Source organism: Pseudoalteromonas sp. 1181_04 (assembly GCF_052850545.1).
On the sequence record NZ_VXCS01000021.1, the window covers coordinates 1 to 57671 of the forward strand.

Genomic DNA, 57671 nt, shown 5'->3' on the forward strand with positions numbered 1-57671 from the left:
CCATTTTGGCCCTGATAGGGTCTAAATCAACATATACCATACAGAATGCCTCTGCAGCTTCATCAAGAAGCGCTTGTGACTTGAAGCATCCTTCCCACAAATTTATAGAGAATAAATTTGAATGCCATTAGGCAGCCCGAAGTGTGAGCGCCACGGATGGCAGCGAATAAAAGCGCCCTGTGCAGTTATCTTCTTTATTCGCTTTACTGGCAGGCACTGTCTTCATTTAATATCTTCATAAACCAACTGATGCTTACTAAGCGCTCTCGGTATTGTTCAACCGCTTGGTTAAAAAAGATGAGCTCTGATTTACTCATGACTGCATAAGTACATACATCAATGCAAAATACCTTAGTCAATTCTAGTAACCTGTCTTCAACCCACCCCTTGCGGATTAAAATTCGTTCAATATGGGGGTAATCGCGGCGCGAGATTTATAACCTGGTGGGCCAAGTAAAAAATCGAGCAATTAAACTACCGCGTCCCTTACCCACATCCATGTAGGTAACAAAGAGTTATAGACCTTCGTCTTTCTATAAATCGAGCTCTTTAAATTGGAATAAAAGTAATGTTGTCGATATCACAACCACCAAATATATTCTTTTTATCCTCTAATAAACATTCAGGCAAAGTAACTTTTTTAAGATATTTATTTTCACCGAAGCAATCATTACTAATTGACGTTACAGAAGCCGGTATAGTCAAGTTTTCTATGTTATTCCCGACAAAACAAAACATAGGAAGAGAATCTATTTCCGCTTCAATAGTCAGCTTTTCTATTTTATTACGTCCAAATGCCCCACCACCAATTTTTATAACGCTAGCAGGAATAACAATTTCTTTAATTTGGTTTTGATAGAAGGCATCTTCATCTATAAATTCTAAATACTTTGGTAACACAACAGCTTCAAGCTTTTTATTGTCAAACGCTTCACGCATAATTGCAACCACAGGTTTGTTATTAATATAATCAGGGATAACAACGTCTTTTGAATCCCCTATATAATCTAAAATTAAAATTTTGTCGTCGATATCTTTAAAAGTGTAAGATTCATTCGTTAAGTTTTCCATTACGATCCTAATTTTTATATAAGTTTCCACTTAAAATTTATGTCAAATATATCAAGTAAGTTAATCAAATATACGACTTAAAGTCATCTTTGAGTAATTTTAACTCACACAGAAACTAAGAGACTTTCAAGTGTGTAAAGCATCAACCGCGTGAATTATCTATCACGTATTTTAGAGCTGATCAAAGTAATCCCCCGCTTTATGCCTAAAAAATACATTACAGTTTTCTAACTCAACCTGTAATGGCTCTTTTTGTAAGACTTTAACATACGGATTTAGCTCTAATATAACGGTCATCGTTTTTGACAATAATAGTGCGTTGTAAAGAGCACGTTTACGTTTTTCAGAGTTAGAGTAAGGCATACGAATTATGATATTTTTTTTGCACATTGGCGCCGTGATCGGAAAGTACTCTTTTGGCACAAATACTTCAAATTGACCCCCTTTATTGAGTCCATATTCAGTGTTTACAAAATACTTGCCTGAAGTAAGTTCATATTTTATGTGATAGTAATCTGAATAACTTCCTGAATTAACTTTGATTTCTTGAGCAATAAGATGAAACGAAATTAACAACGCCATAATACTTGAGAAATATTTCATACTACCCCAATACATATAAAACTATTTAGCCATATCTATAAAATTGCTATCCGAATAGCTCTCCATACTTTAAGTGGGATAACTAAACTCACCCATATATATCAATTCAAATCCATCACCTTTGACTGTTCTTGGCCTATCAATTTCTTCCTTTGATAAAAATAGAAGCACGTTAGCATCTAATAATTCAAATTCCTCTGCTGTTTTAATAACATCATGCAGCCAATACTCAGAATATGAATACGGCTTAAAAAAAGTTTCTAATGAAGACTCCTGATCTCTTGATCCAATTTCCATGAAGTCATGATCGATAAAAACTTCTCCCTGTGATTCGCAAAATTTTGAAAGAGGAATGTCATCATCAAAACCATAACGCTCTTCAAGGAAGGAATTGTATTTTAAATGATCAGAAACTCTTCCAAGAAAAAAGTGCGAAACTTCACGACTTTTCATAATTGACTCCTTTGTCAAACCTCGTTTACAAGCAGAAATTATTAGTTGAATATACAACGAAGGAGCAAAACTAAGGATTATTAATCCTGCTTAGATTACTGATAATCATTGAATTTCATCATCAGTATAACTGATAATTAGTTACGTTGAAAAGCTGCCTACTTAACAGTAGAAAAATTAGTGAATTTCACAATGAGATGTAAGTTGGTTGTAGTAACATTGATAAAAATCACTATTCAGTCACTAATGACAAGTATTTACTAGCTGTAAAGTTAGATTCATTTTCTAATACTATACTCATATTCAAATATAAAAGTATCAAACACATAAATTTAGCTTATCTTTAATATTTAACTAAGTGATAATAATAAACATCCTTAACAATTGCAAAAACGTACTAAATCATTTTGATGTTTTTGTTATGTGCTAATTAAAAGAGAACTAGATGGATGACGATATACAGTTTTTTAAAGATAAACTAATAAACGGCGACGTAGATAGGTTTGAGTTACTAGATTTTATAGAATACGTAAGAAGCTACGGCCTAACTTATGAAGTATTCACTATAGCTAGGCAAATGTATAAGGATGATATGGATCAACAGGAAACAGCGGGACTATTAAGTATGCAAGCTATGAGTTGGGATTTATAACCATATGGCGCTTTGCTCTTATATCGAAAAAACTGGCATTCTTGTGTTATAGATAAGGTGATATTATCAAAAGTCAGTTTCATCACATTTTTCATAAGATTCATACACTCAACCTATTGTTATTATATGAGCCCAAACACACACGTTATCTACCTATCACTATTTAACTCATATAGCGATAATTTTTCTTGATTAACTAAGTTTATTGTCGGTTCATTTGGATAACGGTGTATAAAATAAAAAAGATTATAGTCTGAGTTATTATCGTTATTAGCCATCAACCAACATTGCGACAGCCATTCAATAATAATGGGTTCGCTGATACTATCATAAGCATCACACTCATCTTCATCAATATCATTTTTTGCAATATACTGTTTTAAATAAGCCATATACTGTGCATGATATTCGCGACTGATAAACTCATGTTTCGCCATAAAAGCTTCATCGCAATCCTCAAGCACTTGGCTATGGTTTGCCATATCAGTACAGGTAATAAATGTCAGCGCTAACTTATGCTCATCAAACACTTCGCAAATACACTCTACACGTCCGGTCTCATTTTTCATCGTGATTTCGTACTTCGAAATAAAGCGTTTAAAAATAGCAATACAAGTCGGTGTATACGTCTCTAAATGCTGCTTTAATTTTTTCTTGGGTTCATCCATATGTAGCTTAACCTGCATCACTTTTTTAAATAACTAAAATCATTATTTTTTAATTTATCTTTTTCAATAAAAACAATTCATTTATCACCATAGTGCCAACACTAATCTAATTGGGCGTAAAATGTGAGAGGGGAATTAACGATACTCAGTCACCGCGCAATTCTGACCATAAACAAAGTGTATTAAAAGGCAGCAGCATGATAAATAATCTTCAGCTTTGTTTCTGAGTATCATCGCAATTCAGAATTATATCATCAAAAGAAAAGGGTCTATCATTTCTTAGTTCCTCTTGCCTGTGTTAACTGGTTAGCTATTTTTTCGTTGGGTTTAGTTGTCACCCTACCTACGTTGCTTAATTTAACACCGAGTAAACTTAAAACTTACGACTTAGCGCTTAAAACTCTACTATCCAAGCCATAAAAAAAGCAAGCCATCTGGCTTGCTTTTTACATTCTTAAACCTTTAAAACGTTACACTTTCAAGTAGTCCATGATCCCTTCGGCGGCGTTACGCCCTTCGAAGATTGCTGTGACTACTAAATCTGAGCCGCGCACTATATCGCCGCCAGCAAAGATTTTAGGGTTAGTTGTTTGATGGGTAAATTCACCTTGTTCTGGTGCGTTAATGCCGCCCCAGTGGTTTATTTCTACATCGTACTTTTCTAACCAATCCATTTTGTGTGGTTTGAAACCAAACGCCATGAGTACTTGGTCGGCTTCAATCACATGCTCAGAACCCGGGATCACTTCAGCTCTGCTACGGCCTTTTTCATCTGGTTCACCCATTTGGGTTTTCACCATTTGTACGCCTGCAACATGGCCGTTGTCGTTTAGTACGATACCGGTTGGTTGCACGTTAAAAGTAAATTCAACACCTTCTTCTTTGGCGTTTTTCACTTCACGTCTTGAACCTGGCATGTTTTCTTCATCACGACGATAAGCACAGATTACTTTTGCCGCACCTTGACGAATTGAGGTACGTACACAGTCCATCGCGGTATCACCACCACCAAGTACCACAACCTTTTGGTTAGCCATATCAAGATAAGCTTGGTTAGACTCATCATAGCCCATTACGCGGTTGGTATTACCGATTAAGAACGGTAATGCATCATGTACACCTGGTGCATCTTCGTTTTCAAGGCCAGCACGCATGCTTTGATAAGTCCCCACTCCCAAAAATACTGCGTCGTATTCGGCCAATATTTCATCCATAGTGATATCAACACCAACTTCAGTGTTAAGTTTAAACTCAACCCCCATTTCGGTGAAAATTTCACGACGTTTTTGCATGACTTGTTTTTCAAGTTTGAACGATGGTATACCAAAAGTAAGCAAGCCACCAATTTCTGGATGACGGTCAAATACCACTGGTTTTACACCATTACGCACTAGAATATCAGCGCAACCTAGGCCTGCAGGGCCGGCACCTATGATAGCTACTTTTTTATCGGTCCATACCACGTACGACATATCAGGCTTCCAGCCCATTTTAAATGCAGTATCAGTAATATATTTTTCAATATTACCGATTGTTACTGCACCAAACTCTTCGTCTAATGTACATGAACCTTCACACAAACGATCTTGCGGGCACACCCGGCCACACACTTCTGGTAAACTATTTGTGCGGTGTGATAGCTCCGCAGCTTCAAGAATACGGCCAGTACGAATTAACTTTAACCACTGTGGGATATAGTTATGCACTGGGCATTTCCATTCACAATACGGATTACCACAATCTAGGCAGCGGTCCGCTTGTGAGTTTACTTGCTTCTCTGAAAAGGGTTCGTAAATTTCAACAAATGATTTTTTACGTGACGAAATTGGCTTCTTGCGGGGATCAACCCGCTGCACGTCTATAAATTGATATACATTCTCGCTCATACTACCCCCTTACTGTGCTTGAACACGAAGTTCAGCACTACTACGAGCGCGATGCCCGAGTAAACTTTTCACATCACTTGATTTTGGCTTAACTAGTTTGAATTTTGGTAAATACGTTTCAAAACTGGCTAAAATAGTTTCTGCACGGCTTGAGCCTGTTAGTTCTAAATGCTCAGCAATTAGACCACGCAAATGCTCTTGGTGTGACGCTAGCTCATCTAACAGCACCACTTCGACTAGCTCTGGATTGATGCGTTTTTCAAAGTCATTACGCTCATCCAAAATATAGGCAAAGCCACCGGTCATACCTGCACCAAAGTTCACGCCTACATTGCCCAGCACGCAAACTACGCCACCGGTCATGTACTCACAGCCATTATCACCTACGCCTTCAACAACCGCTTGCACGCCTGAGTTACGAACCGCAAAACGCTCTCCAGCACAACCTGCAGCAAACAGCTTGCCACCCGTTGCACCATATAAACAGGTATTACCTGCGATGGTCGCTTTGTGACTTTCAAATGACGAACCCAGTGGTGGGCGAATAACCAGCTTACCGCCCGCCATGCCTTTGCCTACGTAATCGTTAGCATCGCCGACTAGGGTCATTTCTAGGCCACCAGCATTCCATACACCAAATGATTGACCAGCGGTTCCGTGTAACTCAATCGAGACAGGATCAGCCGCCATGCCTTGATTGCCATGCTTATCGGCTATATAACCCGATAACATCGCGCCCACTGAACGGTCAGTGTTACAAATACGGCTGACCAGTGAAATACCGCTGCTCTCATCAATTGCTTGTTGAGCTTTAGCAAGTAAGGTTTCATTCAACTTACCTAAATAATGTGACGTATTAGGTGCGCTGCAGTATAAGGTTTCACCAGTTGGGTTATTCGGCTGTGCAATCACTGACGATAAATCAATTTTTTGCTGTTTTGCAGTTTTACCTTCAATCGCTTCGAGTAAATCAAGACGACCGATTAAGTCTGTTAGTTTGGCAACCCCAAGGCTTGCCATAATTTCACGGGCTTCTTGAGCAATAAACTTAAAGTAGTTCATCGCCATTTCTGGTAGGCCATGGAAATGTTTTTGACGCAATGTTTCGTCTTGCGTTGCTACACCGGTTGCACAGTTATTTAGGTGGCAAATACGCAGGTACTTACAACCAAGCGCAACCATAGGACCCGTACCAAAACCAAAGCTCTCTGCACCTAAAATAGCTGCTTTGATGATATCAAGGCCGGTTTTTAAACCACCATCAGTTTGCAAACGAATACGATGACGTAAACCGTTTTCAACCAGCGCTTGTTGTGTTTCAGCAAGACCAAGCTCCCACGGGCTACCCGCATATTTAACCGACGTTAGCGGGCTTGCGCCAGTACCGCCGTCATAGCCTGAAATAGTAATTAAATCAGCATATGCTTTAGCAACACCAGTGGCGATTGTGCCCACACCTGGCTCTGATACTAGTTTTACTGAGATCAACGCTTTAGGGTTTACTTGTTTTAAATCGAAAATAAGCTGAGCTAAATCTTCAATCGAATAAATATCGTGATGCGGTGGAGGTGAAATTAAGGTCACCCCCGGTACCGAGTAACGAAGCTTAGCAATATACGGGGTTACTTTTTCGCCCGGCAATTGCCCGCCTTCACCTGGTTTTGCACCTTGCGCTACTTTAATTTGAATAACGTCAGCACTGCGTAAGTAATGTGGTGTTACCCCAAAACGACCTGATGCAACTTGCTTGATACGTGAGTTTTTCTCGGTACCATAGCGTAGTTTGTCTTCGCCGCCTTCACCTGAATTTGAACAGCCACCTAAGCGGTTCATCGCAATTGCAAGCGCTTCATGCGCCTCTGGCGATAAAGCACCGATACTCATTGCCGCCGAGTCAAAACGCTTATATAGCTCAGTTGCTGGCTCAACATCATCAATGCTGATCCCTTCTGCTGGCAGTTTCAGTGCAAGCATGTCACGTAATGTGGCAATTGGGCGCTTATTAACAAGATCTGCGTATACGCTGTAATCAGAATATTCGCCTGAGCGCACCGCTTTTTGTAACGTTTGAATGACGTCTGGGTTGTACGCGTGATACTCGCCGTCATGCACATACTTTAATAAGCCGCCATGGCTGAGTAATTTACGTTTACTTAATGCCAAAGTATGTAACTTGCGTTGGTCATCATCAAAATCAGTAAAACACGCGCCTTTAATGCGACTTGCCACACCATTAAAACAGGTATCAACAATTGCATCCGACAAACCAACTGCTTCAAACAACATTGAACAACGATACGATGCCACGGTACTAATGCCCATTTTTGACATGATCTTGTACAAGCCTTTGTTGATTGCATTACGATAAGCAAGCGTAACTTGGCAATAGCTCTTGTTGATCACTTTAGAGTCGCTCATCGCAACCAGTGATTCATATGCTAAGTACGGGTAAATTGCCGTTGCACCAAAACCAATTAATACCGCAAATTGATGCGCGTCACGGACACTACCTGTTTCAATGATGATATTTGATTCACAACGTAAATTGTTATCAACTAAACGCTTTTGTACCGCTCCAACAGCCATAGCGGCAGGAATTGGTAATTTATTCTCATCAAAATTACGGTCACTCAAAAACAACATGACACAGCCACCAGCTGCTTTTTCTTGCGCTTCGTCACAAATACGGATTACTGCATCACCAAGGCCTTCTTCTTTGCTGTAGGTGATATCGATTTTGCAATAGCTGTAATGAGCCTGATCAGCGCTCAATAATTGTTGCATGTCTGCATACATTAGAATTGGAGTATCAAACTGTAGACGCTTAGCGTGGCCGGTGGTCTCGTTAAACACGTTTTGCTCACTACCGATACAGGTCGCCAGCGACATTACATGGTTTTCACGCAGTGGATCGATTGGCGGGTTAGTTACTTGCGCAAACTTTTGACGGAAGTAATCAAACAATGAACGGTTACCTTCAGAAAGCACTGCAAATGGCGTGTCATCCCCCATAGAACCGGTTGCTTCTTGACCAATTTCACCCATTACGCGAATAACGCTATCAAGTTCTTCATTGGTGTAACCAAACATTTTTTGATATTTCAGTAATGTTTCATCATCAAATGAACGGTTGCCCGCATCTTGCTCTGATAGCTGCTCAAACGGCGTTAAGCGCTTAACATTGGCCTCAAGCCATGCTTTATATGGGTGGCGAGATTTAAGGTCGCGATCAATTTCGTCTGAGTGCCAAATTTTACCTAACTGAGTATCAATAACTAACAGCTCACCAGGGCCAACGCGGCCTTTCTCAACCACTTCATCCGCAGTGTAATCCCAAATACCCACTTCAGAAGCTAGGGTAATAAAGCCATCTTGAGTGATCACATAACGTGCAGGACGCAGACCATTACGGTCCAAGTTACACGCAGCAAAACGCCCATCAGACATCACAATACCAGCTGGGCCATCCCATGGTTCCATGTGCATAGAGTTAAAGTCGTAAAATGCACGTAAGTCATCATCCATCGCACGGTTTTTCTGCCATGCAGGTGGTACTAGCATTCGCATAGCACGAAATAAATCCATGCCACCAGCTAAAAACAACTCAAGCATATTATCTAGGCTTGATGAATCTGAGCCGGTTTCATTGACAAAGGGTGCTGCTGATTGCAAATCTGGAATAAGCGGCGATGCAAACTTATATGAACGAGCACGAGCCCACTGGCGGTTACCTTGTATGGTGTTGATTTCACCGTTATGCGCTAAATAGCGGAACGGCTGAGCCAAAGGCCAACGCGGTTGTGTATTAGTTGAAAAACGTTGGTGAAATACACAAATTGCGCTGGTCATGCGGATATCGGCTAAATCTAAATAGAAGTTAGGCAAATCCACCGGCATCATTAAGCCTTTGTAGATAGTTACTAACCCTGACAAGCTGGCAATGTAAAAGCCTTCATCTTCGCTTAAACGCTTTTCAGCACGACGGCGCGCAACGTATAAACGACGCTCTAAATCTTTTGGGCGCCAGCCTTCTGGTGCATTAACAAAAATCTGTTCAAATTTAGGTAACTGCTTTATTGCAATTGGCCCTAAACATGATTCATCTGTTGGCACAATTCGCCAACCTTGAATATTGAGGGTTTCTTTTTCGAGTTCTTCACTCAATATATCTTTTGCAGCTTGCGCAAGTACTGGATCTGAGTTTAGGAAAATCATGCCAACGGCATAATTTTTACCCAAGTGCCAATTTTTTTCAGCGGCAATAGCACGAAAAAAGCTATCTGGCTTTTGTAATAATAAGCCACAGCCATCGCCTGTTTTACCATCGGCAGAAATACCACCACGGTGTTCCATACGGTCTAAGCCAGTGATCGCTGTTCGAATTAAACGATGACTTGCCTGACCATTAACTTGGGCTATTAAGCCAAAGCCACAATTATCTTTTTCTAATTTTGAGTCGTATAACATAGACCCCTCCCCTTGCTACAACAGCTAGCTATGAATGACCTTCTCGACGGTTTGCTAGCAGACAGTCAAAACTATCGCCAATTGTACATTGAGTCAATAGCGCCTTGAATACATATTCACATTCTTGAATATTTCTCACCACAACACAATCTTTTTATTTCATGCCTATTTTTAACATTTAGCGATATTTTACCCGTTATTTTTTTATGACACTGGTGTCATATTTAACAAGTTGTAAAATAACCGCTCTGCAAACCTGCAGTTTACGTTAACGTAAACCAGAGTAAAAATGAATAAATATTCACTGAGTTATGTAGCGAAAATAAATGCTTTCTTTTTTATTGAATCTCTTTGTTGTCGTTCAAGGTCGATACCACAGTGCGCATTAGAGTAAATACTCTTTCCAGTGTCTTTTTATGGGTAAATTTAAAGCCACTAATTAATGCATAATTATCATCACAACAGTCACATTTTGCATAATTTACGCTAGTTAGTAAGTTTTTAGCTTGCTCACCCTGTTGACGCCTGCGGCAGCTTCTTAGCCGCCATAGTAAAGTGTCCGCAGCGGACACAATTTATGTCCGCGGACACCAAATAATTTAAAAATAAATAATTATTTCATTAAAATCATGACATTAAATAGTGGCATGATATTCGAATAAACATTAAAAGATAATTACAGGACACAACTTATGTTTATTCTCAGTTTATTTTTAGTTTCACCAATCACTGTCTTAGTAGTGAGCTTGATGATCACTTACTGCGAGAATAGACATAGCTAAGGATCACTCATGATAAAAGATACCAGCGGACAAGATGTAAGTATTACGCAAAGACGCAGTTACAAAAAACCATTAATAGTGCTGGCGCTATCACTTGCCGTACTTGCTTTATGTGCACAAGCATTTATGGGTAACAATCAAGGCAGTATTTCTGTTGACCGGGCTTCTTTACAGATTGCTACCGTTAATATTAGTCGTTTAGTACGTGATGTAGCCGCCAGCGGTAAAATTGTTGCTGCAAATGCTCCTAAGGTTTATAGCCCAGAACGTGGATATGTGGATTTACAAGTTAAAGCCGGTGATAAAGTAAATAAAGATGACATTATTGCTTTAGTCGATAGCCCAGAACTCAATAATGAACTAAAACAGCAACAATCGGTGTTAGCCCGCCTTGATGGTGAATTACAACGTAAGCACTTAGAAGCACGCCGACAAAAGTTAAGCTTAACCAAAACGCTTGATCTCGCCCAAGTAGAGCTCAATGCAGCAGACAGGGAAAATCGCCGTGCTAAGCTTTCTATCGAAAAAAACTTGATCAGCCAAATTGATTTAGAAAAAGCAGTTGATGATCTTGCCCGAGCCAAGCTTTCTTACAAACACGCTCAACAAGAAGTTGAACTTGCTAAAGATACACTCGCATTTGAACTCAAAGCTGCAGAGCGCGATCTCGCTCGCCAACAACTGATCGTTGATGATTTAAATCGTCAAGTCAGAAACTTAACTATTAAAGCCAGCGTCACCGGTATTGTTGGTAACCTGCTTGTACAACAAAAAGAAGCCGTTACCCAAAGTCAGCCGTTAATGACGCTGGTTGATTTAAGTAATTTTGAAGCACAACTGCAAGTACCTGAAAGTTACGCCAACGAACTCGGTTTAGGAATGGAAGTTGAGCTCACACTCGGGGCAAAAAAAGTGACTGGTGTGTTGTCGGCAATTTCGCCGGAAGTTAACAATCGTGAAGTAACTACTCGAGTACGCTTTGACGAAGAGCTAAAAGGCATTCGCCAAAACCAGCGATTAACAGCGCGCATTTTATTAGAAAATCGTGATGACGTTTTACAAATCAAACGCGGTGCGTTTATGCAGCAAGGTGGTACGCAGGTTTACAAAGTTATCGGCGACACCGCACAACTGGTAAATATCACAACCGGGGCAAGCAGCATCAACGCAATAGAATTGCTACAAGGTGTTAGCTCAGGCGATCAGCTGATCATCTCCAGTTACGATAACTTTAAACAAGCGCCAACATTATTACTGAGATAAGAACAACCATATTACAAGGATCAACTCATGCTTAAAATGAACAATATTAGTAAACTGTATCAAACAGAAATGGTGCAAACCCATGCATTACGCGACTTTAACTTACAAGTAGAAGAAGGCGAATTTATCGCTGTAACTGGCCCTAGTGGCTCCGGGAAAACCACCTTTTTAAATATCGCAGGCATGTTAGAACCTTTTAGCAGTGGTGAATATCTGCTCGATGGTATTAATGTTGGCAAACTGAACGACAATCAACGAGCGGATTGTCGCAATCAAAAAATTGGTTTTATTTTCCAAGGCTTCAACCTGATCCCTGATTTAAATTTATATGAAAACATTGAAGTGCCACTGCGCTACCGAGGTATTAAAGCAAGCGAGCGTAAACGTCGTATTGAACAGTGCTTAGAACAAGTAGGTCTAGCTTCACGCGCTAAACATTTGCCGCAACAGTTATCAGGTGGTCAACAGCAACGGGTAGCGATTGCCCGCGCCCTCGCCGGTGAGCCGCGCTTTTTATTAGCCGATGAACCAACAGGTAACCTAGACAGCTTAATGGCACGTCAAGTGATGGAATTGCTGGAGCAAATTAACCGTGACGGCGCGACCATCATTATGGTGACTCATGACCCAGAACTTGCCCGCAGAGCACCTCGTAATATTCAAGTGGTTGATGGTCAACTTGCCGACTTTACCTTGTATCAAGGCGCGCAAAACCTAAAAAATGTGGCTGGAGCGTAACTTATGCTATTACATTACCTCGATTTAAGTTGGCGTAGTTTTAAGCGCACACCACTGGTAAGCATGTTAATGGTGCTAGCCATTGCTATTGGGATTGGTGTAACCATGACCAGTTTAAGCGTTTATCATATGATGTCGGCGGATCCTATTCCCGAAAAAAGCAATCAACTTTATACTGTGCAATTACAAATAATGGATGATGGCAATACGTGGTGGACTAAAGATAACCTGCCGTCACAACTGACCTATCAAGATGCGGTTAATTTACAGAATGCGCCAATACCTGAGCATAAAATTGCCATGATGCGCTCTGGATTTTCGGTGCATATAGATTCAGACATCATTAAACCATTTATAGGTGAAGCACGTTTAACCACTCCCGATTTTTTTAGCCTATTTAATTTATCATTTATTTATGGTGGAAGCTGGTCTTCGCAACAAGAACAGACAGCGGCATCCGTGGTGGTGATCAGCGAAAAGCTCAATGACAAATTATTTGCAGGTAAAAACTCTGTAGGTAAGGTGATTTATCTGGATGATCTCAGTTATGAAGTTGTCGGGGTTATCGCACATTGGCAGCTAACGACTAAATATTACGATTTAAACAATGGCGCATTTAATGAACCCGAAGAATTATTCCTACCTTTTAGTTTAGTTAAGGCTAATGAAGTAGTAACGTGGGGTAATACCAATGGGTGGAAACATGAAAACACCCGAACATTTGCTGACAAGCTGCAGTCAGAAAAAGTTTGGATCCAATTTTGGGCACTATTATCTGACGCCAAACAAAAACAAGCATACGCAGACTATTTATTAGCTTATATGCAAGAACAACAAAAATTAGGACGTTTTAAGCGTAAAGTACTTGAATACAAACTACGCGATGTAAACCAATGGATGCAATACAACAATGTGGTTAGTGAAGACAACAAAATATTGGTCGGCTTAAGCTTTATGTTTTTAGCTGTGTGCTTAGCCAATATCCTTGGTTTATTGCTCGCTAAGTTTTTGCGTCGGGCACCGGAGGTAGGTGTGCGCCGAGCACTAGGAGCCAGTAAACGACAAGTTTTTTTACAGCATCTAGTTGAAGTAGCCATGCTTGGGGCTTTAGGTGGCTTGCTTGGTATTGTGATAGCACAAGTTGGTTTACTCGCTGTGCGACAAAGCTACAGTTACTATGAAAGCTTAGCCACCATGGATATCACCATGTTACTCAGTGCACCTATTATCGCTATAACAACCTGCATCGTAGCCGGACTTTATCCTGCTTGGTTAGTGTGTAAAACCAACCCTGCAATTTACCTCAAGAGCCAATAAGGAGCCTTATTATGTTAGAAATCAAACCTATATTTCATGCTCTTTGCCGCTCAAAAGTCGGGGCAATATTACTCTTAATTCAAATTGCCATAACCACAGCAATCGTTAGTAATGCGGCATTTATTATCCAAGATAGAGTCGCTTTTTTAAATCAAGACACTGGCTACCCTGAACACGATATTTTTAAATTCAACGTGATGACCTTTGGACAAGATGTTGATATAAATCAGCAGATTGAGCTTGATGAAACTATGCTAAGGTCCTTACCAGAAGTCATTGATGCTGCAATGAGCAGTAGCATTCCTTTATCTGGAGGTGGTAGCGCATCTGATTTTAGTTTAAAACCAGCCCCGCAAGAAGGCCTGTCGGTAAGAACTGCTTATTTTTTTATTGATGATCATGGGATCAACACTTACGGTGTAAACCTAGTTATGGGTAGAAATTTTAGCGAAGATGAAGTATTAGTAACAAATAACGTTGATAAACGACCGAGTGTTACAATCGTTTCACAAACCTTACTCAATGAGTTATTTCCTAAAGGAAATGGTTTAGGTCAAACCATTTATTTTGGTGAAACGCCTTTGAAAGTTATTGGTGTAGTTGAAAAAATGATGAGCCCATGGCTTAAAGACAGCCGCCCAGATAATCTTGCATTCATCCCATATATTAATGCAAAGAGTCTTGCCCAATTTGTGGTTAGAACCAAACCAGACCAACGTGATGCAGTGATGAAAGAAGTTGAAAACCTGATGCTAAAAAATTACAGCAAACGGGTGATCAATAATATAAAAGGTCTAGATGAACTCAAAAATCAATATGTTGCTGCAGATAAACTCATGATGCGTATGCTGATTGTGCTGATCACTATTTTAGTATTAGTCACCGCACTAGGTATCTTTGGCTTAACTTTATTTAATATCAGCAAACGCACTAAACAAATTGGCACTCGCCGTGCATTAGGTGCCAGAAAATCAGCTATTATTTACTATTTTTTAGTTGAAAATGCGATGATCTGTGGTGTTGGTTTAATCTTAGGTTGTATCGCAGCTTTATTACTTGGGCAATTGTTAATGCAGCACTTTTCAATTGCCGCACTGCCACCGAGCTATATCGCAGGCACTGCCATTATGGTGTTTGTTATGAGCTTACTTGCCGTGTTTGGCCCTGCAAAACGTGCCGCCAACATATCACCGAGTATCGCCACGCGAACAATATAAAGCAGCTCCCAACCTATGCTACACTGGTTTAATACCGTGTAGCATTTTGAAATAAAGATAACAAAAACAGCGATTAAATTCACATGGAAAAAATACTTATTGTCGATGACAACCCTGCCATATTAGAAGCCTTGTCATTACTGTTAGAAATTCATGACTATCAGGTTGTGACAGCAAAAACGCAGCTTGAAGCCTTACAAATAGTGCAATACCAACGTATCGCGCTGGTTATTCAAGATATGAATTTTAGTAATGACACCACCTCTGGCGAAGAAGGTAAAGCGTTGTTTTATCAACTAAGAGCTCTCAACCCGCACTTACCGATTATTTTGATCACCGCGTGGACTGAACTGGCCAGCGCCATAGAGCTAGTCAAAGCCGGTGCCGCTGATTACTTACCTAAACCATGGGACGATAGCAAGCTCCTCACCTGTGTTAATAACTTAATCGAACTTGGCCAAGCAAAACAACAAAATGTAATGTATGCGCGCCACCAGCAAGAGCGAACATCAAGTTTAGCCGATGCCAACCTAGTTGGTTTAGTGTATCAAAGTACCGCCATGGAAAAAATTCTCAATATGGCAATACAAGTCGCTAAGTCAGATGTCTCTGTGCTAATAACAGGTGCAAATGGCAGTGGTAAAGAACGCATTGCACAAATTATTCAAGCCAATTCTCACTTAAACCATGCCCCGTTTTTGACCATCAATGCCGCAGCCCTGCCCCATGATTTAATTGAAGCCGAATTATTTGGCGCTGAAGCGGGTGCTTATACTGGCATCACCAAACAGCGAATTGGTCGCTTTGAGGCAGCTGATGGTGGTACGCTATTTTTAGATGAAATTGGTAACCTGCCATTATCAGGGCAAATGAAACTACTGCGCGTGTTACAAACTGGTGAGTTTGAACGACTCGGTTCAACAAAAACACAAAAAGTAAATGTTCGGGTTATTTCAGCTACCAATGAAGATTTAAAAGCGGCTATTCATGCAGGTCGATTTAGAGAAGACTTATATTATCGCCTCAACGTGATTGAGCTAAATTTACCCAGTTTAGCGCAAAGACCAGATGACATTTTAGCGCTTGCTAAACACTTCTTAGGCGAGCGCGAATTATCGCTTACAACAGAGCAAGGATTACTCGCGCACAATTGGCCCGGCAACGTTCGTGAGCTAGAAAATGCCTGTAAACGCGCAGCCGTACTCAAACCTAATGGCGACATTACCCTCGATGATTTTGCTCTACAATCGCAACCGCTGCACACTAACTTTGCTAAACAAGAACCCAGTAGAGTAGAACTAGAACAAGCTATGCGTCAGCACCAAGGAGTGATCGCAAAAGTTGCCAGACAGTTTGGTTTAAGTCGTCAAGCACTATACCGCCGTTTGCAGAAATTTGAGATTGATTACTAATGGAAAAAAATAAACCGGCACTGTCTCTCACCCGTAAAATAGTGCTGATATGTAACATCTCTGCACTTATTCCTGTTTGGCTCATCTGCTGGTTAACCCATTTAAGCTGGCCTTCACTACTAATAACAACGCTGCTCACATCACTGCTGGCAAGTTATTTATCTTTTCGGCTCAGCCGCACTCTGGTGCAAGGCATACACTCACTTGAAACTGGTTTGCTTAATTTTAAAGACGGTGAATTAGCCACCTTACTAGCTTATAACGGTAACGATGAATTAGGCCGCTTGTGTCAATTGTATAATCAAACTGCAAAGCAATTACGCCAAGAGAAACAATGGATCTATCAGCGCGAGCTGATGCTTGATAAAGTGCTACAAAGCTCTCCCCAAGCCGTTATTTTAAAAAATGATAAAGGCTTTATTGTTTATAGTAACTACAGTGCCCGAGACCTTTTTAATGCCAAAACAGCGCTTGAAGGAAGTCAGTTTGCACACCTGCTTGAAAATGCTCATCCACAGTTAAACAATGCTTTAACGCGCGGTAGCGATGGTTTATTTACGCTAGATACTGAAGACCAAGAATCTCAAGCGTGGCATTTATCAACCGGTAAGTTATTACTTAACAATCAATACCATTACTTATATGTCTTTAAACAACTCACCCGCGAACTTAGCCGTCAAGAAGTCGAGGTGTGGAAAAAGGTCATTCGGATCATCAGTCACGAACTTAATAACTCTCTGGGTCCCATGTCGTCAATGCTGCACAGCGGCCAGTTACTCAGTGAAAAAGTAGACGAACCCAGACTTAGCCGCGTGTTTGCTACCATTTCTGAACGCATCAAACATTTAAACGACTTTGTACAAGGCTATGGCAAATTTGCCAAACTGCCCACTCCTCAGCCAAGCGCAATTAATTGGCAAGTGTTGCTCACACAACTGCAAAATCAATGGTGTTTTATGCTCGATATAAGTAATGACGTGCATACACTGGCTGATCCGACTCAAGTCGAGCAGCTACTGATCAACTTAATAAAAAATGCTCACGAATCAGGCTCTGCAAGCGAACATATAAGTGTCACTGTTACACAGAATATTAAAGGCACACATATCAGTGTAAACGACCAAGGTAAAGGTATGAGTGAGCAAGTGATGGCCAATGCATTAATCCCATTTTATTCAACTAAAGTCGCTGGTAGTGGTTTGGGGTTAGCATTGTGCCGTGAAATAGTCGAAGCGCATCATGGTCAAATTAGCTTACACAATCGTAAGCACGGTGGGCTTAGTGTTCATGTCATTCTGCCCCACGGTCCTAACAAACAATCACAAAAAAGCCGCAATTAAGCGGCTTTTTGTTGATTTGCTGATAAACGTTACTCAGCGTCAGCTTCTTTATATTTAGCTGCTGTTTCGGTGATCAGTGGTTGTAATTCACCACGTTGAAACATTTCAATGATAATGTCACAACCACCAATTAATTCGCCATCAACCCACAGTTGTGGAAATGTTGGCCAATTGGCATATGCTGGTAATTCAGCTCGGATATCAGGATTTAGTAAAATATCAACATAGGCAAACGGTTCACCGCATGACATTAATGCTTGAGATGCTTGTGAAGAAAAACCACAATTTGGTAATTTAGGCGATCCTTTCATATAAAGGATAATTGGATTTTCAGAAATCTGCTGTTTAATTTTATCAATGGTTTCCATCTACAACCTCAAAAGTGACGATAGCTGAACATATTAAGGCTTGAAAAATTTTCATTAAGCCTCATATATGTATCTTAAAGTGGGCAAATAAAGCCGCAATCGAAATAGTCTTGCATTTGCACTGCTGTTTGGCATTGCTGTTTGCTAAAACTTGAGTAAAATACTCAACAATTATAGTAACACTATAATCTCATTTGGTATAGGTAACTACCCTGTTTGAACAGGCATTAACTATTACTATTTGAACTATCAACCAAAAGAAGATGGAGATAAAAAATGGCATTTGAACTACCGTCACTACCATATGCAATTAATGCACTTGAGCCACATATTTCACAAGAAACATTAGAGTTTCACCACGGCAAGCACCACAACACTTATGTGACTAAACTTAACGGTTTAATCCCAGGTACTGAATTTGAAGGTAAATCACTTGAAGAAATCGTATGTTCTTCTGAAGGTGGCGTATTTAACAATGCAGCACAGATCTGGAACCATACTTTTTACTGGAACAGCCTATCTCCAAATGGCGGTGGCGAAGCAACAGGCGCTGTTGCAGATGCTATCAATGCTAAATGGGGTTCTTTTGAAGCATTCCAAGCAGCTTTTGATGATAAAGCAGTAAACAACTTTGGTTCAAGCTGGACATGGTTAGTTAAATTAGCTGATGGTTCTTTAGACATCGTTAATACTTCTAACGCAGCAACGCCACTAACTCAAGACGGTGTAACACCGATCCTGACTGTGGACCTGTGGGAACATGCTTACTACATTGATTTCCGTAACGTTCGTCCAGACTACTTAAAAGCATTCTGGTCGCTTGTTAACTGGGAATTCGCGAACGCTAACTTCGCATAATTGATTGCTCGTTCTGAGCAAGCCCAATTTAAAAGACGCTCCGGCGTCTTTTTTGTTTTCTAACATAAATTTTTAATTTTATTGCACAAAAAATCAAATTCGTGACTAAGCTTTAAATAACCTTTGCTTCTTTTTTAATTTGTAAGCACCTAGTTTAAGCAGGTTTTTCGGAGGTTTCCATGAGTATTTTTGAGCATTACCAAGCACGATACGAAGCGGCACAAGAAGAAGAGTATAGTATCGCTGAGTTCTTAGAGATTTGTAAAACTGATAAATCGGCTTATGCCAGCGCACCAGAGCGATTATTAGCGGCCATTGGTGAGCCAAAAATGATCGATACTTCAAAGGATGCACGGTTAAGTCGATTATTTTCAAACAGAGTAGTAGCACGTTACCCTGCCTTTAATGATTTTTACGGTATGGAGGATGCGATTGAACAAATCGTTTCTTACCTAAAACATGCCGCGCAAGGCCTTGAAGAATGTAAACAAGTGCTTTATCTACTTGGACCTGTTGGCGGTGGTAAATCATCGATTGCCGAAAAGCTAAAATATTTAATGCAACAAGTGCCTATTTACTCAATTAAAGGCTCACCGGTCAATGACCACCCGTTGGCGCTTTTTGATCCTAATGAAGATGCTGAGCTGATGGCAAAAGAATACGGAATAAAGCCCCGTTACTTAAAAACCATTATGTCACCCTGGGCCACTAAGCGCTTATCTGAATTTAATGGTGATATTAGCCAGTTTAAAGTGGTAAAACGCTACCCCTCTATTTTAAATCAAATTGCTATTGCAAAAACTGAACCTGGGGATGAAAACAACCAAGATATTTCCGCTTTAGTCGGTAAAGTTGATATTCGCAAACTAGAACATTTTGCTCAAAACGATGCTGATGCTTATGCTTATTCCGGTTCATTATGTCTTGCAAATCAAGGGTTAATGGAATTTGTTGAGATGTTTAAAGCGCCAATCAAAGTATTGCATCCGCTTTTAACAGCCACGCAAGAGGGAAATTATAATGGCACCGAAGGTATTAGTGCACTGCCCTTTAATGGCATGATTTTGGCTCATTCAAACGAATCAGAATGGCAGACCTTTAAAAACAACAAGAACAATGAAGCCTTTTTAGACCGTGTTTACATCGTCAAAGTGCCGTATTGTTTACGTGCATCTGAAGAGGTAAAAATCTACGACAAGCTATTGGAACATAGTGAATTATATAATGCTCCTTGCGCGCCAGGCACACTGGAAACATTGGCAAAATTTACCACGCTATCACGGTTAAAAGATCCAGAAAACTCTAGTATCTACTCAAAAATGCGGGTATATGACGGCGAAAGCTTGAAAGACACCGATCCTAAAGCTAAATCGTATCAAGAGTATCGAGATTATGCCGGTGTTGATGAAGGCATGACCGGACTATCAACTCGGTTTGCATTTAAAATTTTATCGCGCGTGTTTAACTTTGACACACTTGAGGTAGCGGCAAACCCAGTGCATTTATTTTATGTATTAGAGCAACAAATTGAACGAGAGCAATTCTCTGCCGACGTTGAAGAACGCTACTTAAGCCACTTGAAAGGCTATTTAATCCCGCAGTATGTTGAGTTTATTGGTAAAGAACTGCAAACAGCTTATTTAGAGTCCTACTCTGAGTACGGGCAAAACATTTTTGACCGCTATGTCACTTATGCTGATTTTTGGATCCAAGACCAAGAGTATCGCGACCCTGATACCGGCCAGCTATTCAACCGCGAAGCATTAAATGCCGAACTTGAAAAAATTGAAAAACCAGCCGGCATTTCAAATCCAAAAGATTTCCGTAACGAAATCGTTAATTTTGTATTGCGTGCACGGGCGCACAACAACGGTAAAAATCCATTGTGGACCAGCTATGAAAAACTGCGCACTGTGATTGAGAAAAAAATGTTCTCCAATACTGAAGAACTATTACCCGTTATTTCTTTCAATGCGAAAACATCCGCAGAAGATCAGAAAAAACATGAAGATTTTGTCAATCGTATGGTGGAAAAAGGATATACCCAAAAGCAAGTTCGTTTGTTATCAGAGTGGTATTTACGCGTGCGTAAATCGCAATAACACGCAGCTGTGTATTTTTAGGGGGTCTTTATGGCGCATTTTATAGACCGTCGCCTGAACGGTAAGAATAAGAGCACGTTAAATCGTCAACGCTTTATCAGGCGCTATAAAAAACAGATCAAAGAAGCGGTGTCAGATGCAATAAATAAACGCAGTGTCACTGATTCCAGTAGCGGTGAGAGTATTTCAATCCCGCAACGGGATATCGGTGAACCTACTTTTCATCAAGGTAAAGGGGGCGATAGAGAACAAATTCATCCTGGTAACGATCAGTTCTCAACCGGTGATAAAATTAAACGCCCGCAAGGTGGCCAAGGTGGTGGAGCCGGCGAAGGTGAAGCGAGTGACTCTGGTGAAGGCGAAGATGACTTTGTCTTCTCGATTTCTAAAGATGAGTATCTAGACTTACTGTTTGAAGACTTAGAGCTGCCAAATTTACAGCAAAACCAGTTAGACAAACTCGTGCAAATGAAAACTCATCGTGCTGGTTTTTGTAGTGATGGTATGCCGAGTAATATTGATATTGTGCGTTCACTTCAGGGCTCACTTGCAAGGCGTGTTGCGATGAGCGCGGGTAAAAAGCGTCAATTAGCAGAGCTTGAAGCACAGCTTTGCCTATTAATGGCTGAGCCTGAACCAGATATAGCTGCTATTGCATTAATGGAGCAAGAAATCGCCGCATTACAAAAACGCATCAGTGCAGTGCCCTTTATTGATAATTACGATTTGCGTTTTCGTAACTATGAAAAACAGCCTCATCCAACTAGTAAAGCGGTGATGTTTTGTATTATGGATGTGTCGGGCTCGATGGATCAAGCAACCAAAGATATGGCAAAACGTTTTTATATTTTGCTTTATCAATTTTTGACCCGCAGTTATAAAGACATTGAAGTGGTGTATATTCGCCATCATACCCAAGCCAAAGAGGTCGACGAACAGGAGTTTTTCTATTCCCAAGAAACTGGCGGCACAATTGTCTCCAGCGCACTGAAGTTAATGAATGAGATAATTACCGAGCGTTATAACGCTGGCGAGTGGAATGTGTATGCAGCACAAGCCTCAGATGGCGACAATTGGGCTGATGACTCTCCCCAATGCTCAGAGATCTTACGCAACAAGTTGCTCAGTACCATTCGCTATTACGCTTATATTGAGATCACTACCCGCGCCCATCAGAGCCTATGGCGTGAGTATCAAAATATTTGTCAAACTCATAATAACTTTGCTATTCAACATATACGCAATGTTGAAGATATTTACCCTATTTTCCGTGAGTTATTCAAGAAGAGCCGTCAACACCAAGGGGCAGCCTAGGCTGTACAGCGAGGTATTTATATGACCAATAAACGAATGAGCGATGGGCCAGATTGGACATTTGAATTACTACAACAATACCAAGACGAAATAGCGCGGGTTGCTGAACATTATCGCCTCGATACTTATCCTAATCAGATTGAAGTGATCACCGCAGAACAAATGATGGATGCCTATTCCAGTGTTGGTATGCCTATTGGCTATAGTCACTGGTCTTATGGTAAAAAATTTATTCAAACTGAGCAAAATTACAAACGCGGACAAATGGGATTGGCTTATGAAATTGTCATAAACTCGAATCCTTGTATTGCTTATTTAATGGAAGAAAATACCCTTCCAATGCAGGCTTTAGTGATGGCGCACGCTTGCTACGGGCACAACTCGTTTTTTAAAGGTAATTATTTATTTAAAACATGGACTGATGCCAGCTCTATTATTGACTACCTATTATTTGCAAAAAATTATATTGCTCGTTGCGAAGAAAAACATGGCATTGATGAAGTCGAAAACCTACTTGATTCATGCCATGCACTTATGAATTACGGTGTCGATCGTTATAAACGCCCACAGCAAATATCTTTATTTGAAGAACAAAAACGCCAACAAGAGCGCGAAGATTACTTACAATCACAAGTGAACGAACTTTGGCGCACAATACCTTCACATCAACAGGAAACTAAAAAACACGAGCGTCATTTTCCTTCAGAGCCACAAGAAAATATTTTGTATTTTATAGAAAAAAACGCGCCATTACTGGAATCTTGGCAACGAGAAATAATTCGTATTGTGCGTAAAATCTCACAATATTTTTATCCTCAAAAGCAAACCCAAGTAATGAATGAAGGCTGGGCAACGTTTTGGCATTATACTATTTTGAATCACTTATATGATGAAGGGAAACTCACTGACTCATTCATGTTAGAGTTTTTACAAAGTCATACTAATGTTGTGTATCAGCCCCCTTACAATAGTAATTATTATTCGGGTATTAACCCTTATGCGCTGGGTTTTAATATGATGGTGGATATCCGCCGTATTTGTGAAAACCCTACCGAAGAAGATAAACAGTGGTTTCCAGAATATGCCGGGAGCAACTGGTTAGATACGCTGCACTTTGCAATGGAAAACTTTAAAGACGAAAGTTTTATTAGTCAATTTTTATCACCCAAACTTATCCGTGACTTTAAATTATTCACTATTATCGATCACGAAAAAGATCCGAATCTACAAGTTGGTGCGATCCACGATGAAAGCGGCTATCACGCGGTACGGACTGCGCTCTCAGCACAATATAACCTCAGTAATCACGAACCCAATATTCAGATCTATGATGTTGATATTAGAGGTGATCGCTCTTTAACCTTGCGCTACGTGCCACATCAGGATATTCCACTGGCAAAGTCTCACCATGAGGTATTAAAACACCTTTACAGACTATGGGGCTTTAAGGTAAAACTGGAACAAGAGTCAACCTCTGGCGAATTGAATATACTCGGGCAATGTCCATCAGATGATTCACGCCATACAACAGAGTGAATAGAATGGATAAAAAGCTTCTCGTACTAATTGATTCAGTAGAATTTGCACGTACTGCTATTTTGCACGCGAAACACAAAGCAATTGGTAAGCAAAAACATATTGATATTGTCGCCTTTGCCTATGAAAGTGCTGGTAATATTTTGTTCTCGCCGCCAGCTGAACAATTGCAAGTAATTCAAGAAACAAGGTTGGCTACTCTCAAAAAAGAATTAGTACCACTACTTGAAAGCGAATTGTCAGAATCAGATTATTCATTAAATATTATTTGGCATGAAGCGCCCGAGCAATGGTTAGCCAATGAGAGTGACTTTGAAAACTATGAGATGGTGATAAAAACGCGCCATATTGACGAACATTGTCAATTTAGTGAACTTGACTGGCAGTTGATCCGCTTTACCCCACTACCACTTTATTTAGCTGCGGATAATACCTGGCGCAATAACACCAATGTGTTAGCTGCACTTGATTTAGGTAGCGAAAAAGCCACTAAATACAAACTAAACAAAGATATGATTGAAACTGGTTTAGCTTATTCCAAGCATTATGACTGTCAGTTTTATACTTGTTATACCGTTCATGTTTCCCCAATTTTAAGAGACTTAGGCATTGTATTTTCAGACGAACAAGTACTGAATGCTTTTGAGAAACTACCTGTCATTCAACGTAATTTAATTCTTGAGCACGACCTTAAAAATAACCTTCACATAAAAGCGGGCTTAGCCGAGCAAGTGATCCCAAGTATTGCAGCTAAGCTTAATGCAGGTCTTGTGATCATGGGCTCAGTAGGCAACATAGGTATAAAAGGTAAGTTAATTGGCAATACCGCTGAAAAAGTTATGCGGTTACTAAAAACAGACTTGCTTATTTTACCTCCTGAATGTTAGATAATTGCTAGTGATAATATAAAAAATGACGCATTTTGCGTCATTTTTTATGCCTATTAAAAGCAACCTAGTTTGGCTAGTTAAACCTTTTACTATTGTGCCTTAAAGGCTTTTTATACTCATCAAGATTAACTCAAATCTTTATACGCCGTGATACAGTTTCTGCCATTTTCTTTTGAAAAGTAAAGAGCTTTATCTGCCGCTTCAATCCATTTTTCATAGCGCTCAAATTCATCTTGAAAACAGGCAAAACCAACACTTACCGTCATTTTAATTTGTTGTTCGCCAAAGTAAAAAGATGAATTTTCAATTAAACTACGCAAACGCTCAGCAAATATCTCAGCACCTTTGCGATCCGTGTCCAACAGCGTTACCGCAAATTCTTCGCCGCCATAACGACCTGCAATGTCTGTTTCACGCAATGTTTTACGCAGTAAATCAGCAATGTTACGCAGTGCTTCATCGCCACAACGATGGCCATGTTCATCATTTACTTTTTTAAAGTGATCGATATCAAACATCAATAAAGTACTTGTGCCACCACTGCGTTTGATCCTAAGAAATTCTTTGCGTAGGGTATCTTCCCAATGACCTCGATTAGTCAATTTTGTTAGTGCGTCTGTTTGACTCATTTGTTCAAGTTTACGATTTACTTCTTCGAGCTCTTTTTTATTCACCGCCATATCAGTTACATCATAAAGAATGATACAAATATGGCCAACTTCTCCCATCGTATTTGACAGAGGAATAAATGTCGCGTTTTGAAACATATGGTCTGCTTTACCCGTGATTGGACGGTAATTTTTAAAGCGGAAAATGTATGGCTGCTGTTCCCAAATAGTAAATGAGCGATTTTTCAAAATAAACACAGACTCTGATTTACTGCGAAACCACTTTTCATCAATTGATGGAAATAAATCAAATAAATCTTTATCTTTTACTGCGCTGGGTAACATACCCGAATGGTTTTCCATAAAACCATTCCAAATACACACTTTATAGTCCCTATCTAATACCACTAAACCAACATCTACGGTATTAAACATATCCATTAACCAATGGATTTCATTCATATTAAAATCAGCAGCAGGCATAATGTTAGTCTTCTAATAGGTAAGCAACTTTGTATTTCAAAGTTTTTAGTGAGTCTTCGGTAAATAACAGCATCAAGTCACAGTTAATATTGTGGTTCTCAATACCATAGCTAATTTCTATTGCCAGAGTACGTTGCCAGCGTGATTTGTTTGCTTTAACTAAATCAGACACATCACAATGTTGCCCTAACACCACTGGGTGTCCTTGGCTAAAGGTCATGTCTAATTGGCGAGATAATCCAGTTAAGATTGCACCTATCAGGATATTACTAATATCCATTAATAACTCCAGCTCAATTTTCTTATTGAGCTCCCCTTGATAGTTCATCAAGGACGCAATTTCTTTAAAGCTAGAATCATTTAGAAGCAACAATGCCTCACCGGATACACCACCACCAATAAAACCTTGGCATACGCCTGAGGTTGTTGCATTAGCATCAATTGAGCGCAGCGCCATATCAAGTTCATTAACTTCGAGAATATTGACATTAGGAATAGGCAGTTCAACAAATACATTTAATAGCCGTGCTAATAAGTCTCCAGCCTGACCCATTGCCACGTTAGTCAGCTCTTGGTATATATCCCTAACATCTGGGTCAACTTGCTCACCTAAGCGGTGTGAGAGCCGCTCGCGCATTGCTTTATCTTTAATTCCATGGTGTTCGATAATGTCGGCAAGCTTTTGGGCATCACATGGTTTTTGAATAAAGTCTATCGCGCCAAGTTCGAGCACCCGTTGATGCGCATTCGGCTGAATATCGCCAGAGACAACAACGGTTAGTATATCCAAGTTTTGCTCTTGAATTGCTTGCAGTACTTCGTAGCCATCCATTTGCGGCATATTTAAATCGAGGAATAAGATTTCCGGGCTTAACGCTTTAATTTGCTCAATACAATGCACGCCATCTTCAGCAAACTCAACTTTAATATCCCAATCATCGGGCAACGAACGAGCTAACTGACGGCGCGCAAGCTTAGAATCATCACAAATTAGTACCGATGTTGACATAGTCTCTCTCTGATTGCTTTTATTTTTATTATTAAAAATGTAAACATTTACCACTGCTTTATGTTAATCAATGTAACCATGCATTACAATTTTAAATTGCATTAAACTCTTGGTGTCAATGAATGATTATAATACACTCAGCCTAATTGCGTTAACTCTAAAGGAAATACCTTATGCTCCGTTCACTCACTTTTGCTTTAAGTGCCTTTTGTTCAATGGCTTTTGCCGCCGATATGACCGAAAATACGCTTGATGCGGGAAAAGTATCAGCACAATCTAAGCCAATCACTTTATTAGGACAAGGTGTAAAACTAGGCGATAAAGCACCAGATTTTAAAGTGGTTGATGGCTCATTCACGCCAATTACTTTAGCCGATTACCAAGGTAAAGCCGTTTTAATCAGCGTTGTTCCAAGTCTTGATACTGGTGTTTGTAGCATTCAAACCAAGCATTTTAACGAAAAGGTTGCATCGCAATTTCCAAATATAGCCATGCTCACCATTAGTGCTGATTTACCGTTTGCACAAAAACGTTTTTGCAAAGCCGAGAACATAGATAAAATTACTGCCTTATCTGATTCAGTATGGCGTGACTTTGGTCAAAACTATGGTCTGATCATCAAAGATATGGGCCTGCTTACCCGAGCTGTGTTCGTATTAGATGCAAGTCATAAAATTGTTTATAAACAGTTGGTAGCCGATTTATCAACTGAACCAAAATATGACCCTGTTATAAGTGCTTTAACTGCGTTGTAATCTTGCAAATAACAGTCATAAAAAAACCGCCAATCGGCGGTTTTTTTATTGATTGAATTATCAACCCAATAATTCAGCAAGTTGCTGATTAACAGCTTCAACAGCTTGGGTACCGTCTAAACGATGATACTGCGTATTGCCCCCTTTAGCTTCCGCTTGGTAATAATCAACCAATGGCATTGTTTGCTCATGGTAAATACCTAAACGTTTACGTACTGTTTCTTCTGTGTCATCAGCACGGATGATCAGATCTTCACCTGTTACGTCGTCTTTACCTTCCACTTTTGGCGGATTGTAAACTACGTGATAAACACGGCCGGAACCAGGATGAACGCGACGTCCACCCATGCGGTCAACAATAATTTCATCAGCCACATCAAACTCAATAACGTGATCAACAACTACGCCATTTTCTTTCATTGCATCAGCTTGTGGGATGGTACGTGGGAAACCGTCTAGTAAAAAACCTTTTTCACAATCATCTTTAGTAATACGCTCTTTAACAAGACCTATGATGATGTCATCAGAAATTAACTGACCTGCATCCATTACTTTTTTCGCTTCAAGACCCAGTGGTGTGCCTTCTTTAATTGCAGCACGTAACATATCACCAGTAGAAATTTGTGGAATACCGTACTTATCCATCAAAAACTGAGCTTGAGTGCCTTTACCTGCACCCGGCGCGCCCAAAAGAATAATGCGCATATCATTGTCCTCGTTTGATACTGAACTTACAAAAAGCATATCAGTATGATTTATTATAAAGCCTGAATTCTTCCATAAGCGCCGCCGATACTCAAGCAACTTATACCAATTGACTACGTTGAGATCATAAAAAAAGGGAACCGAAGTTCCCTTTTTATTAAAATGTTAGTTTTTGAGTAATTACTTGCTCAAATCTAACATTAATTTATTTAAGCGAGTCACAAAACCTGCTGGATCTTTTAATGTACCGCGCTCTGCAAGCAAGGCTTGATCAAGCAGTACATGTGACCACTGTGCAAATTTGTCTTCGTCTTGTTCAACATTTAAATGCTTAACAAGTTGATGCTCAGGGTTAAGCTCAAAAATTGGTTTTGCTTCTGGAGCAGCTTGACCTACTGATTCCATTAGCTTTTGCATTTGTGAGCTCATGTCGTTGTCATCAGCGACCACACAGGCTGGTGAGTCAGTTAAACGATGCGTAAAGCGTACATCTTTAACATTATCGCCAAGTGCTGTTTTGATGCGCTCAACTAAGCCTGCAACTTCTTTTTCAGACTCTTCTTGCGCTTTTTTGGTCTCTTCATCATCTAAGCTACCTAAGTCTAGGTCACCACGGGTAATTGACTTAAATGGTTTTTCAGCAAACTCGGTTAAGTGGCTCATCATCCACTCATCAACACGGTCACTCATCAACAGTACTTCGATACCTTTCTTACGGAAGATCTCTAGGTGTGGAGAGCTTTTCGCCGCAGTGAATGAATCCGCAACAACGTAGTAAATCGCGTCTTGGCCTTCATTCATACGCTCAACGTATTGCTCTAATGAAACGTTTTGTGCTTCTTCATCAGTATGTGTTGATGAGAAACGCAGTAACTTAGCAATCGCTTCTTTATTCGCTGTATCTTCTGCTGGACCTTCTTTGATCACTTGACCAAATTCATTCCAAAATACTTGGTAATCGTCGGCTTTATTTTTCGCCATACGCTCAAGCAATTTTAAAGTACGTGACGTACAGCCCTTACGGATTGCTTGCGTAACTTTGTTATCTTGTAAGATTTCACGAGATACGTTTAGTGGTAAATCGTTTGAATCAAGTAAACCTTTCACAAAACGTAAGTAGCTAGGCATAAATTGCTCAGCATCATCCATTACAAATACACGTTGTACATACAGCTTTAAGCCACTTTGACGGTCACGATTCCATAAATCAAATGGTGCTTTTTTAGGAATATACAGTAAGCTTGTGTATTCAGTTTTACCTTCAACTTTGTTGTGAGCCCAGCTCAGTGGATCTTCCCAATCATGGCTTACATGCTTATAAAATTCTTTATATTCTTCATCAGATAGCTCTGATTTATCACGCGTCCACATTGCTGTGGCGCGGTTAATACTTTCCCACTCACCAGGTACGGCTGGAATTTTCTCGCCATCTTCACCTTCTGACTCAGGCACTTCGGCTTTGTACATTTGTACTGGTGTTGAAATATGATCCGAGTACTTAGTTACAATACTACGTAGGCGCCATTCATCAGCAAACTCTTTTTCATCTTCACGAAGATGTAAAGTAATTTCAGTACCACGGCCTGCTTTTTCAATTTCTTCTAGGGTGTATTCGCCCTCACCTTGTGATTGCCACTCAACGCCTTTTTCTTCACCAGCTTTGCGAGTACGAACAGTTACTAAGTCTGCAACGATAAATGCAGAGTAAAAACCAACACCGAATTGACCAATTAGTTGTGAATCTTTACTTTGGTCGCCAGTTAAGTTTTTGAAGAACTCAGCGGTGCCCGATTTAGCAATCGTACCTAACGAGCTGATCACTTCATCACGGGTCATACCAATACCGTTATCTGAAATAGTGACAGTATTTTTTTCTTTATCGGCACTGATACGTACACGTAAGTCTGCGTCACCTTGGTATAGTTCACCATTTGAAAGTGCTAAAAAGCGTAATTTATCAGCCGCGTCTGAGGCATTTGACACAAGCTCACGTAAGAAAATTTCTTTATTAGAATAAAGTGAGTGAATCATTAAGTTTAGTAGGCGACCCGTATCAGAGCCAAACTCATGTTTTGTAATGTTATTTTGTTCTGTCATTGTTTTACCCTTTTATCTTTTGGTACACACTTTGGTACGCAATAGAATTTTACATCAAATTTTGCTTAACCAGCATGGGTAAGAATATTGTGCTGCTTGAACAACAATTCAAGAGTAAATGGCGATAAATTTCACGTAGACTTAACGATCAACCTAATATAGCTTAATTGTGCAATGTTAAGAAAGGTAAACTATAAATGCACATCATATTAATGTTGGCACTGATCATATCTGGTTGCGCACTAGGAAGTAATGTTACTTGGCTACTTGGTGGTCCGGTTGTTGTTCTCGGTTTACTTTGCTTTGATATGGGAACTCCAGCTTGGAGAGAGGAACAGGAAGGTTATTTGATATTGCTCGGACTTGGCTGTGGTGCATTTACTATATTAGCAAACGTATTTGGCTAATTTGTCTTTATGTTCTATCTTTAATACTGTTAATAGTTGAAGTGAAAACTTCATGTGAAAGCCCGCACGGATGCGGGCTTTTTAATTGCCACCAAGTTTAAAATATAATTTAAATGTCAAGATTGCTCCTTTAATACTGCTTAGAATACCCCCATATTAACTAGACTAAAGTTTATCACTAAATGCTAAATTATTGTATTTAGCACAAAACATTGTTGTTTTGTTGAACTAGCTATACAATATATGAGCAAACACAATAATAAATAGAAGCTTTATAAAGGTCATTAGGTTATGGATAAACCAATTTTTCACGCTTGTAAATCAGAGGGTGGCAGTGAAGTTATTATAAAATCAGCCCCTTTCCTGAGTGAAAACAACGAACGCCAGTGGCTGACACAAGGATATTATTTTTGGATAGAGGATGTCGATTTGGCACATTGGTGGGGTTCAAACTCTGTTAAGGGTGACTATGCTATATTAACTGCTAAGTTGGATTTAGATGCTGTTGTTGCTAAAGATTATTCTTATCTTGATCTCATTAGTAGTCCACTACATATAAAACATCTACAAAGGTTAATAAGTAAATATCTTAACAAGATGACTATCAGTCTCGGAGACCGTTACGAGCCGACAATTTCCGAAGTGATTGCATATTACCGTATGAAAGCTAAAGATGTTCCAGATCTATTTCCTTTCTTCGGCATTTCTTGCTGTGATGACTCTAAAGCTATGCAGAGAAAGTTCATTAATTGCGGCAATTCCAAAGATGTGATTGCCCTTAACGGAAAACATCAGATTTGCATATTTGCTGGTTACGAAAAACTTATTAAAGAGAAAGAAATTTTGCATCCAAAACAATGGTGCGCTTAGGAGGTTTTATGGATATATTAGAAAAAAGTCTTGCAGCTGCAGAGGCAATGTTAGATGGAATAACTCCTGAAGAATTCGAAAAAGAGTACTTAAGCATCAGAAATGGTATTGGTCCATTGGCTAAAAGTTTCATAGATAATGGCAACCATAAAAGTCTACCTCTATTAGAAGTGCATCACTACAGATTGCTAGAAATAGATTTAGACATGGTGTTTAGTGAAAAAATGAAACGAATACACAGAAGTAGTTTGGTATATGGTGAAGCATGCAGTTTTCATCAAAGCGCTGACTATGATTATTCAGAGGCTGCTTAAATGAATATTCAACTTTGCGATAGTCGTGTTCAAAGCCTCAATATATCTAGGGCTGCTGAAACTAAGGATACTGATGGTGAGATTGTTCACTTTTCTACTAACTTTGGTTTTAAACCAGATTTAGAAAACAATTATTTTATATGCTTTAAGCTAGTAGTTGAAACTCCTTGTGGTTCGACTGTAGATCTTCAGTATGAATCAATGTTTTATACTGATGAAATCATATCTGAAGAGTTTCAATCTTCACCTTTTGCAATGGTTAATTCTCCAGCTATTGCTTACCCATTTTTAAGAGCTTACATTGCTACACTTTTAACGCTATCTGGCTTTGAAAGTGTTGTGCTTCCAACAATAAATTTTCAGGCTATGTATAAAAATCATGTAGCTTCAAATAATTAACTTAATAAAAAGCCCGCAATTAAGCGGGCTTTTTACTTTTACCACTCTCTTAAATTAAACGCTACATAGGCTTGGTGATACACTGCGTTTTTCTGGCGCTGTAGTTCATCAAGCTGTTCACGTTTTTGGGCCCCGGTTAATCTTTGGCTGTCATTAACTGCTTTTTGCGCTTTGCCAATTTTAGAGATTACCCGCTGTATTTTAGCTAGTCCGGATTTACTTTGTAGTTTTTGCCCTTCTTTTTCCACAATCTCTTGTATGCGAGCATTATCACCCAGCTCAATTGCGCGCTTATAACTTCCATAGGCTTGATTTGCTGTGTCGAGGGCATCATAAAACTCATCTGCAAACTTAGTACTGCCCTTTGGTCTATCGCCTTGATAGAATGCTTTGATGACCGGATATCTATTTAGTGGAGTGTCGGCTGTCTCTTTGCCCATTACTTGCCTAGCAAGCATATCGCTTGCGCCTAGCACGTAGCTGCCAATGGTGCCGGTATATCCTTTAATTACATGCTCAATTTTTTTAGGCGACCAACCAAGCTGCTTACCGATTGCGATTGCTATATCGCTGGTGTGTGCACTGTATCTATCTTCAGCTTGCTTATTTTGATCGGCCATTCCTTCTATCGGCGCATCCCTAAAGAATGAGCGATTCAATGCTGTCTCTACCAACGGCAACATAAACTGTGGTGTAGGGTTTAATGCCATCGTTGTTAGTGCTGCGTGCATAATTGATTTTTGCAGGTCTTTGCCCGTTTGGTTGCCTGCACCGTAATTGAAAAGGCGCTCAGGCAGAGTGCCAAACACAATGCCTAACTCAAATGGTTTAGGGATCCGCCAATGCTCATCACCTGCAAATACATGCCAATTTGCATCCTTATCCCAATCTGGCAATTCTTGGTAACGTTCGTCATCATCGTTATACATAGCCAGCGCCAAACTAAGCCCTGCTACTTTAGCGCCTTTAGCAGCTAGATTTGCACTTAATACCTTTAACACCCTGTCATTATCACCCGCTTTCGAAGCCCTAATTAACTTGCTCATACCTTGAAGCCTGGCATTGAAAAATGGGAGCATATCGATTAAAAAGTTTATAGTTGTAAAGTTGCCTTTTAGGCTGTAATCCATTAAATCTTTTGCATTAAATGCCGCTTCACGCTTACTTTTGTTATTCGCTAATGATGCTTCATACGTACTTAGCCGGTTGGCGTTTTCAACTTTATCACTGATATTTCTGTACGTTTCAAGAAGCTGCTTGCCATTGGTAATCAGGCTACCCATATAACCATCAACTTCGTTTTTTGTTAAACCTTTCGCTCGTAATGCTCGGCGTGTTTGTTGTGCTGCTGCTTCTGGATCAGCCCCATGAATGTAACCCCCTTGGAATGCTGCACCGCTGAATATTAAATCGCGGTATGCTTCATCTTCTTTAAACGCTTTTTTCAAGCCTTTGTAGCTGTCGGTGCCAAACTTAAAGCCATCTTTGTTGATCATCCATGCATGCGCTGCGTCACGTATGAAGTTTTTAGCAATAAAATCTGGCGATAAAGTTATGCCTGCAGTTAAAAAACGCTTAGCACTGCGCCCAATTTTATTAACGATATTTTGACTGCCTGTGCTGTTTATTTGTATAAGAGAACGCATTAGCGCAGGATCACTTACAAGATAAGCTTGCGGCTCACCGTCAATCATTACTCGGACTTTGCTGATTTTATTAAGCTGTTCTTGAGTGAGGCTTTTAGCTTCGTCACTCTTTTCATGCGTCATATAATCCGTACCATTAAGGTTGCTAACTACCTCTTGCATTGCTTTGTTTTTTAACGATGCTTCAATTAATGTGCTTTGACGAGTAATTATGTTTTGAAGCAAATCTTTGGTTGATTGTACTCCCCCTTTGAGTTCTTTAACTTGCGCTGATTGCCCAGCTATCCCCTTGCGAGTATGGGGCTCAATAATAGAGCGTTTAATTGCATCCATTTCAGGATCTGTTTCACCCATATCGCGGAAAAATGGCACGTAGTACTCTTCATCAAACCCTGAACGCTGCGCTTTACTTATCAGCCCCGATCCCTGTGCCACATCGAGAATGGCTGAATTAACTTTGTTGTACTCTTGGCGTGTTTGCTCAAACAGTTTTTCTTTGCCATTGGCCAGCGCTTTAAGCTCGTTAATGTCTGCGGTTGTAAGGTTGTTTTCACGGCCTTGTGCTTTTAGCTTTTCTGCGCGATGCGCGCCCATCCATGCAAGCCAATCATTAAGATCATCGCCAACCATGCCAAACACCTCAAGCAAGCCTTTGGTATCTTCTTTACGCTGGATTATGCCGTCTTTCCACATAGGTGCACCGTAATTAAATACACCATGTAATACATCAGATACGCCCGCAGCTAAACGCGCACTAACATAGCCCATCTTATTGACATCATTAATACCGACACTTTGCTCTGCGTTTTTAATACCTGCAAGGCCATCAAATATGCCCTCATTTAAGCGATCCCAAAAGGGGGAACTTTTTAATATATCAACAACCTCTTTGGTTCGCTCTTTAGCTTTTTCTGCAAGCGTTTTTCTTGCTTGATCCACAAGCCCAAGCTTTTCTTTGGCTGTACGTGTGTCTGCATCTGCAGTCTTGCTTAATTTCTTTTCTGACTGGCTATAAGCAAACTCACTGTTTGCACTTTCACTATTAGTCTGTTGCGCTTTAAATCCTTTTACGATACTTTCAAGCATTTCTCGCATAGCGGTCAATTCAGTATCCTCACTATATGCTAGCCCCACTTTATCAAGCTGGGCGCGAATAAAGCGCTTAAGCGCATTCCACCAGTATTTTAGCTCGCCTTTGCTTGGTTCGCTTTCTACAAAGCGCGCGAAAATTTCTTCAGCTTTAACGTCTAAACTTCCATCCCAATAGTCGTTATTGGCATCCTTCCAGTATTTATCAAAAGCTTTGCGGCCTTTGGTTTTCTTAATGCGATCAATGAACTCTTGCTTAGCATCAGCGCCAATAACCGTATCAAGCCCGCCGTGCGCGATTGTTTCATGCGCTAATGTTTGCTTTAAATCTGTAACGTCATTAATGTTTTCAGCAATTACGAAAACCGTTTTCGTTTTTTCGCTATAAGCACCTTTAACCGTTGCGCCGTCTAGGCTCATACGCCATAATTTTTCAGCCGTGGCGGTATCATCAAGAATACTTACAGTGATCCCGTTAGCGCCCTTTAAGCTTTTGACAAACTGATCAGCAATACTTTGCGCTTGTTCAGTGCTTATTGATTTACTATTAGCTGTTTTTTTAGATTTTGAGAATAAGCGTATACCTTCATTTGTATTTTCACTTTCAATAGTGTCAAAGAGTGTTTGATAAGCAGGGTTTATTTTTTCTTGCTCAGCTTTGTTAGGGTATGGGTAGGTGTTATCTGATTCAAACCCTAATGACTCTGCTGCTGTCCATGCTTCATCGCCTACCACATTTGCAAGGTAGTCGTTTGATATACCTTGCTGGTTTAGCTTATCAATAATGTAAGTTTCAAATGATCGCGCAGTCATTTCTATTGGTGTTGCCCAATATGCTTTAGAACGCCTGGCATCTAATTGCTTTGACCGTTCAGGTAGACCGCTTTGTACAATGGCATTTCTTACATGTTTGAATGCGCTTGCCATTTCCGGACGGATTTCATCGCTAGGCATTGAATAAGGCATATCAGTTATAAACTCGCCTCTTGATTTTTGCTTGCCAAAATAGTTATCTAGGGCGTGCCACCACTCATGCGCAAGTGATCCTGAACCTGCCTTTTTAGTAAGGTTAATTACAACGCTATTTGGTTCGTAGTGAGCAGCGGCAGGGTTTTTACCCCCCTTGCCACGCGCGCCAAACGCGAGCCCTAGCTGACCATTTAAGCTTAATGCTTTTGGCGGCAAGTCTAATGCTTCGGCTAAATCCATTAAGCCATCGTAAGCTTGATTTAAATCTTTTTGACGCTTAGCTTGCTCCACCCAATTACCAAACTCCACACCTCTAAAGCCAAACGCATCACCAAATGTTTCAGGTGTTACATTCTCAGCATAACGATCAGGGCCTATGCGTTCAGCATTAATTGGCTTGCGCATGTTTGGCGTTTCTTTTATCTTTTGTAGTGTTTGCTCGACTTCTTCACGGTTATTTTTAAGGTAATCTCTTGCGGCACCTAAATCGTCAAATGATTTTATTTTTAAAACGCCACTCGCGCCGTTCCAGCCTAGATAAATATCTTTCGTGTATCGGTCACGATAAACACTAATTTTGCTTTTCTTCCCGCCTGTAGCATTGGAAGCATCAGCTTGATTTGCTTTGATAACCTTGGCTAATAATGCTTGCACATCACTTAGCGTTTCACTTGCCCCGTCATAAACTGGTCGGCCATTTCGCTCTATAAAATAAAAAACTTTATTAGGCGAGTATTTTTTACCACCAAATACAGAAAAACTACCAGAAGAAATACGGTAGTCTGCAACGCTTTTTAATGTATCAAGATCTGCCTTTGCAATAGGTGGGACAGCATCAACAATAGCCGCTAGCTTCGAGCTATGATTGCGCATTCTTTGCATTACACTTGTTATCTCACGCTCACCATTCATTAGATCAGCAGCAAAAGATTTTAAAGTATTTACCTTTTCTGACCATCGAGATACTTTATACGAAAGCCTTGGTTTTGAAGGCACTTCGCTGCGCATTGCTGCAATTAGCGCTATTGCTTCACCGCTCACACCATTATTAGCGAGTTCTCTATAGTTAGGTTCAGGCCATGATTTACTAAGTGGCAGCTCAGCCGTATTTTGCTGATCTTGTATAGCTTCACTAAACCCGCCCCATACATCTTTGCGTGCGCCGCCTAGCTTCTCTCCAAAGTCATCAATATTCTCTTGCTTTACTGCTTCTTGATCGTTGCTTGATTTATTATTGGCAGGCTTCTCGCTCACTTTATCTTTCTGCTTTGCAACTTTTAACAGTTCAGAAAATGTCATTCCTATATCTGCGACTTTACTTAACCCATACCGTAGTGATGTATCATGATCAAAGCCCGCGCTTCTCGCTTTGCCATACGCTGATTTTGCAATGCTATTATCATTAAATGTTGCGATAGCATCGTCATAGTCAGCTTTATTAACGTCATCAAGCTTACCTATTGGGTTCAAGTATGACTTTTCGCCTTGCAATGATGAATCACGCATACCGCCCATAACCATGCCGCCAGTACGCTTACCTTGCCCTCTCAGATTGCCCCAATCTTCTGTTTTTGTGTTGGCCAATTCGTTTTTTGTTTTATTGATAACTGCCTCTATTTCATCGGCGGTCATGCCATCCGCATTCAGTGTTTCAGGCAAAGAAAAACCGCTCTTTGGCGGCTCTGCATCTTCATTTGGCTTAATCGCATCTGGCGGTGGTGCTTTATCATAGCCAAATTCTTTGCGCAGTTCGTTATATGCTTGGCGGTTAATGCTTTCTGGCGTATCACTATTAAACTGTTGATAAATTTCAAACGATGATTCAGCAAGCGCTTTATCAATAGCCGGTTCATAACTTTCTTCTATTTTAGCCATGGCAACATCAAAACCAGGTGAGCCTTTTTTTAGCCCTTGCTCTTTCACTTGGCTCTGTAGCCATTTGCGTTTAGTTGTTTTTAGTATTGGAGGGAGTTCGTTTGTTTGTTCAGTGGTTGCCGGCTCTTGTTCAATTAATTTACCAGTTTCGGCAGTTTCAACGGCTTTTTGTTCAGATTGTTTACCATTATCACCATTTAGTTTACCAGTGGTGGCAGTTTCTTCATTACCAGTGGTAGTTAGTTTGCCAGCATCGTCCTGCGTTTCAGTACTGGGCATTTCTTTGGCTAATGGCACTAGTTGTTCAATTGGCGCATTTAAGCGGATCACTTTTACTGGTTCGCCTTTTTCACGGGCGGCTAACCATTGGTGATGACCGTCTAAAACATAGTTATCATTCGATACTAATATAGAGCGGTTACCGCCCTCAAACTCCATCGCTTTTTTGACCTTGGCGGGTGAAAATTCTTGCTGCGTTGGCTTTAATGAGCTTGCAGGCACTTCGCCTTGTTCATGGCTTATGTCACGCGCGTTCATAAAGTTAACCATGGCACCACGGTTTTCAGCTTTGATTTGCGGCATTTCTGAGCGCGGTATATTTTTAGTTTCGCTTTGCTGGCTAAACGCAGTCCATTCACCATCGATGGGATCGCCCGCTAAGTTAGCGGTTGGTTGTGTGTTTGTTTCATCAATAGTTTCATTGCTTTGCGGTATGGTGCCCTCATCTGTGAGGGTAGCATCTGCTTGCTGTTTGTCCGCACTTATATCCGGAGCTGTATTAGGTGCGGTACTTGCATCGCTTTTGACGGTCCAGCCAAAGCCATTATCAAAACTAACTGCCTTAGTTTTTTTACCTGCTCTGCGTGCTGCGCGTGCTTCTTTGCTTAATAAGGCATCACGCTTGGTTTTAAACGGTTCACCACTTTTAGCAACGTTTACACCGCTTTCATTACCTGCAAAAACAATATCTTTTTGAGGCAATAAATTTTGCGAGTCTTTACCAGCTTGCTTAACTCGCTCTGCTGCGCGCTGCTGTGGACGGCCATCTTCGCCAAAGATAATATTCTTTTTCTCAATACTTTTAGGCTGCGACTCAAGATCAGCTTGTGCCTGCTCACGCATTTCGCGGTTTTTAGTTTGCTCTGTCGTTGGCAGCTTGCCTTGCTCTGGCACTATCTGCCCGTCTATAGGTGGGTTGCCTATGCCTTGCGCTCTTTGTGCTTCTGGACTTAATAACTCACCTTCATGCTGGTACTTAATAGGGCTAAATCGATCTTCTGGCGTTGGCGACTTGTCAAACGCTGCCGCTTTTACTCGTTCGTCTACAGTAGGCGCGTTATTGCCTTCATCAAGTGCCTTTAATGATTGCTGTGCAGGGCTTGTAAGCATATCGCCATATTGCCCAGCGGCTTTAGCTGTTTGATCAAAGCCTGCTTGGCGTGCAGCTGTCGGCGCATCATAATCAACTTTGCTAGTTGTGTTATCTTCAAACTTAGGCGTTGAATTATCATCAGGTATAACCTGTTCTTGCTGATCTGGCTCTGCTGCCGCAGCAAACAAAGGATCATCAATACCGAACTTTTCTTTCATTGTCCGGGCAACTATTGCCGAAGCTTCTACATCGCTCAGCCCCTGTTTTATAGCCGAGTCATATTGCTGTTTTTTAACTGTTTCAATAGCTTCCTCTGGTGATGTTCCCGCCTCTACAAGCTGATCAACGCCATCTTTAACCGCTTCGGCTGTTTTCTGCTGATAACCCATAACTTTTTGGGCTGATTCAGAGCCAGCGCGCATTGCGCCACCTACAACAAAGCCGCCAACAAAAGCTTCATCTAAACCATTTATTTCATCTAAGCTTTTTCCAGCCCCCCATTGGGCAAGTGCTTCTTGGCCTGATTCGGTTAAACCTTCCCCCACAGCACCTTTAAATATTCGCTTAGCAAAACTCGGATCACGCACAGCATCAATAAGCTCGCCTTTGCCCATGCGTTTGGCAGTTTCAAATACACCATCTTTTAAAATGTCTTTACCTAGTTGGCCCATACTTACCTTGATACCTAACCGCTCAAGTAGCATTTGACCTGCACCGGACGCAACCGCTTTTACTTCGTCCTTTTCGCCTTCTGGTTGCTTTTCGTATGCTTCATTAGATAACCCGCCAGCCATACCAAATGCGCCTACACCTGTTGCCGCGCCCGCCATGTAAGGAATAGAGCCCGCAACTAACTCGCCTGTATAACTACCTAAATCACTAAGTCCGCTAATATCTTTATATGATCCAACCGTGGGCTTATATGCTTCCTGCTCTTTAACATTGCGATCAATCCCTTCTTGAGCCCATTTAGATAGCGCCCCTCCTTGACCTACAGTGTTAGCTACCGACTGCGCAATAGAGCCCCCTTCCTGCTCGCTACCTGTTTCGCCAACATCAGTAAAACCTTTTACAGCACGATAGCCAAGCTCTTGAACCTTATCGACACCAGCGCCAAATGCAGCAGCCATTCCTGATTCTGTTTTATTATCTGCAAACGGATCAATAAATTCGATTTCTTTATTTGTAAACGGATCAACTATTTTATTGGTCATTTGATAAGTACCCTTGCTGGATGGCTATTTGTGTTGCCTGCTGTTCTGATAGGTTTTTATTTGCTTCCATAAATTTAGTGATAACACCTTTAGCATCGACACCATCAACTTTACTTATGTATTTAGTCTGCTCGCCTTTATTAGTCTCACTTGCTGACTCTGGCGAACCATAAATACTTTCTAGTTGCTTAAGTTGATTGCTAAATTGAGCTTCCACACCTGCTAGCGCTTGCGCCTTGGCCTCGCCAGAAAGCGGCATAGTTGCTCCTTTGCCTGATTCAATATCACTTAACGCTTTAGCCTTTGCTTCTAATAACTGAACTTTAGCCTTGCGATATTCAACCTCTTTGGGCGCTTCTTTTGTCTGGCTGCGCTGTCCAAAGCTTGCACCAACTTGCGCACCCATTTGATCCCAATACTCCGGGCGCTCCATCATATCGGCCATCATTACACGCGCTTTTACTGTACCAATAAGCTCTTTAGGTGTGTACGTCATTACAGGGTCATCGCCTTCTGACGTTCTACCTTTAGTCATCGGCTTAACTTCTTGAGAACCGTTTTCATAAGTCACCTTTAGCGCGAGACCAACACGACCGCCTTTTTCTTCAACTGGTACAAACCCCGCAAAATCGACGCCAACAATCTTTGATTTAACGTCCTCGTCATATTGACCAACAGAAGCTTGAATTTTATCTTTAAACACCTTGTCAAATAGCTGGACCGTTTCAGGTGAATTAGCCTCAGCCATTTTGCCAGTTTTAATTACGCTATCTAACTTTTCTCCAAGACCTTTCACTTGCTCTCGGTATTCAGGGTTAAGATATGTTCTAGGGTCCATACCCTTATTACGCTCAAGAACATCGCTTAAGTCGTCAGGTATCTGGCCTGTTTGCCTAAATGACTGCCAAGCAATAGGAATAGCCTGTTCGTCTTTTTGCCATTGCGCTTGCTGCTGCTGCCAATTTCGTTGCCATTGTCGTTGTTCTTCAGCTTGTTCACCTTGGCTTTCTCGCCATTTAACGTCTTGTTCTCTGTTAGCTACACGTTCCTTATCTAAGTCAGACAATCGTCCTTGCTGCGCTTGGTAACGCTCCTCGTCACGCTTATCCATATCGGCTAAACGGCCTTGTTGCTGCTGGTAACGTTGATCGTTGCGTTTATCTAAATCGCTTAAACGCTGCTCGTTAAACATGCGTGATTGATGGCGCTCCATCATGTTAAAACCTTTTAGTGCGCCGTCTACAAATGCTCCCGCCATACATTACCCCTTAGAGTGATCCAGCCGCAAAACCAACTACTGCACCTATGGCAGTTCCCCAACCTGGCATTATTTGTGTGCCAATCATTGCGCCAGAAGCCGCGCCGCTCATTTGTGAGTTTTTAGTTTGCTGCTCAGCTTGGTCATTCCGCATTTCGCGGTTTTGCTCCAAGTCCGATAGTGTTTTGAGTGAACCAGTCGCTTTGCCTTTAGTGCTTTGGCCTGCTTGCATAATTGAATAAGACATTATTTTTTACCTATATCAGCTAGGCCTTTTGGCGCGCCGCCTTGACCTGTTAAAATTTTATTTTGCAGATCATCGACTGAGCTGCGCGTTTCATTATTTACCGAAGCAGTCGTTAAGCTCTTTAATAAGCCTGTGTTATTACTGTCTTGCTTGCTGTTGTCTGGTGATAGCCCGTATCTACCCAGCGCCATTGACTCACTTTGTTTTGACTGATTAAACGCACGATCAATGCTCTGTCCGTTGCGTTCCATCTGTTCGTTTAACAACGTGTCGTTAGTTGCTAGGTCAAACAGCTGCTCTTGAACTGGTAAAAATCGATTTTTATAATCTTCAAATTGCTGGCGCGTAATATCAGCTAATGCATCTTGATAGCTTGCTGTGCGTATAGCGCCCTGATCTGCAATCGCTTCTTGCGGTCCATCATTGCTTGCTAAGTTAAAGTTCATATTAACCACCTCCTACTAGTGACTTATTTATATCGCTTGGGGTTGCTGCGTTAGGGTTAATCACTGCGTCAGCTTTTGGGGGTGGTAAATTTTTATAATAACTGCCTGCGGCTCCTGCCACTGCTCCGGCCGCACCTAGTAAGTTATCAGACTGCTGTTGGGATATACTTGCATCATTAAACGCTTTTCGCTGTGAACTTTGCGCAATATCGCTGAGCGTTGCTGTTGCTTCTTGTGACTGCCCTTGCCCCATAGCCATTACATTAGCCATTTTGCCTATGTAACGTTCTTGCCCTGCCACTTGCGAGCGCGCTGTAGCATCACTGGTCACACTGGCTTCATTGTCTGATATGTCGCTTAATGTTTGTTTAAACTTGCCAGAGTTAGGATTAACACCATTAGCCTGCATGCTTGATAGCGTATTGTTTTTCGCTTCTGTGAATGATTTTTTATAACCAAGATTTGCATTCTCGGCTATATCATCATAAACCGCTTTATCGTTAGCCTTTTGCGCATCATTAATAACAATGTTTTCAAATGGCACTATTTTTTCTTGGTATAGCTCCCACTCTTCGGCATAAACTTTCGCTAACTCTTTTTCGTATTCAGTTTCTTTAATTTCACTCGACTTACCCATGATGTTTTCCTAAGTAATTCCGCCAAATGGTCAAGTCATCACGCGCACCGCCGCGCTGCCACCCGTTCAAGGGGGCGACTTTGTTAAAACCTTTTCTGGCTGTTGCAAATTCAATGAATGCGGCTGTGCCGCGTTTGGCAAGCTCGATTATGTGGGGTTGATACCTAAGCATCGCGTTGCCACCATGGCAAGACGCTATAGTTACCTCTATGTATGCTTTGTTATTCGCAATGCGGGGCCATAAAACAACAAAACCGTCAGGGGCTAAAAACAAAAAAGCCCACTCATTTGAGCAGGCTTCGTTGATTTTTTGATATAGGTCGGGATCGTTTGCAATATTACCTATACGCGTTATTGGCTCTTTAAGCCGGTCACGGTGATTTAGCCATGACACACATTGCAGATACGATTTCGTCATTATGGTAAAATATTAACCTATATTGGGGGGGTTATCCATTAATTAAGATATTGTTGAGCCATCTTTAAACACCTCGCACTTTACCGTGCCTCTAATGCCTAAAAATGTACCAGATGATCCAGTTGTCTCTAACTTGATTGAAAATGTTCTTGTTGTATTTGCTGGAATGGTTGTGACAAAGCTTGGTAACAAGAAGGTTTGGAATGTATCACCTCGACCAAGCCAGCTTTTATTATCAAGCGCTGATGCTGTATGACTACCATACATTGAAGCATTAATAGAGAATGAATCTTGTGAACTATAGCCTTGTCCATACGCTTCAACCTCAGAAATAACAACGTTTCTAGCAAACGGCTGGGCTGACACAGTAAAGCTTACTAGTGTTTTATTTGAACTGGTTGGCATCACTGCGATTGTATCTTTAAACTTAACATCATACACATCACCCTCAAGATTTTGCGCATACACCGTACCGTAAAAGCTCGCGTTCTGACCAAACAGCGTGTTGATATACGCCTGATCTATTTGCGCACTACCAATTGCGCCATTCGCAATGTATGTAGTCACATTTGAACTCAATATTTTACTTAACCCAGCAAACGGCCCTAACGTTGGTTTTCCTGTAATGCTGTCGTATGCGAGTGAATTTAAGTAGGCAAGCGAGCCAAAAGCAGGCTTACCTGTTACTTCATTATAAGACAGTGAATTTTTTGAAGCGAAACTCCCTAATATAGGCTTACTTGCTAAATCGTTATAATCCACTCCGTTCTGTGTCGCTAAAGCTCCTAGACCTGTTATTTTTGATGATGGTATAGCGCCAGTGGATGACATAACTACGTTGCCGTTATTATCTTTGATAGTAACGGATTCAAGAGTTGCGCTCTTTGCTAACATGTTACCGTTAGGATCAATAGAGAAATTACCACTACGCGCACCGCTAATGCGATCGTAGTTTATTGATGGCGTGGTAAATGATGATCCAACGGTTACACGATTAGATAGCAGTTCGTCAGTAACTAAGCTCTGTATAAATGCTTGGTCTATAACAGCAGAATTAATAACAGTCTGATTACCCTGCACAGCAAAGACAGGCGTTAAGTTAGTAGGATCTTGATCCGTTATAATCGCAAACTTAGCGCCTTTGACTGCGAATATTGGTTCAACGCCGTCATTAACCAAACCAACACTTGATTGCAAGCCATTTACATTGGTTTTAACTCCCCATAGCGCTGAGAATACACCTTCGTTTGTAGCTACGGTTTGACTAAGCGTTTGCAAGCTTGCGCCCAAACTATTGCCGTTCGGGTCCTCTATCTGGCTTTTTAGTATTGTGTTAGCGCTAGATATAGCCTCATCAGTGTCATACTGCGTGTAATACTCGTTAAATAGCTCAGCACCAATGCTATCTCCGTTAGGATCTACGAGTTCGCTTTTTAACTGTGTTGTAGCGTTGCTTATTGCGCTGTCTGCTGCCGTCTTAGTGTAGTAGTTGGTTTGCAGATTAGATTCTAATGCTCCTAAATCCCCATCAACGCTAGACTGTAAAGCGGTTACGGCTGAGCTTATAGCACTATCAGCTGCGACTTTAGTGTAATAATCTGTGACTAGCACGCCTTGGTTATCATCAATATTTGATTTCAGTATTGTTGACGCTGCGCTTATTGCTGAGTCCATTTCTACAGTTGTCGAGTAATTAACTTGCAAATCCGATTCAACATCATCAATGGCTGAGTTTAAAAGCGTTTTAGCTTCGCTAATTGCGGTGTTTGTTTCTGTCTTTGTTAAATAGTTAACAAATAAATCAGCACCTATACTATCACCGTTCGGGTCCTCAATATTCGCTTTTAGCTGCGTAGTTGCTGAACTTATCGCGCTATCGGCTGCGCTCTTAGTATAGTAATTAGTTTGTAGATCAGCGCCAATACTATCGCCGTTCGGATCCTCAATGACCGAGCGTAATGCCGTATCAGCGCTGGCTATGGCTTCGTTAACGTCTGCGCTTGTGAAATAGTTATTTACTAAATCAGCTTTAATATCGCCAACACTGCTATCAATTTTTAGCAAGTCCTGTGCGGTTGCCTTCGTTTTGTTGGCAAAAGTGGTTTGCAGTTGGTATAAACCTGCTTTGCTTTCATCAATTGACGCATTTAAAGCAAAAACACTTTCTGCCAATGCTGTCTGCTCATTAGCCAGCACTTGCTGGTTTAATATTAAATCAGCCTCAGCAAATGATCTTCTTTCGCCCTCCAAGTCATTAGCAAGCGCGTTTTCAATAATCGCCTGTGCACTTGGTGTATACTCTGCTCTAAGCTGTTGGCTAGTGCTTGCGGTTGCTTCTTCTGCGTCCGCTTTAGTTTGAAAGTCGTTAAACAACGTTGCGCCAATGCTATTGCCTTCAGGATCTTCAATTTCACTTTTTAGCGCAGTTGTCGCCTGGCTAATTGCTTCCCCTGTCTGCGCCTTAGTTGAGTAGTTAACCTGTAAATCTGCGTTAATATCATCTTTAACACCCTGATCACCGTCAGCAATATCGCTATCAATTGTTGATTTTAATGCTGTGTTAGCTGTGCTTATCGCTGATTCAGTATCCGTTTTCGTTGAGAATTTTTGATATATATCTGCTGCTAAACTATCGCCGTTCGGATCTTCTATTGCGGATTTAAGTTGCTGCGTAGCCTGTGATATTGCGAGCCCGGTCTCTGCTGTTGTCGAATAGTTAGTTTGCAAGTCAGCGCCAATACTTGAGCCGCTTGGATCTTCGATGGCTGATTGCAATGCGTTTGTTGCGCTCGTAATTGCACTGTCTGTATCGACTTTCGTGTAATAAGCGTTATAAAGCGTTGCACCTAAGCTTGCGCCGTTCGGGTCCTCGATGGCTGATTTCAATAACTGATCAGCTTGCGCAATGGCGGTATCTGTATCCGTTTTCGTGTAATAGTTTTGATCTAAACCTGCGTTTATCAATCCTATGTCACTTTCAACGTCTGAGCGCAACGCGGTTACCGCTGAGCTGATCGCACTGTCAGCGTTTACCTTGGTGTAAAAGTTCTCGTAAATATCAGCGCTAACACCATCAATACTAGATTGTAGCTGAGTGGTCGCCTCGCTTATAGCCTCGCCCATTTCTACAGTCGTTGAATAATTCTGCTGTAGGTCTGCGCCAATGCTTGATCCGTTTGGGTCCTCAATAGCCGACTTTAAGGCCGTTGTCGCATTGCTTATTGCGCTGTCAGCGCCAACCTTCGTATAGTGATCATTAAACAGCGTTGCACCAACACTATCACCGTTCGGATCCTCAATAGCGGCTTTTAACGTTGTGCTTGCCTGTGCAATTGCTGTGTCAGCATCCGTTTTAGTGTAGTAATTTAGATCAAGGCCCGCATTAATATCAGCAATATCACTTTCATAATCAGACCTAAGCGCTGTCACCGCCGAACTTATAGCGCTATCGGCATTTGTTTTAGTGTAAAAGTTCTCATAAATATCAGCGGATAAGCCATCTACATTTGAGTTTAATTGCGTTGTTAGATCGCTTAACGCGCTATCAGTATCAGTTTTGGTATAGTAATTTACTTGCAGATTAGCACCAATACTATCGCCGTTTGGATCCTCAATTTCAGATTTTAACGCCAGTACAGCACTAACAATTGCCTCACTCGCAGTGGCCGATGTGTCATAGTTATTTAATAGCGTAGCTGAAACATCACCAATGGATGATTCTAGCCAGTTAACTTCTTTTGCAGTCGCGAGCACGTTATTTGCAAACGTTTCTCGCAATGTGTAAAGCTCTGCCTGGTTCCCGCCAAACTCTGAACGCAGGGCAAAAATGGATTCAGCTAAAGCCCCTTGTTCATCCACCAATACTTGCTGTTTTGAGATTATTTCAGCTTCATACTTTAAGCGCTGTGCATTAGATTCGTCATTAGCAAGCGCGTTTTCAATAACCGCCTCGCTTAGCGGTTGATATTCAGCCCTGATCTGCGTGTTTAATTCTGCTAATGCGCCGTCTGTATCGGTCTTGGTGTAATACTTAGTAAATAATTCAGCACCAAGGCTATCGCCTGCGGGGTCCTCGATAGCTGATTTTAATGTCGTTGTGGCTTGGCTTATTGCGCTATCAGTTTCGACTTGAGTGTAATAATTTTCTTGTAAATCGGCGGTAATGCTTTGACTTAAAGCTGTATCGCCGTCCTCTATAGCCTGTATTAATTCAGACTTTAGCGCCGTCACACTGCCCGAAACCGCGCTATCCGCGTCTGTTTTTGTGTAAAAGTTTTCGTAAATATCCGCTTCTAAGCCATCAATGTTTGAGTTGAGCTGCGTTGTCGCGTCTGTTATTGCCTGGTTAACTTCGGTGGTGGTCGAATAACTAATAAATAACGTAGCTCCCAGGCTATCGCCGTCTGGATCTTCAATTGCTGATTGAAGTAATTGGGTAGCTTGGCTTATAGCACTATCTGCTTGCGCACTTGTGTAGTAGTTATTTTGTAGATCAGTTGTTATTAGTCCTAAGTCGCTATCAACACTTCCCTTCAATACAGTGACGGCTTGAGAGATGGCGCTATCTGCTTGTGCTGACGTATAAAAATTATCGTATATATCCGCGCTCACGCCGTCAATAATCGATTGTAACTGTGTAGTTGCTTCGCTAATGGCTGATTGTGTATCGACTTTAGTAAAGTAATTTACCTCTAAGTAAGATTGATTACTGTCAACTTTACTCTCAAGAAGAAAAGCCTTTTCAGCGCTAGACGTTATGCTTGTAGAAACAACTTTATCAAGTGCTGTAATGCGGGCGCTACTGTCATTAAATTGCGTTTCAATAACAGATAACGATTGTGCCAACGCTTGAGACTCAGTTGTTATGACCTCTTGAGTGCGCAGAATGTTAGCGGTGATCACTTGCTGACGCTCAATTGCTTCATCATTTGCCAGTGCGTTATCTATAACCGCCTGCGCCAACGGATCAAACTGACTACTTAGCTCAAAAATGGCGCGCGCTACCGATTGCTCTGTGTCAACTTTGGTCGAGTAGTCATTAAAGAGTGTTGCGCCAAGGCTATTGCCTGCAGGGTTCTCAATTTCAGCCTTTAATAGCTGCGATGAAACGACCATAGCCTGATCGGTTTCTGCGCTTGTGTAGTAGTCACTGGTAAGTGTTGCGCTAACAGAAGCTATTTTATTATCGATTGAGTCATTAACACCGTCAATCTGTGTGTTAACTTGTGATTGTAGCTGGGTTGTCGCTTGTGATATTGCGCTGTTAGCTTGAGCCTGCGTGTAGTATTGAGTATCTAATAGCGCTGTTATAGTGTTCTCAGTGCTTTGATCACCCGCAGCTATGGTTGACTCTAAGTTAGTCGTTAATTGGCTAAGCGCATTATCAGTGGCCGTTTTAGTGTAGTAGTTTTGCTGCAGCGTTGCGCCAACGCTATTACCTTGAGGATCTTCAATGCTTGCCTTTAGCTGAACACCATAAGCGGCTATCGCGCTATCAGTTTCTACGCCTGTGTAATAGTCGTTGTTTATTAGTGCGCCAAGGCTGTTACCTTGCGGATCTTCTATGTCCGCCTTGATTTGCTGTGCTGATAGACTTATCGCGCTGTCAGTATCTACCGCCGTGTAGTATTGAGTATCTAATAGAGCGCCTATACTACTGCCGTTAGGATCTTCGATTTCAGCTTTAACATTTGTTGTCGCGGTTGCGATTACTTGATCCGTTGTCGCCTTAGTATAGTACGTGTTTGATATATCACCGCTTAGTGATGTGCCATGCTCTTCAATTTCTACACGTATGCTTTCTGCTGCTGCAGCTATTACTTCGTTAGCTTCAGTCTTGGTTAAGAACTCAGATTCAATGCGAGCATTAACATTATTAAGTTCAGATTCAAACAAAACAAACTTAACAGCATTGTTCTGCCAGTTTTCATCATTGATAAGTGCAGCATCAATGAGCTGCCTAGCAAGATCGTCACTGCTAATTTCTATCGACTCAACACGATCTTTCGCTTCTTGCGCCTCTAGCTTAGCGACTTCTGTTTCTGCATTCAGTTCGGCAATAGAGTCCTGTAAACTAGGGATCTCTATTTTTATAGCATCTACTTCTTGCTGAATACTTGGGAAATCAATTAAAAACTGGTCAACGTTATCTCTTAGTGCCGGAATATCGATCTTAAACTGATCGATATTAGTTTTTAGTGCTGGTATTTCTACTAGATTTATATTATCTAAATCAGTTTTTAATGCTGGTATTTCGACAAGATTTACATTGTCTAAGTTTGTTTGTAGAGCAGGTATATCAACTAAAAACTGGTCCGTATCCGTTCTTAAATCAGCAATATCGATTTTAAACTGATCAATATCCACCTGTAATGCCGGTATTGTTTCTAGCTTTATTTCATCAATAACGAACTCTAACGCGGGTATAGAATCGATGGCAGACGTTAGAAAATCACCAAGGTGTGACTTCTCAATCAACCCGCCAATTTCATCAAGTATTAACTCGGCTGATTTTTGTGTTTTAACGTATAAGCCGTTAGCACCTTGTGTTGGTCCAACCATATCGGCCACATTAACAAAGCGCACCCAATAGTAATATTCAGCACCCATATTCACGCTATCACTGAATATGTCGGCAACTTCCGTTGCAATTTTTACCGCTGTAGAAAATACATCGCTTTCACTGCGCCAAATCTCAGCATACGCATGGCCTCGATACGCTGGCTTATCCCACGTAATCGCGATAAATGTAAACCCGCCAGTGCCTATTAAATTAACTGGCTTATGCGGGCGCTGAACGCCGCCAGTAGTAATTGGGAGTCCGCCAGTATTGTTATTGCTACTTGTACTGTTAATAAGCGCTGTGCGCTTCATATCATCTAAATTAACTAAATCTTTAACTAACAATGCGCGGTTTTCACCATTGCCACGTTGTCCGGTTAATATCTCAATGTTTTCAGTGATCGCGCTTTCTGATTGATTCTGTTTACCTTGGCGTGCAATGCCGGGGAAACTTCCTTTTTTAAGCTTTGCCATTAAGCTGCAACCTCGCGCATAGTAGTAGCAATAGAAACGCTGTGAATAGTGCCTTTCCCGTAAACCTCAAACGCCCATGAGTCACCGCGTGATGGTGGCAACCTGAAAGCGGACGAAGGTATTTGACCTGGCTCTAAATGCAATACCTCTGTTTCATCAGCAAAAATACGCAGCCCTGACAGGCTCACATCAACACCTTTCACCATCGCACACGCAAAGCTAATGTCGTTCGCTTCAAAGTCCTTAGAGCGCCACTGGTAATCCATAACCGCGGGGCTTGCCTCCCACTTACTTAGGTTTCCGCCTTGGCATGTATAAAGCGCATCATCTTCCAAACTGTTGAAACCGCAAGTTGCCGTCGCCGTAAAATGCCTAAAGTCACCGGTACTTGGATCGAAAATAAAGCCCTTGTCCAAGTTTGCGCCGTAAAATGCTAAATAACGCCCCTCTTGGTGGTAGGCTTCAATCGTGCTTGGCTCTAAATCTTGCCATTGCTCGCGTGTAATTATCTGATTAGTGAGCATTGTTAAGCCGCTACTTGTGAACGCAATTAACCCATCAGGGCTTGCATAAATAAGCGAGCCATTGACGATCACTGCAGATCGAGCACTAACACAAGATTGGTTCGATTCTAACTTTTGGCCGGCCATCGCGTTAGGTGTAACTCCGCTGAACATATACGGGTAACCTTTGGTTAGTACAGCCAGCGTATTACCAAGCGCAGCAACGGTTACAATTTCATGTTCAGTCGTTAACTGGTATTCGCTTGGCCACGCGTAAGGCAAGTAAGACTCGCTAAAGCACACCGTACTATCAAAAAAGCCTGCAAGAATCCCATTAGCCATGGACGTTAAACCGATCATTTTTTCGTTTGGTATTTCATAATCGTAAGTATCCAGTGCTGATCCCAAGCTTTCACCCGGTACGTTATCTACAAATGTTGCTTGTGAAATTGGTATCTCTGCAACAAATAGATAATCAGCAATGCCACCACCTGTAGCTGTGCGGTATATTCTGCGGTGAGTAATGTTTGATGCGTTAACGTTCGGCGCTGAAAATGCCAGCGTTACAAACGTGCCATCCTCATCGGGATACAGAATTTCAATCGCGTTTGATGCTTCGCCTGGTGGTCCTTCTTCGCCCTGTTCAGTCACAAATGTATGAGTGTAATAGCGCGTTTCATCATCATTAGGATCAACTTCATCAGTTGCAGCCTCAGTAACAACGCCGATAATAGCCACCTCTGGCGCTTGAATGCCCAAGCGATACGAGAACGCAGGCATATTCGAGCCACTAAAAATAGCGTTGTTAGTCACCTTCGGGTAACCATCACCCGTAAAATAAACACGCTGCCAAGGATCATCAGCAATAGGACTTGCAACCGCATTAACGACTTTATCCCACGCAAACCAATGTTCGTTTAAATGCTTATAGATTGTTTTTGCGGCTTGAAGTACCGCAATACCGGTAAGAGCTGGACGCTTGAGGGGTGATAGATTGCCATTATCAAAATGACAACCGTAAGCAATGGATGCTGATTCGTTAGGGAGTAATCGCGGATCGAGTTTAGGCCGTTCACCGGCAAATGTTTTAACGGTAATCGCAGGCATGAGGGTCGCTTATTGTTTGTATTGAGTCGGGGTGGTTTTAGTTATTGATGTTTACTAGCTTGTTTATTACTTTGCTTTCCCATTTGTAAGCTCGCTTGCAGTGATCAGTTCCGTCAAATGGTTTTGCAAGACAATCAATTACAATCATTTGATAGTAATAGCGCCTATCGTGCCTAAGCCTATAGCTTCTTGCTGAAATTGATTCCAACTTAGTGCCATGGCAAATGCTACAGATAGTTATATCTATGCTGTACAAACTGTTAAACGCCCACACACTGCCAAATAAAGCGAACAACGATAAAATAATAAAAGGCCAGACAAATAAAAGGCCACATAAAATGTAGCCTATTAACGTTCTAAGTGTTTTTAATGTCGTTATCATGTAAACCTCACTCAAAAAACGCCTTTCGCGCCATAATAAAATTAATTCCGAACTGTTTAAACTCGGTTTCGTCCAGCAGTTCAACTACTTCAACTCCGCCGCACGTTTCAGCATTGAACCTTATTGGGAATAATTGATCGTCAACTTCAAATTCTTTTGCCATTTCGAGCGCGCTTTTTAACGCAGATAGGCCATTTTGATTTGTTTCAGTTAGGGCTATATTAACGCCTTTAAACTCTATGCCCTTAAGTTTAGATATCGCTTTAGAAAATGGCTCAAGCACCTGCTCTACCGTTCGTACTTCTGGGCGAATTGGCTCCATAGGAAGATTAAGCGGTTCCGGTGGAGTGACTATGCCATCTTCATCAGCAACGGGCTCTGGCAAGCTAGCATTTTGTTTCTCTACCCAAGCCAATAATTTTAAATAGTCTAAATACTCACTAGCCCATTCATACTGTTCACCATCACTGGTTAACTGTGCAAATATTTCAATATTTTCAACTTTTCCCTTTTCGATTAGATCTGCTATTTGTTTAGTGATTGGCGCTTGTTTAAGTGTAGGGAAACCCTGCTCGTTAAGAACAGGGGCTTGCTCGTCATCTAGGACGATAAAATCTAAAAGTGGGGTTATATTATTTGTCATTTTTAATCCATCCAAGTGGTTCAACGCAACGCGCAGTACCGACCAAAACAGTGTTACCGTTTTCATCTAGCATTGTTGTTTGATTGTCTGCGATGTGAATTTTACTGTCATCGCCCCAGTCTGTACCGTTGTGTTTCAGCTCTATATACGCGTAGTTAATAAAGGCTTGCTGGCTATCAACAACATTATAACTAAGGGCCTTGAATGCTGAACTTGCGGCTGTCGTTGGTGGGGCGATCCCTATCGATGAATGCTCACTAATAAATGTACCTATTGATATTAATTTTTCAAATCCATCACCAAATTGGGTTTTTGTCAGAGGGAGAATCTCATGGTCTTTACCAACCGCTGATGAATTTTGGCTTTTTAATACTTTTGAGATAAGTGAATAACCTAGTATTCTCGCCGTTTCAGCTCTTGCCCTTGAACTTATAAACACCGGTCCCATGCCTTCCAAAAAACCGTATGGCGCGACATTCAATGCCTTTTTAGTTACATTAGCTTGAGTTTGATATTGCCAGATAGTCAACTGATTAGCGGGCATATCAGTCACTGTAACTGTGTTTCGTAATGAGCTACTAATTGCGGTGAGATCTTTAGTCCATGTTGCACCATTGTCTAACGTGTATGTGCAAGTGATATCGGTTCCGATGCCCGTATAAGGACGTGTCAATTCAAACAAGTCTTTTATACCGTCTGGAATATCATGTATCCAATTTCCCACCCATCCATTTTTTAAATCATCACAGAGTAATATCTCAGCAGGGCCACCTTGTACGTCTGTATGGTACAAGCCATCACCTATTGAATTATCCAAATTTGATTCATGGATAAGGTAGACCGTTCCAGAGGCAGAACCGCTACCAGTTGGGAAAACTCCTTGAAGTGGGAATACATCAGATAGTAGGCATTTGACTGTAGATACATTGCAATCATAGAGATTTGAAAGCCTGAAGATAATGTTTTTTGTAAAATCTATGACTATCAGACTATCCCCATTACCTATACCGAGATCAACTGAGTTTAAATATACAACAACATCTCCTTGATAGTTTATCCATTTAGATAATTTGTTACTATGATTAGAAGATAGCCAGTACCCAGAATCTATTACTTTACTAACCTTCAAATTATCTAACCCACGATAAGTGCCTGATATTAATGAGCGATTAGAATTTTCAAAATCCTCTTTTTTTAAACCGGAGGAGCCGTATCTCATATCTCGTGCAACACCTCCGAAACCACCATTTTTAATAACATCATAATAACGACCATCGGTTCTGCCGCTTTTCCCGCTTGAATAATTACCGGAAACTAGGAGTATTTTTGAATTATCAAAACAATCGGCTTTGGATTTAAACGATGTCGATGTACTTGACCAACTTTTATCATCAATAGCCCGCGCTGATCCGAAAGGATTGAATGATGGATGATATAATCCTGTATTTATCCTTGCTACTGTACCGCAGACCAGAAAGTAACATTCGCCATTTATGGCCGTGGTCGTACTTGATGAGACTAGTGTATACGCCCCTAAATGTGGTTTATCATTATATGCTGCTCCAAAACCTCGATAAGAGTGTGCACGAGTTATTGCAGATACAAATGGTTCGCGATAATCAGCAATGCCTTGTGCTGCAACAACTAGTTTATAACTTGGCGAGATATCTATGGCTCTTGAAGTGTCTAAATTTAGCCAATCCCTATTACCCGCGCCCGAAAAACTACGCCCACGAATACACCATTGATAAAACTTGCCCGTTGCATCATCAAAGTAGATATTATTCTCGGGGTCACTTGCGATTACTATGCGCTGTGCTTCTGTTGCTGTTTGCCAGTTTACGCCTTTACCACGGCTTGATTCATCACCTTCATACCATGCAAAATAGGTAATGGGGCGAACATTATCATTTACTGTTGCAACACCACTAATGTCAGTTAATTGGCTTTGAATTAACCCATACTTATAAACGAACGGGTCAGTAGCATTAATTTCACGCAAGAAAGCTTCAAAGCCCCACATGTCAACGCGTTCAGTGACTACTTTGTTAGTAGCAGTTTCACTAGCAAATGCGATTGCGGGAGTTGCATGTGTAACACTAACACCTATATAGCTGTCGTAAGTACGGGTGCCATCTTCAGCGGGGGGGAGTTTTACCGTGGTTAACCTTGATGTTTCAGCGTAATCATCTGCAAGAGACTCTAAATTTGTTATAACACCCGCAATATTTAAAATTGCTGAGTCTGTTTTTGATGCACCTCCAACACTAGGTGCCTGAGAACTTCGTCCCATCCAGAACCTGTTTTTGTTAGGCTCATCCCAGAAGCTAGAAAAACATGTAATGCCCTCTTTTATAAATTCTGCGGAATTTACAAAGTGCTTACCAAAATGCACAAACCCACTTGCAGCGTATTTTTCATTGTTCGCGGCGCGGCGGGCTTCGAACTCGACCTTTCGCATAGCCCACGGAAAAGGATGAATTTCATCAAGTTCAGCAAGCTTGTCATCATGATCACGAACCATTTGAGCAGGCGTTTTTAATTCGTGTTTTACACCATGACTATCTGTTAGTTCTTCACTTGCATTATCTGAGTTTAACCAGATCCGCAGCTCGTCTAAGAACAATTGCTTTTGATTAAATTGAACTGATACTTGGCCCGCAATTCGAGTGAGAATAGTGCCGGACGTATTACGAACGATCGCGTAGTTAATTCCAGCGTCGGTCACGCCTTCAAAGTTTCGATCTAATGAAATGCTGGTATCACTGTTAACTGCTGTTACTTCGTAAAACGTTTTAGAGTCAACGGTAAAAATATCACCTATGGCAATGGCGATAACATCATTTTGCCAATTAGTACCAACACCAACAATTCCTTGCTGTCCGCTTGTTACATTTACTGTTCCTACGCGATACCACGCGCCTGCGCTAGCCGTCATATTACTGCCCCTTCTCTTGGCCCATCATTGCAACATCAGCTTGGTTTTTCTCTCCGAGCTGACTTCTAAACGCATTCATGTGCATCTGACTTTTATTTGGATCAGCAGCGTATTCAGCATCTTTTGCGTAAGCACGATACAAGATCCATTCGATGATTGCGTTGACGTAAATGTCATCGAGCGCGATCACTTCGCCAGTGTCGTTATTTTCAATGGTGATAGAGGCAGGAGCTTTAGAATAGACAAGTGTTAAGTTGATGTTGGCAACAACGCCTGGATAAACATAAAACGTTTTAGGGTTGCGTTCATCATAAATATAAAGCTCGACTTCGGTTGCTGTTTTACCCGCGTACCATGTGTCGTAGTTGTCATCTAGCACTTGGCGGTTATATGGGCCACGAATGGCTTTACCGCTTTCGTTACGTGTCACATCAATAAGCTTGAGCGCATCGGCTGGTAGCGCTTGCTTAGTTCCTTCAACGCACGCAAAGTCGTCAATATCTGCCGTGTATGAGTCAGGACGGCGCAAAACAATTGCACGTTGAGCATCGTTCAGATAATTTAATAGCTCGTCTTTAGGCCAACGCGTATAGCCGGGATCATTAAGCAGTTTATTAACCCGCGTTAAAATTTCGTTCGATGTAACAATAGCCATTAGAAAAAGTCTCTTGATTTGGTGGGTCTTTGCTCGTCCAGTGCATTGATAGCAACGCGGTATGCTTCGCGGTATCCATCAGTAAAACGGCGCTTGTAGTAATCTGATAGCGATAAATCAGACCATTGAGTGTTTGGCATCATCTTTAGATTTGCAGCGGCACCATCTGCGATAGCGTCAGCCCATCGATTGACAATGATATTGTCTGCTTCAAAGGTGTCTGGTAGTAAAAATTGCGGGGCTACATGGTAAAAAACGCGAACCTTTGGCGTTGTGCTTAATACAGTCACGATACCACTTGGTGATACTGTGTAATCATCAGCACTTTCAAGTTCGTGGCCGTTGGCATTTAAAACAAAATCAACACCAACAAAAACATGATCGCTATCAATGCTAAGTTCCCCGCTTTGCCCTTGCTCAATTTCTTGAGTCCGGGCCAAAAAACAAGACTCATAGCAAAACTTTTGATAGGCGCGACCTAGCTGGTCTTTCGCCATTTGATCAAGAACGCCCCCGCAGCGCTCACGAACTAACGGGATCAAGCTAGATAATTGCGCCACTGGTTATTCCTCGCCTTCGCCGTTATCTGCTAAAGCGCGAAACGCATCACGTACTTTTTTCTTGAACTCAGGAAGTGGCTTTTTAGGTCCTTC

At 41.2% G+C, this 57671-nt stretch carries 41 protein-coding genes and 1 pseudogene (1 of these 42 running past the window's edge); 17 read left to right on the forward strand and 25 right to left on the reverse strand.

Translation table 11 applies throughout. The features are described 5' to 3' along the window. The 4 genes and pseudogenes from FW757_RS16935 to FW757_RS16950 all read right to left on the reverse strand — a co-directional run. A pseudogene (locus tag FW757_RS16935) lies at positions 1–434 on the reverse strand (hypothetical protein); the annotation flags it as partial. 115 nt (positions 435–549) lie between these two features. Then, positions 550–1071, reverse strand: coding sequence for a leucine-rich repeat domain-containing protein (locus FW757_RS16940; RefSeq protein ID WP_182719675.1), 522 nt, complete (start codon positions 1069–1071; stop codon positions 550–552). A 171-nt stretch (positions 1072–1242) separates the two neighbouring features. Further along, entirely contained in the window at positions 1243–1674 is a 432-nt protein-coding gene (locus FW757_RS16945) for a hypothetical protein (RefSeq protein WP_182768376.1), read from the reverse strand. A gap of 69 nt (positions 1675–1743) precedes the next feature. Then, on the reverse strand, positions 1744–2127 hold the full coding sequence (locus FW757_RS16950; RefSeq protein WP_182768377.1) for an immunity 22 family protein: 384 nt from the start codon (positions 2125–2127) through the stop codon (positions 1744–1746). Between the two features lie 445 nt (positions 2128–2572). On the opposite strand from FW757_RS16950, the gene FW757_RS16955 reads away from it, so the two are divergent. Then, on the forward strand, positions 2573–2779 hold the full coding sequence (locus FW757_RS16955; protein ID WP_182719672.1) for a hypothetical protein: 207 nt from the start codon (positions 2573–2575) through the stop codon (positions 2777–2779). Between the two features lie 149 nt (positions 2780–2928). On the opposite strand, the gene FW757_RS16960 is transcribed toward FW757_RS16955, so the two are convergent. From FW757_RS16960 to gltB, 3 genes are all read right to left on the reverse strand, one after another. Then, positions 2929–3447 (reverse strand): hypothetical protein, encoded by a 519-nt coding sequence (locus tag FW757_RS16960; RefSeq protein WP_182768378.1) that lies wholly within the window; start codon positions 3445–3447, stop codon positions 2929–2931. Between the two features lie 470 nt (positions 3448–3917). After that, positions 3918–5333 (reverse strand): FAD-dependent oxidoreductase, encoded by a 1416-nt coding sequence (locus tag FW757_RS16965; RefSeq protein WP_182719477.1) that lies wholly within the window; start codon positions 5331–5333, stop codon positions 3918–3920. Positions 5334–5342: 9 nt separating this feature from the next. After that, positions 5343–9800, reverse strand: a complete 4458-nt coding sequence (gene gltB / locus FW757_RS16970; protein ID WP_145242134.1) for a glutamate synthase large subunit — start codon at positions 9798–9800, stop codon at positions 5343–5345. A gap of 791 nt (positions 9801–10591) precedes the next feature. Here gltB and FW757_RS16975 point away from each other — a divergent pair. From FW757_RS16975 to FW757_RS17000, 6 genes are all read left to right on the forward strand, one after another. Beyond that, the gene (locus tag FW757_RS16975) at positions 10592–11845 is read left to right on the forward strand and encodes an efflux RND transporter periplasmic adaptor subunit (RefSeq protein WP_182719478.1); all 1254 of its coding nucleotides are present in this window, start codon (positions 10592–10594) and stop codon (positions 11843–11845) included. Positions 11846–11872: 27 nt separating this feature from the next. Further along, the gene (locus FW757_RS16980) at positions 11873–12583 is read left to right on the forward strand and encodes an ABC transporter ATP-binding protein (protein ID WP_182740608.1); all 711 of its coding nucleotides are present in this window, start codon (positions 11873–11875) and stop codon (positions 12581–12583) included. A 3-nt stretch (positions 12584–12586) separates the two neighbouring features. Then, a complete protein-coding gene (locus FW757_RS16985; protein WP_169021297.1) occupies positions 12587–13900 on the forward strand; it encodes an ABC transporter permease in 1314 nt (437 codons plus the stop codon). An 11-nt stretch (positions 13901–13911) separates the two neighbouring features. After that, positions 13912–15117: an ABC transporter permease gene (locus tag FW757_RS16990; RefSeq protein WP_169021298.1), complete on the forward strand. Its 1206-nt coding sequence runs from the start codon at positions 13912–13914 to the stop codon at positions 15115–15117. An 83-nt stretch (positions 15118–15200) separates the two neighbouring features. Beyond that, on the forward strand, positions 15201–16529 hold the full coding sequence (locus FW757_RS16995; RefSeq protein ID WP_182719482.1) for a sigma-54-dependent transcriptional regulator: 1329 nt from the start codon (positions 15201–15203) through the stop codon (positions 16527–16529). After that, complete coding sequence (locus FW757_RS17000; protein WP_149982776.1) at positions 16529–17869, forward strand: sensor histidine kinase; 1341 nt, start codon at positions 16529–16531, stop codon at positions 17867–17869. The genes FW757_RS16995 and FW757_RS17000 overlap by 1 nt, the downstream gene beginning before the upstream one ends. A 29-nt stretch (positions 17870–17898) precedes the next feature. On the opposite strand, the gene FW757_RS17005 is transcribed toward FW757_RS17000, so the two are convergent. Beyond that, positions 17899–18237, reverse strand: coding sequence for a Grx4 family monothiol glutaredoxin (locus FW757_RS17005; protein ID WP_064665960.1), 339 nt, complete (start codon positions 18235–18237; stop codon positions 17899–17901). Between the two features lie 276 nt (positions 18238–18513). Here FW757_RS17005 and FW757_RS17010 point away from each other — a divergent pair, with 276 nt between their 5' ends. The 5 genes from FW757_RS17010 to FW757_RS17030 all read left to right on the forward strand — a co-directional run bounded on the left by FW757_RS17010 (position 18514) and on the right by FW757_RS17030 (position 24934). Then, a complete protein-coding gene (locus FW757_RS17010) occupies positions 18514–19095 on the forward strand; it encodes a superoxide dismutase (protein ID WP_145242146.1) in 582 nt (193 codons plus the stop codon). 179 nt (positions 19096–19274) lie between these two features. Continuing rightward, positions 19275–21197, forward strand: coding sequence for a PrkA family serine protein kinase (locus FW757_RS17015; RefSeq protein WP_149982777.1), 1923 nt, complete (start codon positions 19275–19277; stop codon positions 21195–21197). A 30-nt stretch (positions 21198–21227) separates the two neighbouring features. Further along, positions 21228–22511 (forward strand): YeaH/YhbH family protein, encoded by a 1284-nt coding sequence (locus FW757_RS17020; protein WP_182740610.1) that lies wholly within the window; start codon positions 21228–21230, stop codon positions 22509–22511. 21 nt (positions 22512–22532) lie between these two features. Further along, the gene (locus FW757_RS17025; protein WP_182719484.1) at positions 22533–24047 is read left to right on the forward strand and encodes a SpoVR family protein; all 1515 of its coding nucleotides are present in this window, start codon (positions 22533–22535) and stop codon (positions 24045–24047) included. A gap of 5 nt (positions 24048–24052) precedes the next feature. Then, a complete protein-coding gene (locus FW757_RS17030; protein ID WP_149982779.1) occupies positions 24053–24934 on the forward strand; it encodes a universal stress protein in 882 nt (293 codons plus the stop codon). Positions 24935–25062: 128 nt separating this feature from the next. Here the strand turns inward: FW757_RS17030 and FW757_RS17035 are convergent, their stop codons facing one another. Continuing rightward, complete coding sequence (locus tag FW757_RS17035; protein ID WP_182719485.1) at positions 25063–26028, reverse strand: sensor domain-containing diguanylate cyclase; 966 nt, start codon at positions 26026–26028, stop codon at positions 25063–25065. Between the two features lie 4 nt (positions 26029–26032). After that, positions 26033–27037 (reverse strand): response regulator, encoded by a 1005-nt coding sequence (locus tag FW757_RS17040; RefSeq protein ID WP_149982781.1) that lies wholly within the window; start codon positions 27035–27037, stop codon positions 26033–26035. A gap of 173 nt (positions 27038–27210) precedes the next feature. Between FW757_RS17040 and tpx the strand changes: the two genes are divergently transcribed. Next, complete coding sequence (tpx, locus tag FW757_RS17045) at positions 27211–27792, forward strand: thiol peroxidase (RefSeq protein ID WP_149982782.1); 582 nt, start codon at positions 27211–27213, stop codon at positions 27790–27792. Between the two features lie 60 nt (positions 27793–27852). On the opposite strand, the gene adk is transcribed toward tpx, so the two are convergent. Both adk and htpG read right to left on the reverse strand, forming a co-directional pair. Further along, positions 27853–28497, reverse strand: a complete 645-nt coding sequence (adk, locus tag FW757_RS17050; protein ID WP_446441458.1) for an adenylate kinase — start codon at positions 28495–28497, stop codon at positions 27853–27855. A 180-nt stretch (positions 28498–28677) separates the two neighbouring features. Then, positions 28678–30594 (reverse strand): molecular chaperone HtpG, encoded by a 1917-nt coding sequence (htpG, locus tag FW757_RS17055; protein ID WP_446441459.1) that lies wholly within the window; start codon positions 30592–30594, stop codon positions 28678–28680. Positions 30595–30791: 197 nt separating this feature from the next. Here htpG and FW757_RS17060 point away from each other — a divergent pair, with 197 nt between their 5' ends. From FW757_RS17060 to FW757_RS17075, 4 genes are all read left to right on the forward strand, one after another. After that, on the forward strand, positions 30792–31001 hold the full coding sequence (locus FW757_RS17060) for a hypothetical protein (protein WP_446441460.1): 210 nt from the start codon (positions 30792–30794) through the stop codon (positions 30999–31001). A 291-nt stretch (positions 31002–31292) separates the two neighbouring features. Beyond that, entirely contained in the window at positions 31293–31871 is a 579-nt protein-coding gene (locus FW757_RS17065; RefSeq protein WP_145242167.1) for a hypothetical protein, read from the forward strand. 8 nt (positions 31872–31879) lie between these two features. Then, positions 31880–32185, forward strand: coding sequence for a hypothetical protein (locus tag FW757_RS17070; RefSeq protein ID WP_446441461.1), 306 nt, complete (start codon positions 31880–31882; stop codon positions 32183–32185). Continuing rightward, a complete protein-coding gene (locus tag FW757_RS17075) occupies positions 32186–32584 on the forward strand; it encodes a protein-export chaperone SecB (RefSeq protein ID WP_145242171.1) in 399 nt (132 codons plus the stop codon). 38 nt (positions 32585–32622) lie between these two features. Here the strand turns inward: FW757_RS17075 and FW757_RS17080 are convergent, their stop codons facing one another. The 13 genes from FW757_RS17080 to FW757_RS17140 form a co-directional block, all read right to left on the reverse strand. Then, complete coding sequence (locus FW757_RS17080) at positions 32623–40749, reverse strand: LPD38 domain-containing protein (RefSeq protein ID WP_446441462.1); 8127 nt, start codon at positions 40747–40749, stop codon at positions 32623–32625. Then, positions 40739–42007: a hypothetical protein gene (locus FW757_RS17085; protein WP_446441463.1), complete on the reverse strand. Its 1269-nt coding sequence runs from the start codon at positions 42005–42007 to the stop codon at positions 40739–40741. Before FW757_RS17085 ends, FW757_RS17080 begins: the two co-directional genes overlap by 11 nt. Before the next feature lie 10 nt (positions 42008–42017). Further along, a complete protein-coding gene (locus tag FW757_RS17090; protein ID WP_446441464.1) occupies positions 42018–42254 on the reverse strand; it encodes a YMGG-like glycine zipper-containing protein in 237 nt (78 codons plus the stop codon). Beyond that, complete coding sequence (locus FW757_RS17095) at positions 42254–42700, reverse strand: hypothetical protein (protein WP_446441465.1); 447 nt, start codon at positions 42698–42700, stop codon at positions 42254–42256. The genes FW757_RS17090 and FW757_RS17095 overlap by 1 nt, the downstream gene beginning before the upstream one ends. A 1-nt stretch (position 42701) precedes the next feature. Further along, positions 42702–43337: a hypothetical protein gene (locus FW757_RS17100; protein WP_446441466.1), complete on the reverse strand. Its 636-nt coding sequence runs from the start codon at positions 43335–43337 to the stop codon at positions 42702–42704. Beyond that, positions 43330–43755 (reverse strand): hypothetical protein, encoded by a 426-nt coding sequence (locus FW757_RS17105; protein WP_446441467.1) that lies wholly within the window; start codon positions 43753–43755, stop codon positions 43330–43332. Before FW757_RS17105 ends, FW757_RS17100 begins: the two co-directional genes overlap by 8 nt. A 42-nt stretch (positions 43756–43797) precedes the next feature. After that, positions 43798–50790: a phage tail tip fiber protein gene (locus FW757_RS17110; RefSeq protein WP_446441468.1), complete on the reverse strand. Its 6993-nt coding sequence runs from the start codon at positions 50788–50790 to the stop codon at positions 43798–43800. Next, on the reverse strand, positions 50790–52400 hold the full coding sequence (locus tag FW757_RS17115) for a hypothetical protein (RefSeq protein ID WP_446441469.1): 1611 nt from the start codon (positions 52398–52400) through the stop codon (positions 50790–50792). Before FW757_RS17115 ends, FW757_RS17110 begins: the two co-directional genes overlap by 1 nt. Before the next feature lie 389 nt (positions 52401–52789). After that, positions 52790–53425: a hypothetical protein gene (locus FW757_RS17120; RefSeq protein ID WP_446441470.1), complete on the reverse strand. Its 636-nt coding sequence runs from the start codon at positions 53423–53425 to the stop codon at positions 52790–52792. After that, entirely contained in the window at positions 53415–56363 is a 2949-nt protein-coding gene (locus FW757_RS17125; RefSeq protein WP_446441471.1) for a hypothetical protein, read from the reverse strand. Before FW757_RS17125 ends, FW757_RS17120 begins: the two co-directional genes overlap by 11 nt. A gap of 1 nt (position 56364) precedes the next feature. Beyond that, positions 56365–57018 (reverse strand): phage adaptor protein, encoded by a 654-nt coding sequence (locus FW757_RS17130; protein WP_446441472.1) that lies wholly within the window; start codon positions 57016–57018, stop codon positions 56365–56367. Further along, positions 57018–57578 carry a hypothetical protein gene (locus FW757_RS17135; protein WP_446441473.1) on the reverse strand — a complete coding sequence of 187 codons (561 nt, stop codon included), beginning with the start codon at positions 57576–57578 and terminating at the stop codon, positions 57018–57020. The genes FW757_RS17130 and FW757_RS17135 overlap by 1 nt, the downstream gene beginning before the upstream one ends. A 3-nt stretch (positions 57579–57581) precedes the next feature. Beyond that, positions 57582–57671, reverse strand: partial view of a hypothetical protein gene (locus tag FW757_RS17140; protein ID WP_446441474.1) — the 3' end only. Its footprint extends 360 nt past the window's final position; only the last 90 of its 450 coding nucleotides appear in the window; the start codon falls outside the window, past its right edge; the stop codon is at positions 57582–57584.

Excerpts from the sequence above, each read along its gene's own strand:
- FW757_RS16940 (WP_182719675.1), bottom strand. The coding sequence starts at position 1,071 with ATGGAAAACTTAACGAATGAATCTTACACTTTTAAAGATATCGACGAC.
- FW757_RS16945 (WP_182768376.1), bottom strand. The coding sequence starts at position 1,674 with ATGAAATATTTCTCAAGTATTATGGCGTTGTTAATTTCGTTTCATCTT.
- FW757_RS16950 (WP_182768377.1), bottom strand. The coding sequence starts at position 2,127 with ATGAAAAGTCGTGAAGTTTCGCACTTTTTTCTTGGAAGAGTTTCTGAT.
- FW757_RS16955 (WP_182719672.1), top strand. The coding sequence starts at position 2,573 with ATGGATGACGATATACAGTTTTTTAAAGATAAACTAATAAACGGCGAC.
- FW757_RS16960 (WP_182768378.1), bottom strand. The coding sequence starts at position 3,447 with ATGGATGAACCCAAGAAAAAATTAAAGCAGCATTTAGAGACGTATACA.
- FW757_RS16965 (WP_182719477.1), bottom strand. The coding sequence starts at position 5,333 with ATGAGCGAGAATGTATATCAATTTATAGACGTGCAGCGGGTTGATCCC.
- gltB (WP_145242134.1), bottom strand. The coding sequence starts at position 9,800 with ATGTTATACGACTCAAAATTAGAAAAAGATAATTGTGGCTTTGGCTTA.
- FW757_RS16975 (WP_182719478.1), top strand. The coding sequence starts at position 10,592 with ATGATAAAAGATACCAGCGGACAAGATGTAAGTATTACGCAAAGACGC.
- FW757_RS16980 (WP_182740608.1), top strand. The coding sequence starts at position 11,873 with ATGCTTAAAATGAACAATATTAGTAAACTGTATCAAACAGAAATGGTG.
- FW757_RS16985 (WP_169021297.1), top strand. The coding sequence starts at position 12,587 with ATGCTATTACATTACCTCGATTTAAGTTGGCGTAGTTTTAAGCGCACA.
- FW757_RS16990 (WP_169021298.1), top strand. The coding sequence starts at position 13,912 with ATGTTAGAAATCAAACCTATATTTCATGCTCTTTGCCGCTCAAAAGTC.
- FW757_RS16995 (WP_182719482.1), top strand. The coding sequence starts at position 15,201 with ATGGAAAAAATACTTATTGTCGATGACAACCCTGCCATATTAGAAGCC.
- FW757_RS17000 (WP_149982776.1), top strand. The coding sequence starts at position 16,529 with ATGGAAAAAAATAAACCGGCACTGTCTCTCACCCGTAAAATAGTGCTG.
- FW757_RS17005 (WP_064665960.1), bottom strand. The coding sequence starts at position 18,237 with ATGGAAACCATTGATAAAATTAAACAGCAGATTTCTGAAAATCCAATT.
- FW757_RS17010 (WP_145242146.1), top strand. The coding sequence starts at position 18,514 with ATGGCATTTGAACTACCGTCACTACCATATGCAATTAATGCACTTGAG.
- FW757_RS17015 (WP_149982777.1), top strand. The coding sequence starts at position 19,275 with ATGAGTATTTTTGAGCATTACCAAGCACGATACGAAGCGGCACAAGAA.
- FW757_RS17020 (WP_182740610.1), top strand. The coding sequence starts at position 21,228 with ATGGCGCATTTTATAGACCGTCGCCTGAACGGTAAGAATAAGAGCACG.
- FW757_RS17025 (WP_182719484.1), top strand. The coding sequence starts at position 22,533 with ATGACCAATAAACGAATGAGCGATGGGCCAGATTGGACATTTGAATTA.
- FW757_RS17030 (WP_149982779.1), top strand. The coding sequence starts at position 24,053 with ATGGATAAAAAGCTTCTCGTACTAATTGATTCAGTAGAATTTGCACGT.
- FW757_RS17035 (WP_182719485.1), bottom strand. The coding sequence starts at position 26,028 with ATGCCTGCTGCTGATTTTAATATGAATGAAATCCATTGGTTAATGGAT.
- FW757_RS17040 (WP_149982781.1), bottom strand. The coding sequence starts at position 27,037 with ATGTCAACATCGGTACTAATTTGTGATGATTCTAAGCTTGCGCGCCGT.
- tpx (WP_149982782.1), top strand. The coding sequence starts at position 27,211 with ATGCTCCGTTCACTCACTTTTGCTTTAAGTGCCTTTTGTTCAATGGCT.
- adk (WP_446441458.1), bottom strand. The coding sequence starts at position 28,497 with ATGCGCATTATTCTTTTGGGCGCGCCGGGTGCAGGTAAAGGCACTCAA.
- htpG (WP_446441459.1), bottom strand. The coding sequence starts at position 30,594 with ATGACAGAACAAAATAACATTACAAAACATGAGTTTGGCTCTGATACG.
- FW757_RS17060 (WP_446441460.1), top strand. The coding sequence starts at position 30,792 with ATGCACATCATATTAATGTTGGCACTGATCATATCTGGTTGCGCACTA.
- FW757_RS17065 (WP_145242167.1), top strand. The coding sequence starts at position 31,293 with ATGGATAAACCAATTTTTCACGCTTGTAAATCAGAGGGTGGCAGTGAA.
- FW757_RS17070 (WP_446441461.1), top strand. The coding sequence starts at position 31,880 with ATGGATATATTAGAAAAAAGTCTTGCAGCTGCAGAGGCAATGTTAGAT.
- FW757_RS17075 (WP_145242171.1), top strand. The coding sequence starts at position 32,186 with ATGAATATTCAACTTTGCGATAGTCGTGTTCAAAGCCTCAATATATCT.
- FW757_RS17080 (WP_446441462.1), bottom strand. The coding sequence starts at position 40,749 with ATGACCAATAAAATAGTTGATCCGTTTACAAATAAAGAAATCGAATTT.
- FW757_RS17085 (WP_446441463.1), bottom strand. The coding sequence starts at position 42,007 with ATGGCGGGAGCATTTGTAGACGGCGCACTAAAAGGTTTTAACATGATG.
- FW757_RS17090 (WP_446441464.1), bottom strand. The coding sequence starts at position 42,254 with ATGTCTTATTCAATTATGCAAGCAGGCCAAAGCACTAAAGGCAAAGCG.
- FW757_RS17095 (WP_446441465.1), bottom strand. The coding sequence starts at position 42,700 with ATGAACTTTAACTTAGCAAGCAATGATGGACCGCAAGAAGCGATTGCA.
- FW757_RS17100 (WP_446441466.1), bottom strand. The coding sequence starts at position 43,337 with ATGGGTAAGTCGAGTGAAATTAAAGAAACTGAATACGAAAAAGAGTTA.
- FW757_RS17105 (WP_446441467.1), bottom strand. The coding sequence starts at position 43,755 with ATGACGAAATCGTATCTGCAATGTGTGTCATGGCTAAATCACCGTGAC.
- FW757_RS17110 (WP_446441468.1), bottom strand. The coding sequence starts at position 50,790 with ATGGCAAAGCTTAAAAAAGGAAGTTTCCCCGGCATTGCACGCCAAGGT.
- FW757_RS17115 (WP_446441469.1), bottom strand. The coding sequence starts at position 52,400 with ATGCCTGCGATTACCGTTAAAACATTTGCCGGTGAACGGCCTAAACTC.
- FW757_RS17120 (WP_446441470.1), bottom strand. The coding sequence starts at position 53,425 with ATGACAAATAATATAACCCCACTTTTAGATTTTATCGTCCTAGATGAC.
- FW757_RS17125 (WP_446441471.1), bottom strand. The coding sequence starts at position 56,363 with ATGACGGCTAGCGCAGGCGCGTGGTATCGCGTAGGAACAGTAAATGTA.
- FW757_RS17130 (WP_446441472.1), bottom strand. The coding sequence starts at position 57,018 with ATGGCTATTGTTACATCGAACGAAATTTTAACGCGGGTTAATAAACTG.